Annotated in this window: 52 protein-coding genes and 1 tRNA gene (1 of these 53 running past the window's edge); 27 read left to right on the forward strand and 26 right to left on the reverse strand. The window is 65.9% G+C overall.

Going from position 1 to position 57671, the window contains the following annotated elements; translation table 11 throughout:
• The first annotated feature begins 561 nt into the window (after positions 1–561).
• Positions 562–1566, forward strand: a complete 1005-nt coding sequence (locus tag ACLP9N_RS40085) for a glycoside hydrolase family 6 protein (protein WP_442412589.1) — start codon at positions 562–564, stop codon at positions 1564–1566.
• A gap of 544 nt (positions 1567–2110) precedes the next feature.
• Positions 2111–3004 carry an SDR family NAD(P)-dependent oxidoreductase gene (locus tag ACLP9N_RS40090; protein ID WP_442412590.1) on the forward strand — a complete coding sequence of 298 codons (894 nt, stop codon included), beginning with the start codon at positions 2111–2113 and terminating at the stop codon, positions 3002–3004.
• Positions 3005–3378: 374 nt separating this feature from the next.
• Here ACLP9N_RS40090 and ACLP9N_RS40095 read toward each other — a convergent pair whose 3' ends face one another.
• Together ACLP9N_RS40095 and ACLP9N_RS40100 are read right to left on the reverse strand one after the other, a co-directional pair.
• Positions 3379–3975 (reverse strand): HD domain-containing protein, encoded by a 597-nt coding sequence (locus tag ACLP9N_RS40095; protein WP_442412591.1) that lies wholly within the window; start codon positions 3973–3975, stop codon positions 3379–3381.
• Between the two features lie 270 nt (positions 3976–4245).
• A complete protein-coding gene (locus ACLP9N_RS40100; protein ID WP_442412592.1) occupies positions 4246–6054 on the reverse strand; it encodes a molybdopterin-dependent oxidoreductase in 1809 nt (602 codons plus the stop codon).
• Between the two features lie 321 nt (positions 6055–6375).
• On the opposite strand from ACLP9N_RS40100, the gene ACLP9N_RS40105 reads away from it, so the two are divergent.
• Entirely contained in the window at positions 6376–7923 is a 1548-nt protein-coding gene (locus ACLP9N_RS40105) for a molybdopterin-dependent oxidoreductase (RefSeq protein ID WP_442412593.1), read from the forward strand.
• 4 nt (positions 7924–7927) lie between these two features.
• On the opposite strand, the gene ACLP9N_RS40110 is transcribed toward ACLP9N_RS40105, so the two are convergent.
• Positions 7928–8128 carry a hypothetical protein gene (locus ACLP9N_RS40110; RefSeq protein WP_442412594.1) on the reverse strand — a complete coding sequence of 67 codons (201 nt, stop codon included), beginning with the start codon at positions 8126–8128 and terminating at the stop codon, positions 7928–7930.
• Positions 8129–8428: 300 nt separating this feature from the next.
• On the opposite strand from ACLP9N_RS40110, the gene ACLP9N_RS40115 reads away from it, so the two are divergent.
• From ACLP9N_RS40115 to ACLP9N_RS40130, 4 genes are all read left to right on the forward strand, one after another.
• Entirely contained in the window at positions 8429–8992 is a 564-nt protein-coding gene (locus ACLP9N_RS40115; RefSeq protein ID WP_442412595.1) for a hypothetical protein, read from the forward strand.
• Positions 8985–9230 carry a hypothetical protein gene (locus tag ACLP9N_RS40120; protein WP_442412596.1) on the forward strand — a complete coding sequence of 82 codons (246 nt, stop codon included), beginning with the start codon at positions 8985–8987 and terminating at the stop codon, positions 9228–9230. The genes ACLP9N_RS40115 and ACLP9N_RS40120 overlap by 8 nt, the downstream gene beginning before the upstream one ends.
• A gap of 1218 nt (positions 9231–10448) precedes the next feature.
• The gene (locus tag ACLP9N_RS40125) at positions 10449–10859 is read left to right on the forward strand and encodes a DUF4189 domain-containing protein (protein ID WP_442412597.1); all 411 of its coding nucleotides are present in this window, start codon (positions 10449–10451) and stop codon (positions 10857–10859) included.
• Positions 10860–10916: 57 nt separating this feature from the next.
• Positions 10917–11153, forward strand: coding sequence for a hypothetical protein (locus tag ACLP9N_RS40130; protein ID WP_442412598.1), 237 nt, complete (start codon positions 10917–10919; stop codon positions 11151–11153).
• A 513-nt stretch (positions 11154–11666) separates the two neighbouring features.
• Here ACLP9N_RS40130 and ACLP9N_RS40135 read toward each other — a convergent pair.
• Both ACLP9N_RS40135 and ACLP9N_RS40140 read right to left on the reverse strand, forming a co-directional pair.
• On the reverse strand, positions 11667–13565 hold the full coding sequence (locus ACLP9N_RS40135; RefSeq protein WP_442412599.1) for a putative bifunctional diguanylate cyclase/phosphodiesterase: 1899 nt from the start codon (positions 13563–13565) through the stop codon (positions 11667–11669).
• 492 nt (positions 13566–14057) lie between these two features.
• Positions 14058–14384 carry a hypothetical protein gene (locus tag ACLP9N_RS40140; RefSeq protein WP_442412600.1) on the reverse strand — a complete coding sequence of 109 codons (327 nt, stop codon included), beginning with the start codon at positions 14382–14384 and terminating at the stop codon, positions 14058–14060.
• Between the two features lie 109 nt (positions 14385–14493).
• On the opposite strand from ACLP9N_RS40140, the gene ACLP9N_RS40145 reads away from it, so the two are divergent.
• Together ACLP9N_RS40145 and ACLP9N_RS40150 are read left to right on the forward strand one after the other, a co-directional pair.
• The gene (locus ACLP9N_RS40145; protein WP_442412601.1) at positions 14494–14811 is read left to right on the forward strand and encodes an ion transporter; all 318 of its coding nucleotides are present in this window, start codon (positions 14494–14496) and stop codon (positions 14809–14811) included.
• Positions 14812–15145: 334 nt separating this feature from the next.
• The gene (locus ACLP9N_RS40150; RefSeq protein WP_442412602.1) at positions 15146–15355 is read left to right on the forward strand and encodes a hypothetical protein; all 210 of its coding nucleotides are present in this window, start codon (positions 15146–15148) and stop codon (positions 15353–15355) included.
• A 27-nt stretch (positions 15356–15382) separates the two neighbouring features.
• On the opposite strand, the gene ACLP9N_RS40155 is transcribed toward ACLP9N_RS40150, so the two are convergent.
• The 5 genes from ACLP9N_RS40155 to ACLP9N_RS40175 form a co-directional block, all read right to left on the reverse strand.
• Positions 15383–15455, reverse strand: a tRNA-Ala gene (locus ACLP9N_RS40155).
• Between the two features lie 59 nt (positions 15456–15514).
• The gene (gene sepX, locus ACLP9N_RS40160) at positions 15515–16540 is read right to left on the reverse strand and encodes a divisome protein SepX/GlpR (RefSeq protein WP_442412603.1); all 1026 of its coding nucleotides are present in this window, start codon (positions 16538–16540) and stop codon (positions 15515–15517) included.
• Between the two features lie 182 nt (positions 16541–16722).
• Positions 16723–17376, reverse strand: coding sequence for a GNAT family N-acetyltransferase (locus ACLP9N_RS40165; protein ID WP_442412604.1), 654 nt, complete (start codon positions 17374–17376; stop codon positions 16723–16725).
• 21 nt (positions 17377–17397) lie between these two features.
• Complete coding sequence (gene glp / locus ACLP9N_RS40170) at positions 17398–18693, reverse strand: molybdotransferase-like divisome protein Glp (RefSeq protein WP_442412605.1); 1296 nt, start codon at positions 18691–18693, stop codon at positions 17398–17400.
• 72 nt (positions 18694–18765) lie between these two features.
• Entirely contained in the window at positions 18766–19680 is a 915-nt protein-coding gene (locus tag ACLP9N_RS40175) for a UTP--glucose-1-phosphate uridylyltransferase (RefSeq protein ID WP_442412606.1), read from the reverse strand.
• A gap of 66 nt (positions 19681–19746) precedes the next feature.
• Here ACLP9N_RS40175 and ACLP9N_RS40180 point away from each other — a divergent pair, with 66 nt between their 5' ends.
• The 4 genes from ACLP9N_RS40180 (at position 19747) to mscL (ending at position 22009) form a co-directional block, all read left to right on the forward strand.
• The gene (locus ACLP9N_RS40180; protein WP_442412607.1) at positions 19747–20352 is read left to right on the forward strand and encodes a 5-formyltetrahydrofolate cyclo-ligase; all 606 of its coding nucleotides are present in this window, start codon (positions 19747–19749) and stop codon (positions 20350–20352) included.
• Between the two features lie 76 nt (positions 20353–20428).
• Positions 20429–20761, forward strand: coding sequence for an FmdB family zinc ribbon protein (locus ACLP9N_RS40185; RefSeq protein ID WP_442412637.1), 333 nt, complete (start codon positions 20429–20431; stop codon positions 20759–20761).
• A 78-nt stretch (positions 20762–20839) separates the two neighbouring features.
• Positions 20840–21508, forward strand: a complete 669-nt coding sequence (locus ACLP9N_RS40190) for an SAF domain-containing protein (RefSeq protein WP_442412608.1) — start codon at positions 20840–20842, stop codon at positions 21506–21508.
• Positions 21509–21538: 30 nt separating this feature from the next.
• Positions 21539–22009: a large-conductance mechanosensitive channel protein MscL gene (mscL, locus tag ACLP9N_RS40195; RefSeq protein WP_442412609.1), complete on the forward strand. Its 471-nt coding sequence runs from the start codon at positions 21539–21541 to the stop codon at positions 22007–22009.
• Positions 22010–22019: 10 nt separating this feature from the next.
• Here the strand turns inward: mscL and ACLP9N_RS40200 are convergent, their stop codons facing one another.
• The 5 genes from ACLP9N_RS40200 to rpmF form a co-directional block, all read right to left on the reverse strand.
• Positions 22020–22565: a MogA/MoaB family molybdenum cofactor biosynthesis protein gene (locus tag ACLP9N_RS40200; RefSeq protein ID WP_442412610.1), complete on the reverse strand. Its 546-nt coding sequence runs from the start codon at positions 22563–22565 to the stop codon at positions 22020–22022.
• The gene (locus ACLP9N_RS40205; RefSeq protein WP_442412611.1) at positions 22565–24109 is read right to left on the reverse strand and encodes a S1C family serine protease; all 1545 of its coding nucleotides are present in this window, start codon (positions 24107–24109) and stop codon (positions 22565–22567) included. The genes ACLP9N_RS40200 and ACLP9N_RS40205 overlap by 1 nt, the downstream gene beginning before the upstream one ends.
• Positions 24110–24183: 74 nt before the next feature.
• The gene (locus ACLP9N_RS40210; RefSeq protein ID WP_442412612.1) at positions 24184–25695 is read right to left on the reverse strand and encodes an ATP-binding protein; all 1512 of its coding nucleotides are present in this window, start codon (positions 25693–25695) and stop codon (positions 24184–24186) included.
• Entirely contained in the window at positions 25695–26381 is a 687-nt protein-coding gene (gene mprA, locus ACLP9N_RS40215) for a two-component system response regulator MprA (RefSeq protein WP_442412638.1), read from the reverse strand. The genes ACLP9N_RS40210 and mprA overlap by 1 nt, the downstream gene beginning before the upstream one ends.
• A gap of 64 nt (positions 26382–26445) precedes the next feature.
• On the reverse strand, positions 26446–26619 hold the full coding sequence (rpmF, locus tag ACLP9N_RS40220; RefSeq protein WP_424074533.1) for a 50S ribosomal protein L32: 174 nt from the start codon (positions 26617–26619) through the stop codon (positions 26446–26448).
• A gap of 206 nt (positions 26620–26825) precedes the next feature.
• On the opposite strand from rpmF, the gene ACLP9N_RS40225 reads away from it, so the two are divergent.
• The 7 genes from ACLP9N_RS40225 (at position 26826) to ACLP9N_RS40255 (ending at position 35936) form a co-directional block, all read left to right on the forward strand.
• Positions 26826–28523 carry an acyclic terpene utilization AtuA family protein gene (locus ACLP9N_RS40225; RefSeq protein WP_442412613.1) on the forward strand — a complete coding sequence of 566 codons (1698 nt, stop codon included), beginning with the start codon at positions 26826–26828 and terminating at the stop codon, positions 28521–28523.
• Positions 28520–29668 carry an acyl-CoA dehydrogenase family protein gene (locus ACLP9N_RS40230; RefSeq protein WP_442412614.1) on the forward strand — a complete coding sequence of 383 codons (1149 nt, stop codon included), beginning with the start codon at positions 28520–28522 and terminating at the stop codon, positions 29666–29668. Before ACLP9N_RS40225 ends, ACLP9N_RS40230 begins: the two co-directional genes overlap by 4 nt.
• Positions 29669–29670: 2 nt before the next feature.
• The gene (locus ACLP9N_RS40235) at positions 29671–31260 is read left to right on the forward strand and encodes an acyl-CoA carboxylase subunit beta (RefSeq protein WP_442412639.1); all 1590 of its coding nucleotides are present in this window, start codon (positions 29671–29673) and stop codon (positions 31258–31260) included.
• A gap of 5 nt (positions 31261–31265) precedes the next feature.
• Positions 31266–33257, forward strand: a complete 1992-nt coding sequence (locus ACLP9N_RS40240; RefSeq protein ID WP_442412615.1) for an ATP-binding protein — start codon at positions 31266–31268, stop codon at positions 33255–33257.
• Complete coding sequence (locus ACLP9N_RS40245) at positions 33254–34420, forward strand: acyl-CoA dehydrogenase family protein (protein WP_442412616.1); 1167 nt, start codon at positions 33254–33256, stop codon at positions 34418–34420. Before ACLP9N_RS40240 ends, ACLP9N_RS40245 begins: the two co-directional genes overlap by 4 nt.
• Before the next feature lie 10 nt (positions 34421–34430).
• Positions 34431–35252, forward strand: coding sequence for an enoyl-CoA hydratase family protein (locus tag ACLP9N_RS40250; RefSeq protein WP_442412617.1), 822 nt, complete (start codon positions 34431–34433; stop codon positions 35250–35252).
• An 81-nt stretch (positions 35253–35333) separates the two neighbouring features.
• Entirely contained in the window at positions 35334–35936 is a 603-nt protein-coding gene (locus ACLP9N_RS40255; RefSeq protein WP_442412618.1) for a DUF1707 SHOCT-like domain-containing protein, read from the forward strand.
• A gap of 15 nt (positions 35937–35951) precedes the next feature.
• Here ACLP9N_RS40255 and ACLP9N_RS40260 read toward each other — a convergent pair whose 3' ends face one another.
• From ACLP9N_RS40260 to ACLP9N_RS40290, 7 genes are all read right to left on the reverse strand, one after another.
• The gene (locus ACLP9N_RS40260) at positions 35952–37937 is read right to left on the reverse strand and encodes a vWA domain-containing protein (protein WP_442412619.1); all 1986 of its coding nucleotides are present in this window, start codon (positions 37935–37937) and stop codon (positions 35952–35954) included.
• Positions 37930–39312: a sigma 54-interacting transcriptional regulator gene (locus tag ACLP9N_RS40265; protein ID WP_442412620.1), complete on the reverse strand. Its 1383-nt coding sequence runs from the start codon at positions 39310–39312 to the stop codon at positions 37930–37932. The genes ACLP9N_RS40260 and ACLP9N_RS40265 overlap by 8 nt, the downstream gene beginning before the upstream one ends.
• A gap of 154 nt (positions 39313–39466) precedes the next feature.
• Entirely contained in the window at positions 39467–40024 is a 558-nt protein-coding gene (locus ACLP9N_RS40270; protein ID WP_442412621.1) for an LGFP repeat-containing protein, read from the reverse strand.
• A gap of 164 nt (positions 40025–40188) precedes the next feature.
• Positions 40189–41760 carry a bifunctional phosphoribosylaminoimidazolecarboxamide formyltransferase/IMP cyclohydrolase gene (purH, locus tag ACLP9N_RS40275; RefSeq protein WP_442412622.1) on the reverse strand — a complete coding sequence of 524 codons (1572 nt, stop codon included), beginning with the start codon at positions 41758–41760 and terminating at the stop codon, positions 40189–40191.
• Positions 41757–42404 carry a phosphoribosylglycinamide formyltransferase gene (purN, locus tag ACLP9N_RS40280; RefSeq protein WP_442412623.1) on the reverse strand — a complete coding sequence of 216 codons (648 nt, stop codon included), beginning with the start codon at positions 42402–42404 and terminating at the stop codon, positions 41757–41759. The genes purH and purN overlap by 4 nt, the downstream gene beginning before the upstream one ends.
• Positions 42405–42507: 103 nt before the next feature.
• Positions 42508–43812, reverse strand: a complete 1305-nt coding sequence (locus tag ACLP9N_RS40285) for a cell division protein PerM (protein ID WP_442412624.1) — start codon at positions 43810–43812, stop codon at positions 42508–42510.
• Between the two features lie 48 nt (positions 43813–43860).
• Complete coding sequence (locus tag ACLP9N_RS40290) at positions 43861–44817, reverse strand: DUF5336 domain-containing protein (protein ID WP_442412625.1); 957 nt, start codon at positions 44815–44817, stop codon at positions 43861–43863.
• Positions 44818–45025: 208 nt separating this feature from the next.
• On the opposite strand from ACLP9N_RS40290, the gene ACLP9N_RS40295 reads away from it, so the two are divergent.
• Complete coding sequence (locus ACLP9N_RS40295; protein ID WP_442412626.1) at positions 45026–45874, forward strand: LLM class F420-dependent oxidoreductase; 849 nt, start codon at positions 45026–45028, stop codon at positions 45872–45874.
• A 60-nt stretch (positions 45875–45934) separates the two neighbouring features.
• Here ACLP9N_RS40295 and ACLP9N_RS40300 read toward each other — a convergent pair whose 3' ends face one another.
• Entirely contained in the window at positions 45935–47455 is a 1521-nt protein-coding gene (locus tag ACLP9N_RS40300; protein ID WP_442412627.1) for an acetyl-CoA acetyltransferase, read from the reverse strand.
• A 241-nt stretch (positions 47456–47696) separates the two neighbouring features.
• Here ACLP9N_RS40300 and ACLP9N_RS40305 point away from each other — a divergent pair, with 241 nt between their 5' ends.
• Positions 47697–49007 carry a PE family protein gene (locus tag ACLP9N_RS40305; RefSeq protein WP_442412628.1) on the forward strand — a complete coding sequence of 437 codons (1311 nt, stop codon included), beginning with the start codon at positions 47697–47699 and terminating at the stop codon, positions 49005–49007.
• A 34-nt stretch (positions 49008–49041) separates the two neighbouring features.
• On the opposite strand, the gene sucD is transcribed toward ACLP9N_RS40305, so the two are convergent.
• Entirely contained in the window at positions 49042–49944 is a 903-nt protein-coding gene (sucD, locus tag ACLP9N_RS40310) for a succinate--CoA ligase subunit alpha (protein ID WP_442412629.1), read from the reverse strand.
• Between the two features lie 14 nt (positions 49945–49958).
• Entirely contained in the window at positions 49959–51122 is a 1164-nt protein-coding gene (gene sucC, locus ACLP9N_RS40315; RefSeq protein ID WP_442412630.1) for an ADP-forming succinate--CoA ligase subunit beta, read from the reverse strand.
• Between the two features lie 275 nt (positions 51123–51397).
• On the opposite strand from sucC, the gene ACLP9N_RS40320 reads away from it, so the two are divergent.
• A complete protein-coding gene (locus tag ACLP9N_RS40320) occupies positions 51398–52495 on the forward strand; it encodes a M23 family metallopeptidase (RefSeq protein WP_442412631.1) in 1098 nt (365 codons plus the stop codon).
• Positions 52496–52504: 9 nt separating this feature from the next.
• Positions 52505–53059: a hypothetical protein gene (locus ACLP9N_RS40325; RefSeq protein ID WP_442412632.1), complete on the forward strand. Its 555-nt coding sequence runs from the start codon at positions 52505–52507 to the stop codon at positions 53057–53059.
• A 79-nt stretch (positions 53060–53138) separates the two neighbouring features.
• Here the strand turns inward: ACLP9N_RS40325 and pcrA are convergent, their stop codons facing one another.
• Positions 53139–55514 carry a DNA helicase PcrA gene (gene pcrA / locus ACLP9N_RS40330; protein WP_442412633.1) on the reverse strand — a complete coding sequence of 792 codons (2376 nt, stop codon included), beginning with the start codon at positions 55512–55514 and terminating at the stop codon, positions 53139–53141.
• 341 nt (positions 55515–55855) lie between these two features.
• Between pcrA and ACLP9N_RS40335 the strand changes: the two genes are divergently transcribed.
• The 3 genes from ACLP9N_RS40335 to pgi all read left to right on the forward strand — a co-directional run.
• Positions 55856–56173 (forward strand): chorismate mutase, encoded by a 318-nt coding sequence (locus ACLP9N_RS40335; protein WP_442412634.1) that lies wholly within the window; start codon positions 55856–55858, stop codon positions 56171–56173.
• 62 nt (positions 56174–56235) lie between these two features.
• Complete coding sequence (locus ACLP9N_RS40340) at positions 56236–57195, forward strand: esterase family protein (protein WP_442412635.1); 960 nt, start codon at positions 56236–56238, stop codon at positions 57193–57195.
• A gap of 52 nt (positions 57196–57247) precedes the next feature.
• The coding region annotated (gene pgi, locus ACLP9N_RS40345; protein ID WP_442412636.1) for a glucose-6-phosphate isomerase crosses the window boundary (this coding region is incomplete at its 3' end): on the forward strand, positions 57248–57671 show 424 of its 1550 nt. The annotated region continues 1126 nt past the right edge of the window.

Raw genomic sequence — 57671 nt, forward strand, 5'->3', positions numbered from 1 at the left:
ATGATGCCCGCCCAGCAGAGGCAAGGTTGCCATGTCGACCGGAATCATCGGCGAGCAGTTCCTCTTGGTAATGCACCGATCTTGGTGGCCAGGGCCGGGATCGAACCGGCGACCTTCCGCTTTTCAGGCTGAGGCGAAGTCAGACGCGAGACGTTTGTGCTGGTCAAGCTGGACGAATTGGACCCATCTCAGGGCTTCAGAGCACGCGATATGAACGGGGTGGCGGATCCGAGGCGGATGAAAACGAACCCGTGATCCGTAGGCACTGTCAACGGCGGCTGAATCTGGACCCCTTTGCGACGGCTCCCCGCTGGTGGCCAGGTAGAAGTCCCCGCCCCATGCGGTAGTTCGCTGGTTGGTTAGGGGTTTCTCGGCTCTTCGTAATTCAGAGTGCATTGACCATGGTGTGGAGTGCGCCGCGGTGGAGCAGTGAGCGATTCGGTAATGGGTGAGCTTGCGGAATCCGAGCCCCACGACGCCGCTACGGTGCCAAGCGCCGATCGCGCCATCACCTGCCGTCGGCGATTGGCGCTCAATGTTCTGGAGCGCTAATTTCCTGGGGTGATGTTCTCAGCTGCTGGTGCAGTCGCGCGGTGGATCGCCCCCTTCCTAACGGTTGCGGCCGTTGCCGGCATAGGTTTTCTTGCCGACCCGGTGCAGGTCGGTCCCGCCCCGGCGGTGCGCTTGGCCGATGACGCCAACCCGTTGGCCGGCATGCCCTTCTACGTCAATCCCACCTCGGCGGCCGTGCGCGCCGCGCAGCATGCCGATCCGCCGAGTCCCGAGTTGACCGCCATCGCCAACACGCCGCAGGCGTACTGGATCGTCCCGGGCACTTCCGCAGCTACGGTCGCGAAGTACACCGGCGACGCGCAGGCTGCTGGCGCCATCCCGGTTCTGACACTTTATGGAATCCCGCACCGCGACTGTGGCAGCTTCGCTGCGGGTGGCTTGGCGACGGCCGACGACTACCGCGCGTGGATCGATGGCATCGCATCCGACGTGGGCGCTTCGCGGGTGGCAATCATCGTTGAACCCGATGCACTCGCCATGGCCGACTGCCTATCGCCTGACCAGCGCCAAGAACGCTATGACTTGATTCGCTACGCCGTCGACACGCTGACGCGCAATCCAGCCACGGCCGTATACGTCGACGCTGGCCACTTACGCTGGCATAGCCCGGAGGACATGGCCGCCAGGCTCAACAAGGTCGATGTCGCCCGTGCGCGGGGTTTCAGCGTCAACACTGCGAACTTCTTCACCACCGGGGACGAAATCGGTTACGGCGAGGGGATTTCGGCGCTCGCCAATGGTTCGCACTACGTGATCGACACATCGCGCAACGGCGTCGGACCAGCGCCCGACTCCGGGCTCAACTGGTGCAACCCCAGCGGCCGAGCGCTGGGCACTCCGCCTACCGCGGCTACCGGGGGCGCGCACGCCGACGCCTACTTGTGGATCAAACGTCCCGGTGAATCCGACGGAACATGCGACAAAGGTGATCCGCCGGCGGGCACCTTCGTGAATCAGTACGCCATCGATCTGGCCCGCAACGCGGGCCAGTAGGAGGGCTTCGCGCTTGTGTTGCAACAGGTTTGATTCATCGGTTCGATGATGGTGGGGTTGGCGGGCATGACGTTCATCGGCGCCCCAGTCGGGTCAGTCGGGCGCGATCGTTGGCCCAGCGCATCACCGGGGTGGCGGCGCATTTCGGCGAGCGTAGCCCTGCTTTCGGCGCGGTCGGCGACGGGAACGAGCGCCCAGAAAGTTTACGAAAATTTGGTGTGACCACTGCCAGCATGTACAGACGGTGCCACGAAGCCAATTGAGATTCGTATGCGAACGATGCAACACCAATCTGAAACGCCGCACCGGTTGAATCATCACGCGGTGCCATGTCGGTGATAACGACTGGGCGAGTGCTTCGTCGATTGCCTTGATCATGACGGCCCGAACTTTCGGGAACCAACGCGCGATGCCTAGGAAGCCAGCCGCAAAGTGCAGCCCGGTCTGGCGGGAGCGATGCCCGGTCTCGCTATCGTCGAGACGCCACAGATTTGCGTTAAATAATCAGAACGACCTTGTTCCATCAATGCAACGGGAGAGGAAAGTGGCGCAAAGGAGGAAAGCGTTCATAACGGGAGCGAGCCGAGGGATCGGCAAGGCGATTGCGATCCGACTGGCGCAAGGCGGCTTTGATGTCGCCATTATGGCGCGCACGATCGAGGAAGGCGAGCAGCGCGAACATTCGAGCACCGTCAAAAAATCCGACACGACGCCCTTGCCCGGAAGCCTGACCAGCACGGCCGATGCGATACGCGCGGCCGGTGCGGAGGTGATGGTGCTGCCGGCCGACCTGCTCGATCGGGGATCGTTGGGCGCCGCCGCGACAACGATGCTCGAACGCTGGGGCAATGTCGATGTGGTGGTGCACAACGCACGTTTCATCGGGCCGGGGCATATGGATCTCATCACCGAAACACCGGTCGAAGTCCTGGAAAAGCATGTGCAGGGCAACGCCTTCGCGCCGCTCGTGCTCAACCGCGTCTTCCTTCCGGCCATGCTGAAGCGGGGCGGCGGGACGATCATCTACATCACGTCCGGAGCGGCCTACGATGCGCCGCCGGCGAAGGTCGGAAAAGGCGGGTGGGGGCTCAGCTACGCCATGTCGAAGGCGGCGGGACACACCATTGCCGGCCTGCTCGCGGTCGAATACGCCGACCAGGGAATCCGCGCGTTCAATGTCCAGCCGGGCGCGATCAGAACAGAGCGCATCGCCCAGGACATGGCCGGCTTTGGGTTTTCGGCCGATGACGGCACCTGGCAGCCGCCCGAGGTCATCGGCGAGGTGGTGTATTGGCTGGCGACATCGCCCGAGGCGGACGCCTATAACGGCGAGTGTATCCAGGGCCAGGACCTCTGCCATCAGCGCAACCTGTTGGCCGGATGGAATCCGAAGGCAGCGCTCGACGGCCCGATCATCCACCCGTCCAAGATCCGCTAGACGAAAAGCCGGGCGCGGCGGTTTCGCGCTCGGCTTTTCCCTCGCCATCGCTTCCGCGATTGCGTTCGCCGTCATTAATGCGTGACCTTGGCCCGTCGTCGCTTTCGAAGGCAGCAGCTCTGCCTCAGCTTTCGTTGTTCAGTCGGTAATAGCAGCCTGACGTTTGGCGACGGCACTGATCGAAGAACCATTGCGACGCTGGTGGAGCTAACGGGATTCGAACCCAGCCTTGACAAGGCAAAACGTCGGCATACCAGCAGTTTCGCTCCGTCTCGTTCCGATTCGGTCCCGCTCGCTACCTGCGCGTTTGCTTTCGGGTCTTGACGGCGTCAAGAGCTGTCGGAGGAGGCGATCTGATGACCCCAAGCGAGGCCTCAGCGATCGACGCCTCCATGACCGGAGCGCACCAATGCGTTACTGGGACGCAGGAAGCCGGGCGGCTGGAGCTTTCGGACTGCCCGCAGCGCCGCTGAAGGGATCACGCGTTTGAAGAAGAAGCTGGCGTCGAAAGCGGCGCGTACTTCCTTGACGTAGGAATTCGGGATACCGAATCGGATCAGGCCCTGGCTCACGTCGACGAGGTCGGCCCGCCGAAAGGCCTCCACCAGCGGTGCATGGGGTCGGGTCAGGCGGTATCTGGAAAGCCGATGATGTTCGGCGACAATGAGCGCCAGCTCGTCGGACCAGTTCTCCCGGCCGGTCTCTTGCAGCCATGCGTCCTGCGCCTCGATCGACGGCACCAGGTAGTCGAGGGTGTCGAACGCGGCCAGGTCATGAAACGCTGCGGCGATCGCGACCTTGTCGTCGCGGTCGGGTCCGTGTGGGGTGAGCGCGCGGGCGAAGTTGACGACGCGGTACACGTGCGCTTTGTAGGCGTCGTAGCCGGCTTCGTCGCCGTGGGCACGCTGGCGGTGAGACTCGAGGATCTCGTCGGCCAGGGGCAAGCTGCGGAGGATCTCCGGCGCGATCACGCGATGAGCGTACGTCCGGCGGCCCGCTTCATTTCCCGAGGCGGGCGGCGGGGTGGAGATCGCGGGCATCGTCGTTGGCCGGCCGGAGCTGATATCCGCGTCGCGGACAGCAGTGTCTTCACTCTGTCCACGACCACACAACGTCCCGCATCGCCGAAAACGCAAACAGCGACTTCGACATCATCGACGCCGATATGAATTCGCGGCCCACCCTGCTGGTCATCGACGAATTGGGGTATCTACCCTTACCCCATCATTCTCAACTGAATATCAGATCGGCATCCGATAACCGTAGAACTCGTGGTCTTCGTTATATCCGCCTTGTCCAAACCCGAGGTGGGCGAAACTGTCCACGAACTCGATCGCCTCGATCCACTTGACCTGCTTGAAACCGATCTCGCGCTCATTTCGCAGCCGCAGCGGCGCACCATGGGCTTCGTTTAGCGGCTGGCCGTTCATTTCGTAGGCGAGCAGACACGTCGGTTCACGCATGTGCTCGATCTTGTGGCAGTCGTAGTACCGGCCTTCGGGTGTCCCGCCGGCTCCTTCGGCGAAGGAGTAGAACACCACCCAGCGAGCCGACGGCCGCGGATGTACAATATCTAGAATGTCCGACATGACCACGCCTCCCCATCTGGCGACACCGGACCATCCTTGGATGCAGTAGTGCTGGGTGATCTTTTCGTGTTTGGGCAGTGCGCGAAGTTGGTCGTAGGACAGTGTGACCGGATTCTCGACGAGTCCTTCGATTCGCAGTGAATAATCTTTCCAGTTATCGGCTTGCAAACGACGATAATCATCGGAGGTCGGCAGCGTGCCGTTCGGCCAGAGATACGGCGAAATGTCTTTTTCAGAATAGGTCGCGTTGGGATGGAGTCGTTCCATCATGTCATTCAACCATCCCACCATCCAGCGACCGACTACCTGGACCACACCGGGATAGCGGAGCGTGACGGGAGAGGCACTCAACCACATGCCGATGATGACGATCATCGCCACGATGTAAATCAGTAGTGGCCAATACGATTTGGTATCGGTGCCCAAGACGATGTGGTTCAGGTTCCCCACGAGTCCGGTGGTGAACACCATCACCGTGTGGACAAAGATGAAAAACACCATCCACACGAGAAGTGCGAAATGAGCGGTACGCGCGACCTGGCGGTTAAAAACGCCCCGGCCGAAACCGAACCGCGCAGCAATCGCCGGCGCCTGCAACAGTCCGGTGAGGAACGCCAATGGCGCAGCCACGAAGACAGTGGTGAAGTAGGCGATGATCTGCATCCCGTTGTAATTCGTGAAACCTTCGTTCGACGGGAAATCAAGAGATGCGTACTGAACCGCTGTGGAGAGCGCATTGGGGAGAACATCCCATGATCGTGGGACGATCCGCCGCCACTGCCCCGTGGAAAAAAGCAATACATAAAAGACGAGGCCATTCACCAGCCACAAGAGATCGAAGCTGAAGTGCCACCACCGCGCCAGCCCGATCGTGTGCCGTATTCCAGGAATTCCCAACCATTTTGGCAGGGCAACCGCATCATCCTTCGCCGTCCACACTCGCGCTGCGTCCTCTTGGTCCAAACGGTCCGCCGGAACCGGATCGCGCATTCTGAACCATTCAGTTCCGGGGCGGCAGCCTGAATTGAGATACAGCCGGGGGTGATCGGCGAGAATCTGTATTCCTGCCCGAATGATGAACATCATGAAAATGATGTTGAACAGGTGCTGCCAACGCAGCCATGCCGGAAATCCGGAGGTGACCGGCGGTGCATACGTTGTCGATGTTCCCGGATAGGTCTCAATGAAGCTTTGCATCCAGCCGTACTGACGTAACTGCTGCCCCAACGCGATCGCGACGACGAGCCCGGCGACACCGATAGGTACCAGCCACAGCGTATTGAGCCAGTGCCGATTGACCCGAATCGCTGGCACCCGTGCTTGGTCCTGTGTTATCCCCCCGGCCCAGTCCGTGAGATCGACGCGGCGCTTGAGCACTGGCGGGCGCCCACGCTGGTCGAGCAACGACTCAGATCGGCGATGGGCAGCCGCGCCGCTGTCGGACTGCGGATTGCCAGTCATACTGTGCCCTCTCTGGTTCTCGCGCTGAGACGATTTCGATCACCGGTGGCGCCCCGTACCCGAACAAGTTACGACTCAGTTCGGGTTTGTGCAGCTGAACAGCCCTGGCACGGATGAACTCGTCGCTGAACCGGCTCATCTGACCGACCCCGCCAGCACCACACAGCCGCACCACGGAAACCCAACCGCCGCAGCGTCGGTGCGGCCTTCGCCAAGAGTTGGCGCAGGGACGGCGTTGTTTTCCGATCCGTTGAGGCGCCGGTTCGCCTGCACGGCAAGGTTTTTGCAGTCTTTGAGAGGAACGCGAGTACAGTAACTCCGATGGCTGCCGCCCCGTCGAATGAACGGATGATCGCCGGGGTCGCCGCCGCATCCATCTCGCTCGGGGTAGCCCAGCTGGTTAGCATCCCGTTCGGTGCGCGGGCCGATGCGCGTGCTGCGATCGGCTCAGTGGTCGTCGACCTGACACCGGGGCCCATCAAAGAGTGGGCGATTCAGGCCCTGGGCTCTCTGGACAAACTCTTCCTGGCCGTCGTCGTGCTCGTGGTGATCGCGACGGTCGCGGCAATCGCCGGTAGCCTAGAGACTCGGCGCCGCCCAGTCGGCAGCGCTGTGATCGTCGCGGCGGGCGTCCTCGGATGCAGCGCAGTGCTGTCGCGGCAGGCTGCGACAGCACTCGACACGATCCCCACCGTCGCGGGCGCCGCCTGCGGCGTGGCGACCCTACGCTTGCTCACCCGTCGCTTCTGGCCCGGCCCCAGAGACCAGGAAGCCAGAGCCGATCACGACGAGCCGGATGTCGGCAGGCGCAGGTTGGTCATGGTCGGATTGCTTGGATTCGGAGTAGTGAGCGGCGTGGTGGGTGCGGTCATCACGCGGTTGGTGCATTCGGTCGCCGGTGACCGCAACAGCGTCACACTTCCCCGACCACGCATACCGGCGCCGCCAATACCTGCCGATGTGCAACCGAACGGCGTTGCGCTACCAAGCTTTATCACCTCCAGCGCCGACTTCTACCGGGTGGACACAGCACTAACAGTCCCCCAACTCAGCCACCGCGACTGGCGGCTGCGCATCCACGGCATGGTCGACCGCGAAGCCAGCTACAGCTTCGAGGAGCTCGCCGGCTTTGACGTCGTCGAAATGGTGATGACATTGACATGTGTGTCGAATCCCGTTGGGGGCAACCTGATTTCGACGGGTGTGTGGACAGGTTACCGGATGGCCGATCTGCTGGCGGCCGCCCGTGTACACGCGGACGCCGACATGATGCTGTCGACATCGATCGACGGGTTCACCGCCGGCACGCCAGTTGAGGCGATCACCGATGCCCGCAACGCGCTCCTAGCGGTCGGCCTCAACGGTCAGCCACTGCCAATCGAGCACGGCTACCCTGCCCGGTTGGTAGTACCCGGGCTCTACGGGTACGTGTCGGCCACCAAGTGGGTCGTTGACATGGAGCTGACCCGCTTCGACAAAGCAAAGGCGTACTGGACGCGGCAGGGCTGGGCACCGCGTGCACCCATCAAGACCGAGTCGCGCATCGACGTGCCCAAAGGCGGTCAGAAACTGCCGATGCGACCCGTGGTGTTCGGCGGTGTCGCGTGGGCACAGAATCGTGGGGTGCGCGCCGTGGAGGTCCGCATCGACGACGGCGCGTGGCAGCCCGCCGAACTGGGCGCGAGCTATTCCAACGCGACGTGGCGATTGTGGAGCTTCCCCTGGCAGCCGAAAAGCCCCGGGAAACACACCATCACCGTGCGCGCCACCGACAACACCGGAGCTACCCAAACCGCAGATCAGGTTGGTAGCGTCCCCGACGGCGCCACCGGCTGGCACACAGTGGACTTCACCGTGGCGGAGACATGAAGCACTATTTCGACGAGAGTTTCCGCCAGCTGAATACCGCAATCACGCTGCCGATCACCACCGTGATCGGACCAATGATGGACCAGGTGGTGGTGTTGCTCATCGGGCTACCACCAAGCACTCCGAATCCCTGCAGCGCCCAGATCAGACCGAACGCTGCGACGAGCACCCCGAGCGCGAGCGTGACGACGAAAGCCCTTCTCATACAGGGATCCTAGGCGCCGGAGGCGGGATGTCGCGCCCGACCCGGCAGACCGCGCAGGCATCACCCGGACCTGCGGAAACTCGGTGGAGCTAAGGGGATTCGAACCCCTAGTCATTTCCTGCGGAAACATGCTCTGATCTGCGGTAACTGTTCGATGGTGTTGTTACGGGACGTCTCTGTGTCCTGAGGCTATGCGTCGGCGTGTTACGCGACGTAACAGTGCTGAGGCGGATCGGACGAGTGACGCCATCACCACTGCTGTGGAACCTCAGGCCCGACCACACCCTTTAATGTGACGAGGTGACACCGGAGGAACTCCCCGGCCGCCTCACGGAGATGTTCCGTGGCCAAACGCAAGCCGCCAGCGACGGACAGCGCGCGTCGGTCCGTCGCTGGCAAGGCACGGATAGGTTCTACCGGCAGGTCCAACGTGCCGCGGCGCAAGGGGTCGATGTGCCCGAAGAAGCCCAAGCCGTTATGGAGGACCTGATCGGCCTGGCCCAGCCTTTACGCGACGATGTCGTGGTCTGGCGCGGCGTCAGGTCGGTTGACGAGACGTTCGGCGTTCCTGCAGAGCATTTGGAAGATCTCGTAGGGGCCGCGCGCGTGGCCGCCCAGTTTTTTGCAACGTCAGCCGATCGCGGCATTGTCGAGGGCGAGTTCACCGAGCCGGCAACAAGTCCGGCGCTGCTGCGAGTTCACGCCGGGCGAGGCTCGCACGCGCTCTGGGTGCCGCCGCTGGGCGATGAAGAAAACGCTGGTCAGATGGAGCTGCTGTTCCTTCCGACAGTTCAGGTGCGTATCCTTGGTGTCGACCGCAGCGGAGATATGCCGATCGTGTTTGTGGAGGTGAGCGATGGGTAAGTTCACCGACGATGTGCCGCTGCTAGACGACGGTGCAGTACAACCGCCGAGTGCTCAACTGCTAATCCGCAAGCTCAAAGTCGAGAACTCCGCGGCAGATATCCAGAGCCAGGCGATCGAGCGCTGGCTGATTACCAACGATCCCGGCCCAAGCCTAGAGCGCAGTTTGCGCCGGCACGGCTTTGGCGGGCTGCTCAAGAAACGGCGTGGCTCCGCGTCTGGCCGTGCGACCGCATAAATACGAATTAGCAAACCTTGGGTCCTGATAGTTCCAGTTATTGCTTGTTTCTCATTGTGCGACAACCGGATTGACTATCTCGAAGCTCCGATCAGAACCGGGCGATTCCGGTCGGTTCCCGGTCACTGGCGGTGAATAAACGGTGACCGCCAGCCAGCCTGTAACCATTCCACCAAAACACCGCCGCCGCCGCGCGACCCTGTCCCCAGACTGCCAGGAGCGGGCAGACACAGTAACCAGGCACGATCGGGCGCAAATGGTCGTGTAGGCGGCGTTGCTGAGACAGCAACTGCCGTCACAGTTGTCGTCAAAACTGTCTCGGATCGAGGGTTGCGGCGCGTCTCCGCCGCGCCGGCCAACCCTGGTCGACATAGATCCGATTCGCCTTCACACCGAGCGTGGTCCGCAGCGCACCGTGCTGGGCGGTGAGATCCTGGGCATCAGTCGGGGAGCCTGCATAACCCGATGAGCATTCCGGCCACCGAAATCCTGTACCGGTTAGGCGGCGATCACTGCGACCGAGTCGCTCAGTACGGTCGGCGATCGTTGCCCGCGGCGGCCCGCGAACACGCCGGCTGGCATGCCGGCCAATGGCGGCATCAACCCACGCGCGGTGCCGCATTGCACCCAAACCGTCGTGCTCAACCGGTGCGCCGAACGCCGGCAGCCGTCATCGTCAACGACCGGGTCGCGATCACCCAGCGACCATGCAAGTGCGACCGCGCCAGTCGGTGTAGCTACAGCGCTCGTTTGACGCGACATTTGAGAAGCCAAGAACTTTAGTTCTGAGACCCCCGTCGAGTTTGGCTAACGATTCGTTAGACATACGGAACGACTTCCGTGATGGCAGTTCCTCAACTCACACGAGATATGCCCATCAAACTGAAACGTTCTCGCCGCGTTAGCGGTAAGCGATCCCTAAAGTGCGCGTAAGCCGGGGCATCGGTGTGAGCCCGAGCAAGATGTGGTTGAACCGCTCCACGACGCTCGATCGTAAATACCCAAAGTTTGTCGAATCTGGGTCGAGATCATGCCTAGAGTATGTAATATTGTCTACTTATGAGCTACCGGTTTGCTCATCGTGTCCCCGCCTGGATACCGGCGCGGGACTGCCTCAACCGCCAGCAGCAGTTCCGGGCGATCTGTCGCGTTCGGATTGGCAGATGTTGTCCGTGACCACTGCCGGCGCCGCACACAACGACAGAAAGGCAAAGTCAAATGGCAACATTCACTGGGAAAACCGCTGCCCGCAGGACCTTGCCGCTGGCCGCATACGGCCCGCTCGTCCTAGCAAGCGCGGCGGCTCTAGCTACGCCGGTACACGCCGCACCCACATGGATGGCGGGAGCGGTGAACTCCAACTCGATGAGCGCCAAGACCGAGGCGTTCTTTTACACCAACGCCTATACCGAGTCTGATGCCGAGCAGCATGCGATGGCGAACTGCCAAGCGAAGTTCCCGACCGGCTGCCAACTCGCCGGAAGCACCACGACCTGCATGGCTGTCGCCGTCGGCCAAGGCAGCGTTTACGCCGTCGCCTACGGTCCGACTGCGCAAACGGCGCAAGTGCTGGCGGCGACGAAGATCCACAACCGCATCAACCCACCGGGGCATTGCAGTTGGGAATGAAAGTATTACGCGAAGCCCAATCTGCTGCGGCTGCGGGCGCTGATGAAGAGGAACATCATGGAACCTGGGCACGCATCCACCTACTCGACTGATGAGCTACTGCGGATGGCCATCGCCCACCGCATCCGGCTCACCCAACGCCAAAACATCCTCAAGCGGGACCTGCGCCAGCGCGCCGCCGAATTGACGGCCATTGAGGAAACCTTGGAGCACGTGATAGCGACGGAGAATCGACTCTTGAGAGAGCGGCAATTTGAGGCAGCGAACCTCGGTAGGCATCCGACGGGCGGCTAAAATGGTTCCGCCAGGAGAGAACGTGGCTGCCAGATCGCTTCTTTCAGCGAATGCATCACCTTTGCTCCCAGGCCAAGGATCCACACGCGTAGGTTGAACTCGAAGATCTCATTGCCGTCTGGACCATCGCCCATTTTGTGCCGCGATGCTTCGGATGAGTTGGAGTGTTACGAGCACTGAGCAGGGCGTCGCGTTGTTCGCGCAGGAACGTTGCCCAAAGGCATGCTTCCGGATGACATTCCTGCCTCCCGAGTTTCATCGTCTAGTCCCGCTCCGGCCGAGCCATGTCGGCAGCTCGGAAATCGCGACTGCAGCTAACGGCGGCAAAGTGCTTGAGCGCCACCGCGGCAGACCACGGATCGGATGCATTGAAACAGGCACGGATTAGGTTGTCCACGCACCAGCAGCCTGGCTGAGCTTGAACCTGATGGCAGGGAGCAGCGAGTGGCGGCACGGGAGGCGCGTCGGGCGCGCGGCCAGGCTCATGAACCCTACGAGGTATCGTTGGCCGCCTTAGATTGCGTGCACGCTCAGCGCCTCGTCGTTAGCGAAGCCGGCCATCCGCAACCTGCGCCTAAACAGCAGTGACTCCATCGCTTCGCCTGCCACGGGGCGCGAGAACAGGAAACCCTGCGCCCGGTGACATCCATGCTCTATCAAAGTCATTGCGGCAGCTGGCGTCTCAACGCCCTCAGCGACCAGTTCCAGGCCGAAGGCCTCAGCGAGTACGAGGATGGAGCGAACGATGGCCAGGTCGCTGGCGTTGGTGTCCAAGTCGCGCACGAACCCGGCGTCGATCTTGAGCGTATCGACCGGAAGCGATTTCAGGTGCGACAGGACGGCGTAGCCGGTGCCGAAGTCGTCGATGGCGATCTGGACCCCCACCTCCTTCAACTTCGCAAGGGTTCTGCGAGTGGCTTTGATGTCGCCGACCAAAGCACGCTCGGTGATCTCCAGGCACACCGAATTGGCGTTGACGCCGAACTCGTCGAGGGTGTCCGCGACAGTGCGGACGAAACCGGGAATGACCAATTGACGAGGCGAGACATTGATGCGCAGTATGACGTCTCGTCCCACGCCGTGCGATCGCCACCGGCTGAATTCGGCACAGGCACTTCGCATCACCCATCGGCCCAACTCTCCGGCGAGGTTGGTCGATTCGGCTACACCGATGAACGAATCCGGTAGCAGCAGCCCGCGTGTCGGGTGCCGCCAACGGACCAGCGCCTCAGCCCCCAGGATCACGCCGGTCAGCAAGTCGACTTCGGGCAGATAATGCAGCAGCAGCGCGTCGCTGTCGATGCCCGCTTGCAGATGGAGCTCGATATCGTTGCGAAAGACGACGTTGCGGGAGATGTCGTCGGTGCACACTGCAACCTGGTTGCCGCCGCCGCGCTTGGCCGTCAGGGCGGCCTCATCGGCGCGACGGAGTAGATCCGCGGTGTCGTCGCGTCCCGGCCTGCCCGCCGCCATCCCGATGCTGACGGAGGGAGTGATGACATCGTCGCCGATCTTCAGCGGACCGCGCAACGTCGTCTGAAGCCGGTGCGCGAGTGATTCCGCGGTCTCAGTTAACATCGCTCGGTCCGGAATGACGAGGAACTCGTCCCCGCCGACCCGACCGATCGTGCCCAGCCCTCGCATGCTGCCCTGAAGCCGTTCGGCGAATACCTGGAGGTAAAAATCGCCGGCGGCGTGGCCGAAGTAATCATTGATCGACTTCAGTCGGTCGAGGTCAAGATACAAGACCGCGACGGGTCCGGTGCATCCCGCCGCGAGTCTGGCGGAAAGGTGCGCGATAAGCGATCGACGATTGTGCAGGCCGGTCAAATCGTCATACTCAGCCAGGTAGCGAAGCCTTTCTTCGGCGGCGATGCGGGCCTGGAGCTGTGCAAACAAAGAGGCGACCGCCCCGATCGTGCCTACCTCACCTTTCTTCCACTTCCTGCCACGAAAGTTAACGAAGCCAAGCACGCCGGTGGTCTCCGCGTTTGAAACGAGCGGTGCGGCGGCCACCGAGGGCGTCGCAACGCGGTGCCTTCCCGCGATCTCGCGTCGGAACGCCTTATAAGCATAGTTTGTCGAGGCCGGCGGCCGAATCACAACAGGTTCCGCGGGCTGAATCACAAGCGGTTCCTTGCCATGCGCGCAAGGGGCGAAGACGTCGTCGCCGCTAGTGAAGGGGACAATCGGCAGGGGATCCGGGGTTGGACGGTTGGGTCGCGGTGGCCATTCGACGATCAACTTCGAGGTCCCGATGGTTTGGTCGTTGTGGCGTAGGAAGCCGGTGTCCGCGTCGAACCGGTGGACGAGCCTCGCCAGTACCTGTTCGCTCACAGTGGTAGCGGTGAATGTATTAGCCTCCATCATCTGGGCGGCAACGGAGGCGACGAACTTTAGGTCGGGCGGCACGGATCCTCGATTGCCGCGGTGCGGACGATCTCAACCGCTTCAAGCACGTCATCAGAGAATTCGGCCCATGCCAGCCCGGTCGTGTGCGGTGTCTCGGTCATCGTTGGACTCCTCAAACATCCAGGTGGTTGCCGTTGTTCGCAGACGCGGAGACCAACCTTTTTACGCGGGTAGCTAACGCGAGTCTCAACGCTGTGACCGTCGCTACGCAGGCACGAGTGACTATAGCCCCTTCATCGCGCGGTCGCTTGGCGCCTTCGGCGTGTCGACGGCGGCTGAAAATTGACCCCCTGCCGGTGGTGGTTGGCAGCCACCGGACCAGGGCGTCAAAATTCAGATGCCGCGCCGGGGTCAGAATTCACGTGCCGCTGACACGGCGAGCGCTTGGCGTGAAACTCAAGTTTGGTGGCAACATTTGAGAAACTGAGAACCTTAATTCTGAGACTGTATGGACTTTGGCAAACGAGCGACAGGGTATTGAACGGCCGCCCGTCATGGCATCGCTTCGGCCCACGCGATATGTCCCTCGAAACCAAGGGATCTCGCCTTGTGGCGGTAGCGATCGCTGAAGTGCGCGTAAGCCGGGGCATCGCCGTGAGCCCGCGCCAGGAGAGCCCGGAGCCGCAGCAGCCAGATGTCACGCATCGCCAGACCCTCTTCGGCTGGCGCGGCCGCTAGCCGCTCGATCGCGGCCTCGGCTTCGGCCACGTCACCGTCGGCCCCGCGATCGAGCAGTGTCTCCACCAGAACACCCATCGTGGGAATGCCCCACCCTCGCAGCTGTCCCTGGCGGATCATATGGTCGATGGCGGCGCGCATGAGCGGGACGGCGTCATCGCGATCTCCACGCCGAGCCTCTCCCGCGCCAAGTACACGTTGACGATCGCTAAATTGGCCCAGGCGCGGCAGTCACAGCGGGTTCGATCAGGTGGTGGCCGGCGCCATTATCGCCAACGTGGCCGTGCTGGTCGCCGGCTACCTGGTCGGCGGCCATGAGCTAGCCTTCGAGCTGGTGCACGACGCCATCTTGGCGTTCTTCATGTTCGAGCTGGGAGCGCGGCTGCGGGCTGGTGGCTGGCGGTTTCTGCGCCGGCCGTTCAACCTGTTCGACATGTTAGTGATCCTGGCATCAGCGCTGCCGGTGCTGGGCATGGACGCTTCGCTGCTGCGGGTGGCCAGCCTGGCGAGGGCGGCGCATCTGATGCGGCATCTGCCCCTGCTGCGGTTGTTCCGGTTCGCCCGTTGATGCGGTTGGGGCGTCGTCGTCTCGCTGTGATCATTCAAGCCCTTGAGGCCCGCAGCCTCAGGCCCATCCGGACAATGCATGCGTAAGGCCCGGCAGCTTGCTGGCCTCGACTAAACACCTCGGGACGGCTGGCGGAAGAACCCGAAACGTTTGCCGATGAACGCCCAGACGCCCAGGTGATTCACCTCACCCCCGATTGAAAACCCTTCAGGCCATCAGAGGACCAAAGTTAGCCAGCAGGGGTCCAAGGTCACTTGAGTCCTGCGGTCGGCCCACTTCATGCTGAGAGGTCAGCATCTTCTTCCCTGCGGACCCTTTACCGAGGATGGGATCGATGCATGGCACAGAAGGCGAGCGGGCCATGGGAATCGAGACAATTCGCAGGAGTGGCGTCGAGCAGCCCGTTGGCTACGTGGCGGAGGGATGGGTCGAGGCCGGCAACCTCGTAACGGCCGACGAGGAGTTCGTAGCCGAAGCTGAGACTCTCAAAGACCCCGCGGAGATCGGGGCTCTATGTCAACAGACCCGTTTGTCATACGGCTAGATTTTACCGTATTACCAGGTCAAAGGGTGGAGCTAAGGGGATTCGAACCCCTGACCTACTCGATGCGAACGAGTCGCGCTACCAACTGCGCCATAGCCCCTGATCGCTAGCAGGCTACCAGTTCTACGAACCCGACGGCCCCAGCACCGCCGGCCGGTGCTACTGGCCGACGGCTCGCGGCAGGTCCCGGGGCCACCCATAGGCCCGCACCGGGATGTCGTAGTCCAGATGCTCGAAGATCGGGTCCTCGTCGTCGATCTCCAGGACCACCGCGCCCGGGCGCCGCAGCCGCGAGGGGACCACGTCGAATTCGCGGTCCGCGGCGTTCTCCACGCCGAGCCGTGCCCGCGCCATCCGGTGCATCCGGCGACGACGCACCTTCTCCTCGATCCGGGTTTGCCGGCGCAGGTATGCCAGGTAGAGCACCGTGATACCGGTGGCAGTGCCACATACGCACCAGGCGGTCGGTGTCACCTCGAACGCTGCCGTGGCCGAGCCGACCAAGACGACCGCCATCACCATCAGGACGCGCTTGCGGAACCTGTACTTGCGGGCGCTGACCGCAGCGGCGGTCTTCGTGTCGAACCGACGCCGCCGTGAGGCGGCCGGTGCGACGGGCGGCGCAGCCCCGTCCTCCGGAGCGTCGTCGTCCTCTTCGGGCTCCAGGCCGGACGAGTCCTCGATGTACTCGTATTCGTCGTCGTGCTCGCGCTCAGCCTCGTGGGGCACGGTTTCGGTCTCGTCGGCCTCGAGCAGAGGCTCGGTCTCCGCCGCGCTGACTCCCGCCGGCAGCGCCCCCGAATCTTCGATGACATCGACGTCGAGGTAGTCGGGCTCGGTCTGCTCGGCCACCGCGACCTTCATGACGACCGGGTGCGTGGGCCGGGAATTGTCGGCGTCATGTTCCTGGTCCTGGTCTTGCTCCTCATCGGAGCATTCGTCCTGGTCAACGTCGTCGAGGTCGCTCTCCTCCGGCTTCCAGTCGGGGTCGCTGCGATGTCCCGCGGCGGGACCTTTACGCCTAAGCAGACGAGAACCCGCACCGCCGTTCAGCACCCGGGTCGCCAACGCGACGTCGCTCGTGCGCCGCACCGCGTCGCGTTTGCTGATCAGCATCGGAACCAGCACAAACAGCCACAGCACCACCAGCGAGATCCACAACAACGATTGGGGAATGCTTGGCATGACGACTCGCTCTCTTCGGTTCCGATCCCCGCGCGGCCTATCCGTGGCCAACGCGGCCGGGTCCATGCGACCAGCACAATTACACACCTGTAATTTGCCCATTACAAGCACCAACGGTCACTCGTGTCACGTCAGCCACAGTCAAGCCACGCTGGGGTTTTACCGCGCGCGGGGGCGCCCCATCACGGCCAGCTGGCGTGCCCGGCCCGCACCAGGGTCGACGTCACCGATCCGTACACCTCTTCGACGGTGATGGCCACCAACAAATGGTCTCGCCACGCCCTGTCGACTTCGAGGTAGCGGCGCAACAGACCCTCCTCGCGAAATCCGACCTTTGCCAGCACGGCGCGGCTGGCGGCATTCTCCGGGCGCACGGTGGCTTCCACGCGATGCAGCATGACCGGACCAAAGCAGTGGTCAAGACCCAGCGCCAACGCTCCGGTGGCCACCCCGCGACCGGTCGCCGACTTCGATACCCAGTAACCGATCCATGCCGACCGCAACGCCCCGTGGGTGACGTTGCCGATGGTCAGCTGTCCGCAGAACCGCCCGTCGAGCTCGATCACGTACGGCAGCATCCGTCCCTTACGGGCCTCCGAACGCAGACCGGAACACAGTGCCGGCCATGCGGCGACGGTGTGCCGGACCGTCCAATCGCCCTCCGCGCTGGGCTCCCATGGCTCGAGGTGCGCGCGGTCGGCCAACCGGATCCGGCTCCACTGCGCCCCGTCACGCATCCGCACCGCCCGCAGCCGGATCAACCCCGCCGGGACCCGCAGCGGTCCCACGTCCAGGGGCCAACCTGGATGCCGCGGGTTGGAGCGCAGGAGGTTCACGAACGGGCGCACTCGTCTGAGTCAGCCGCGCTGAGCCAGGAAGGCGACATCGACGATCTCACCGGTGCGGATCTGCTCCGCGCCGCTGGGAATGACCACCAGACAGTTGGCTTCCGCGAGTGTCGCCAGCAGATGCGATGACGCCCCCGGAGCCCCGCCCAGCGCCTGCACCAGGTATTCACCGCTTTCCTGATCGCGCATCAGCTGACCGCGAAGATAACCCTTGCGCCCGGCCACCGATGTGATCGGAGACAGCGTGCGGGCCTGCACGATCCGGCGCATGGGCTGGCGCTTGCCCAGCGACAGGCGGATCAGTGGTCGGACCATCACCTCGAAGACCACCAGGGCGCTGACGGGATTGGCCGGCAGCAGGAACGTCGGAACACCCTCGCGCCCCAGCTGCCCGAAGCCCTGGACGGAGCCGGGGTGCATGGCGACGCGGACGACCTCCATCTCGCCGAGCTCGGACAGCACCGCGCGCACCGCCTCGGCCGCGGCACCCCCGACACCGCCGGCGATCACCAGGACCTCGGCTCGATTGATCTGCCCCTCGACGATCTCCCCGAGCTCCTTGGGGTCGTTGCTGACGATGCCGATGCGGTTCACCTCCGCGCCGGCATCGCGGCCGGCCGCCGCCAGGGCGTAGGAGTTGACGTCGTACACCTGTCCGTTGCCCGGGGTGCGCGAGATGTCGACCAGCTCGCCACCCACGGCCATGACCGACAGCCGAGGTCGCGGGTGCACCAGGACACGTTCGCGGCCGACCGCCGCCAGCAGCCCCACCTGGGCCGCGCCGATGATCGTTCCGGACCGCACGGCGACGTCGCCGGGCTGGACGTCGTCGCCCGCGCGCCGCACGTAGGCACCCGAGGGGGCGCCGCGCAGGATCCGCACCCGCTGCGTCCCGCCGTCGGTCCAGCGCAACGGCAGCACCGCGTCGGCCAGGGTCGGCAGCGGGGCCCCGGTCTGCACCCGGGCCGCCTGGCGGGGCTGCAGCCTGCTGGGTGTGCGCGAACCGGCTTCGATGGTTCCCGTCACCGGCAAGACCAGCCCGCCGCGCTCGTCTTCGTCGCTGCCTTCGTCGGAAAACCCACCGACGACGCCCACCCCGCCCTCTCCGAAGCCCACCCCGACCACGTCGACGCTGCGCACCGCGTAGCCGTCGATTGCGGCCTGATCGAAGCCGGGCAGCGGCCTTTCGGTCACCACTTCCTCGGCACACATCAATCCCTGCGCCTCGGCGATGGCAACACGCATGGGCCGCGGGGCGACCGCGGCGGCCGATATCCGGGCCTGCTGCTCCTCCACAGAACGCACGAGCGCGCCTTTCTGCCCTCAAGCCGTGACGGGCGCCAACGCCGGGAGCGAACCGGGCCTTTTACCGTCCGGTTACAGCTCGGTCAGGCCTAATCGCGCCACCAACCACCGCCGCAATTCCGGGCCGTAGTCGTCACGATCCAATGCAAAGTCAACCGCAGCCTTGAGGTAGCCGCCGGGATTTCCCAGGTCGTGTCGAGAGCCGCGATGCACCACGACGTGAACCGGGTGGCCCTCGCTGATCAACAGCGCGATCGCGTCGGTGAGCTGGACTTCGCCGCCGGCGCCGCAGTCGATGCGGCGCAGCGCGTCGAAGATGGCGCGGTCGAGCACGTAGCGGCCCGCCGCGGCATACATCGACGGTGCGTCCTCGGTCCTGGGCTTCTCCACCATGCCGTTGACCTTCAGCACGTCGGGATTGTCACCGCCGGGGACCGCCTCGACGTCGAAGACTCCGTAGGCGCTGATCTCCTCGGGCGTCACCTCGATGGCGCACAGCACCGTGCCGCCGTGCTCGGCCCGCACCGTCGACATCGTCTCCAGGACGCCCGTCGGCAGCACCAGGTCGTCGGGCAGCAGCACCATCACGGCGTCCTCGTCGGCCGTCAGCACGGGCTCGACGCAGCTAATCGCGTGTCCCAGTCCGAGTGGTTCGGCCTGCACCACGGACTCCACCTTGATCAGGGCCGGTGCGCGCCGCACCTTGGCCAGCATGGCTTTCTTGCCGCGCGCCTCGAGCGTGCCCTCCAGCACCAGGTCTTGGACGAAGTGCGCGACGACGCCGTCCTTACCTTCGGAGGTGACGATCACCAGGCGCTCGGCCCCGGCCGCGGCCGCCTCCTCGGCGACCAGCTCGATGCCGGGCGTGTCGACGACAGGCAGCAGCTCCTTGGGCACCGTTTTGGTCGCGGGCAGAAAACGCGTGCCCAAACCGGCCGCTGGGACGATCGCCGTGAATGGGATCGGGACTTCTGCTGGGCGTGACATCGTTCACACCATAACCCTCGGTAGGCCCACCGCCTGGGTGTGACCCGGGGCTGTCATCGTTAAACAATGGCGACCTCGACCAAGGCGGCGTTGCGGGAACAGCTGCTGTTGGCCCGCCTTGATGTTGCCGAGGAGGTTCGGGCCGCCGAGGCCCGGATGCTGGGCGAGCACGTGGAGCTCGTGGTGAGCGAGGGCACCACGGTCTGCGCGTACGTGCCAGTGGGCACCGAGCCGGGGTCCATCGAGATGCTGGATGTGTTGCTGCGCCGGGCGAAACGGGTGCTGCTGCCGGTTGCTCGCACCTCCCACGACGGCACCCCAATGCCGCTGCGGTGGGGCGACTACCGGCCGGGTGGACTCACCCGCGGACCCTGGGGGCTGCTCGAACCGCCCGAACCCTGGCTGCCCGAGTCCGCCCTCGCCGAGGCCGGCCTGGTGATTGTGCCGACACTGGCGATCGATCACCGCGGCGCGCGGCTGGGCCGGGGCCGGGGCTACTACGACCGGTCGCTGCCAGGCCGGGACCCGCACGCGCGGCTGATCGCAGTGGTGCGCGACGACGAGCTGGTCGAGAAGTTGCCGGCGGAACCGCACGACGTACCGATGACTCACGCACTGACGCCGGGGCGCGGCCTGATCGCGCTGCCAATCCGGGATAACCGGAGGGAATGATCGTCATCACGTGGCGGTTCTAGCACTTGAGACGGTAGAGTGCCAATCCAGGTTTCATATCATGCGGAGGTCTTTTGTGCCGACTTACAGCTACGAGTGCACCGAGTGCGCCGACCGCTTCGACGTTGTGCAAGCCTTCACCGACGACGCGCTGACCACGTGTGAGAAGTGCTCCGGTCGGCTGCGCAAGCTGTTCGGCTCCGTCGGCGTGGTGTTCAAGGGCAGCGGCTTTTACCGGACCGACAGCCGCGAATCGGGCAAGAAATCGACGAGCTCGACCAACGGGTCGTCGAGTAGCGAGTCGGGGACGAGTTCGGGGTCCAACGAAAGCAAGCCGTCAGGCTCATCCGAAAAGTCCGACAAGTCGGGCAGCAGCTCGACGCCGGCCACAGCGGCCGCCTCGAGCTAGCGGGTTATCCACTGGGTTATCCACAGCGCACCACCCGACCGGCGCTCCCGCCGGTGCACGCCGCCTACCGTGTGCAGCGTGGCGGAACCATCGCTGAACCCAACCCTGTTCAGCCGGATATCGGCCTGGTTGCGCCCTGACTGGACGCGGACCGTTCTGTTTCGGCGCGTGGCCGCCGGCGCGCTCGTGGTGCTGGCGGGCGTGGCCACATTGCGGTCGAATCCCGACGATGATCGTGCCGAGGTGGTGGTGGCCGCGCGCGACCTGAGGCCCGGCACCGCGTTGACATCCGATGATGTCCGGCTCGAAAAGCGTTCGGCGACAACGGTTCCCGACGGGTCACGAGCCGACCTGAGCGCAGTGGTCGGATCCACTTTGGCCAGCCCGACGCGGCGCGGTGAAGTACTCACCGACGTCCGGCTGCTGGGGAGCCGGCTGGCCGAGTCAACGGCTGGGCCCGGCGCCCGCATCGTCCCGCTGCACCTGGCGGACAGCGCGCTGATCGACCTGGTTCGGGTGGGCGACGTCGTGGACGTGCTGGCTGCGCCGGCCAACGATGCGCCGGGTTCTGCCTCAGCGGTCAGCAAGGTGGTGGCCACCGACGCCGTCGTTGTCCTCGTGTCGGCCAAGGAGAAAACGCAGTCCGCCGAGGGTGACCGCGTAGTGTTGGTTGCGCTTCCGGCTCGCGTGGCGAATACGGTGGCAGGTTCGGCGCTGGGTCAGGCGGTAACCCTCACCCTGCACTAGCAAACTGCGTCCAGTTCAGAAAGGACTCCCATGTTCAAAGGGTTCAAGGAGTTTCTGTCGCGGGGCAATATCGTCGACCTGGCCGTCGCGGTGGTCATCGGTACGGCGTTCACTGCATTGGTCACCAAGTTCACCGACAGCATCATCACGCCTCTGATCAACCGGGTCGGCGTCAACGCAAATTCCGACGTCGGCGTCTTGAAGATCAGCATCGGGGGCGGTCAGACCATCGACCTCAACATTCTGCTATCGGCCGCGATCAACTTCTTGCTGGTCGCGTTCGTGGTGTATTTCTTCGTGGTGCTGCCCTACAACACGCTGCGCAAGAGAGGTGAGGTCGAGCAGGCGGACGACGCCCAGATCGTCCTGCTCACCGAAATCCGCGATCTTCTCGCCCAGAGCAACGGCGGCTCGTCGGGCCGGCACGGCGGCTTAGGCCAAGCGCCAACACCGGACTACGGACCCCGCGCGGACGCCGAAACGCAGATTCACGGCGGCTGAGTCAGATCGCTCAGATCTCTAGGCTCGACAACTGCCCGATGATCTGAGCGGCCAGCGGATTAAGCGTCGCCATCCCGTCGCGCACCGCATAGCGGGAACCGGCGAGGTTGACCACCAGCGTGCTTCCGGACACGCCCGCCAGACCGCGGGACAGTGCGGCGTCGGTGATTCCCGCGGACAGTCCCGAAGCGCGGATGGCTTCGGCGATCCCGAGGATCTCGCGGTCCAGGATGTCGCGGGTGGCTTCCGGGGTGACGTCGCGAGGTGTCACTCCGGTCCCGCCCACCGAAACCACCAGGTCCACGCCGCCTATTACCGCGGTGTTCAGCGCGTTTCGGATCTCAATTTCGTCAGCCTCGACCGCCACCACACCGTCCACGACGAACCCGGCCTCGGTCAATAGCTCGGTGACCAGCGGCCCGCTGTGGTCCTCGTCGCCGTGCGCGGTGCGATCGTCGACAACGACGACAAGTGCCCGGCCGACTACCAACTCCGCACCTTTCTCCATGGGTGCCACCGTATATCCGTGGTCCGACCACGGCGCGTCGACTCTCATCACTGCTCCGCTTTTCCGAGCGTGACCGGCACCGTGCGGCCGCCGCCATTGGGATCCTGGTAGGTCAACGTCACCTTCTCGCCCGGCGCTTTGGACCGGACGGCAGCGACCAATGCGTCGGCGCTATTGATGGGGCGGTCGTCGACCTTGGTCACGACCACGCCCTTGGGCACGCCGGCACTCGCGGCCGCGCCGCCCTGCACCACGTCCATGACCTTGGCGCCGGGGGTGCCTTTGTCGGTGGTCACCTGCACGCCGAGCGAGGCGTGCGTCGCCTTTCCGGTGGCAATCAACTCGTCGGCAATGCGCTTGGCTTGATCGACCGGAATCGCAAAGCCGAGTCCGATCGAGCCGCTCTGCGAATCACCTGAATCCGCGCCGAGGGTGGCAATGGCGGAGTTGACGCCCACCAGCTGACCCTGCATGTTGACCAGCGCACCGCCGGAGTTGCCCGGGTTGATCGCGGCATCGGTCTGAATCGCGTCCAGCACCGTGTTTTGGTTGCCCGATTCACCCGTCGTCGACACGGGCCGGTTCAGCGCACTGACGATCCCGGTGGTCACCGTGCCGGCCAAACCCAGCGGCGACCCAACCGCCATCACCGGCTGGCCCACCTTCAGATCCGACGAAGAGCCCAGCGAAATCGGGCTGAGCCCGGAAATGCCCTGCACGCGCACCACGGCGATGTCACTGGTGGGATCGGTGCCCACCACCGTGAACGACGCGGTGCGGCCGTCGGAGAACGTCACGGTCGTTTTGGGCGCTGCACCACCCGGACCGCCGGGACCACCAGGGCCACCGGGACCGCCAGGGCCACCAGGACTGCCAGGGCCACCAGGGCTACCGGGACTACCGGGGCCACCGGCGCCCTTGGGGTTGGCAGCAGCCGCGACGACGTGGTTATTGGTCATGATCAGCCCGTCGGCCGACAAGACGATGCCGGAGCCCTCCTCGGACTGGCGGCCCAGATCGGTCTCCAGCATGACGACGCTGGGCACCACCTTGGCGGCGACCTGCTCGACGCTGCCTGGCGGCATGTTCGCCGCCGGAACGCTGGGAGCCGCCCCCGTCACCAGCCCGCCGCCGTTGCCGCCCGCGGCGTGCGTGCCCAGCTCCACGACCGTCGCCGCAGCGCCACCGATACCTGCCGAGATGACCGCGATCGCCACTGCACCGGCGGCCAACACGCCTGTGCGAGAACGCTTTTGACGTACCGGCACCGGAGGGACCCCATGCGGACCGGGCATCTGCGGAAGCATCCCCGGCATCGGCCCGGGCCTGGTGCCACCGGGTATCGGACCCGGCCCGGTGCCCCCGGTGATCGGTCCGGTCGCGGTGCCACCGGGCACCCGCCCCGGGCCGGTGGCAGTGAACGGCTCGTAGGGCTGACGGTATTGCGGCTGGGGCTGCTGATAGCGCCAGTCGAATTGCTGGTTGTAGGTGGGCTGTTGCCCCTGGGCATAGGCGGGGGGTGCCGGCTGATTGGGCCCGGCACCGTATCCCGGCTGCTGCGGCGGTGGCGAATACCTCGGGTGATTCGTCATGCGCTAAGTCGCTCTTTCTCTATTTCGGCTCGTGTGGGCTCGGTCGGCGTGTTTTTTCAACAGTAGCCGCAGACCTAGGTTGCCCGCGCGGACTGAGAGTCCACTGAGATAACGTTCGCTGAATCCCGAGAGTTCGCCTCGTCCTCGGCCGTATGTACGGCGGGTTCGGCCTCACGGGTCTTGGGCATCGGCCGGCCCGGTAGCAGCACATAGATCGACGTCCCAGGTGGCTGACCTCCCGGCACGGTGTCTTCGACGCGAAGCGATCCGCCGTGGTTGAGCACCACCTGTTTGACGATCGCCAACCCCAGACCCGAGCCGGGCATTGCCCGCGCGGTCGTCGATCGGTAGAACCGTTCGAACACCAGACGGCGCTCGTGCAGTGGAATCCCCGGGCCTTGGTCGGAAACTACGAGCTCGGCGTGCGACGGGTCGAGTTGGCGCATTTTGACGCCGACGTGGCCGCCGGGCGGGCTCCACTTGGCCGCATTGTCCATGAGGTTCAGCGCCGCGCGCGACAGCCCGGCGGCGTCCCCGTAGACCTGCCAGCCGATCACCTCGACGTCGAAGTAAATATCGTTGCGCCGACGCCTGACCCGTTCCAGGCTGCGATCGATGACCTCGGACATGTCGACCGGCTCGTGCACCACCTGGCCGCCGGCGTCTCGGGTCAGGTCCACCAAATCGCCTACCAGCGTGGACATTTCCTCGATCTGGGCGATCACATCGGCACGCAGATCGACCATCTCCTGCTCCGGCAGCCGCGGCGCTCCGGGTTCCATTGCGGCCATGAGCAATTCGACGTTGGTACGTAGCGACGTCAGCGGCGTGCGCAATTCATGTCCGGCGTCGGTGACCAGCCGCGCCTGCCGTTCCCGGGACTCGGCCAGCGCCCGCAGCATCAAGTTGAAAGCCTCAGTGAGCCTGGACAATTCGTCACTGCCGAACACCGGGATGGGCCGCAGGTCGTCGGTGCGCGCCACCCGCTCGGCGGCTTCGGTGAGACGACCCACCGGACGCAGCCCCGCCCGGGTGACCATTCCGCCGGCCACCGCGGCGACCGCGACACCAATGCCGCCGACCATCAGCAGCACCCAGCGCAGCCTCGTCATGACCGCTTCGGTGGGCTTGAGGCTCTTGGAGATCAGCAGCGAGCTGCCGTTGGGCAGGTGGATGGCAAGTATCCGTTGATCCGCCGCGGTGCGCCGCGACATGAACAACTCACCGCGGATGACCGCCTTCTCCGCCGGCCCGACGGGCAACGTCTCGCCCGGCTGTTGGGCCTTGTAGATCGAGTGCCCCGGATTCACCAGCATCGCGTTGACGTCCGAATAGGCGGTGCCCTCGATGGCCTTGCCGGGATCGGCTGCCAGCGAACCGCTGGCGATCAGCAACTGCGCCCGGCTCTGCAGCTGGTTGTCGATGTCGCTGTACAGCGCGTTCGAGATGACCGCGTAGACGGCCAGCGCCATCAGCACGACGACCATCGCCACCATCGACATCGCCAGCAGCATGACCCGCCACCGCAGCGACAACGAACTGGCAGCTCGCAGCGGTGCGCGCCGGCGTCGGCGGAACAACACCATTACGGAGGCGTCTCCCTGAGCACGTAACCCACCCCACGCACCGTGTGGATCAGCCGCGGCTCGCCGTCGGCCTCGGTTTTGCGGCGCAGATACCCGACATAGACTTCCAGCGCATTACCCGAGGTGGGGAAGTCGAATCCCCACACCTCCTCGAGGATGCGGCTGCGGGTCAGTACCCGCCGCGGGTTGGCAATCAGCATCTCCAGCAACGAGAATTCGGTACGGGTCAGGCTGATCCGTCGTTGCCCCCGGGTGACTTCGCGGGTCACCGGGTCCAGTGCGAGGTCAGAGAAGGTCATGGCCACCGACTCGGCGTCGTCCTCGGGCTTGGTGCGGCGCAGCAGTGCACGCATGCGCGCCAGCAGTTCTTCGAGGGCGAACGGCTTCGCTAGGTAGTCGTCGGCGCCGGCGTCCAGGCCGGCGACCCGCTCGGAGACCGAGTCGCGGGCGGTAAGCACCAGGATCGGCAGGTCATCGCCGGTGCTGCGGAGATGACGACACACCTCCAGGCCGTCCAGGCGCGGCATCATCACGTCCAACACGAGCGCGTCGGGCCGGTCCTTGGCAATCAGGTCGAGCGCTTCGACCCCGTCATGGGCCAGCTCGACCGAGTAGCCATTGAAAGAAAGCGACCTGCGCAGCGACTCGCGCACTGCGCGATCGTCGTCAACGACAAGTATTCGCACGGCCACCAGTCTCGCCCTAGCGCCTGAGAGCGGCCTGAGAGGCGCGCCGCGTATTTGCCCGAGATTAACGCCGGTCCAGATCGATGAGGCCAAGGCGGGCGGCCTTGAGTAGCCTACGGGGCACTTTGTGCTTGTGGCCTGCCACCGTCACACCGACGAGCTCGGTCTTAACGGCCTTCCACTGCGCGCGCCGGCTTCGGGTATTCGCGCGCGACATCCTGCGCTTGGGTGTCGCCATGGTCGGGCCTTACTCCTCGATTAGGATTTCACGGGTCTGTCGCGCGGCATGGCCCGGCGGGCCGAACGGCGACAATCTCGGACAAGGATAGTCGGTGAGCTGCTGGTCGCCAAAACGGGCGCCCGCACCGACCTTGACGCGGCACCGGCCACACCCGCTAACCTACCGGTTGGTTGGTAACGCGCAGCCCTGAAGGGAGGACGCGGATGGTTTCCGGTGTCGTTCGCATCGCGAACTGCTCGGGTTTCTACGGCGACCGGCTATCGGCGATGCGCGAGATGCTCACCGGCGGCGAGGTGGACTACGTCACCGGTGACTACCTGGCCGAGCTGACCATGCTGATCCTCGGCCGCGACAAGATGAAGCACCCGGACCGCGGCTACGCCAAGACTTTCCTGGCCCAGCTCGAGGAGTCACTGGGACTGGCCCGTGACCGCGGAGTGCGCATCGTCGCCAACGCGGGCGGCCTGAACCCGGCGGGACTGGTGGACGCGGTGCGGGCCCTGGCCGAGCGCCTGGGCATCGACGCGCGGATCGCCCACGTTGAAGGCGACGACCTGCTCCCCCGCGCCGCGGAGCTGGGGCTCGGAACGCCGCTGACGGCGAACGCCTACCTGGGCGCGTGGGGCATCGTCGACTGCCTCAACGACGGCGCCGACGTCGTCGTCACCGGCCGGGTAACCGACGCCTCGGTGATCGTCGGCGCCGCGGCCGCGCACTACGGCTGGGGCCGCACCGACTACAACCAGCTCGCCGGGGCCGTGGTCGCTGGCCACGTCATCGAATGCGGCGTCCAGGCCACCGGCGGCAACTACGCGTTCTTCACCGAAGTACCCGACCTGTCGTACGCGGGTTTCCCGTTGGCCGAGGTGCATGAAGACGGCTCGTCGGTGATCACCAAGCACCCCGGCACCGGCGGCCTGGTCAGCGTCGACACCGTCACCGCCCAGCTGCTTTACGAGATCACCGGCGCCCGCTACGCCAACCCGGACGTCACCGCCCGGATGGACACCATCGATCTGTCTGATGACGGCCCCGATCGGGTGCGCATCAGCGGGGTGATCGGCGAACCGCCGCCGCCCACGATGAAGGTGTCGCTGAACAGCATCGGCGGGTTCCGCAACGCCATGACGTTCGTGCTGACCGGCCTGGACATCGAAGCCAAGGCCGAGCTGGTGCGAAGGCAGCTGGAATCTAGCTTGACCGTCAAGCCCGCCGAGTTGGAGTGGACCCTGGCCCGCACCGACCACACCGACGCCGACACCGAGGAAGCCGCCAGCGCGTTGCTGCGCTGCGTCGTCCGCGATCCCGACGCCGCTAATGTCGGACGCCAGTTTTCTTCGGCCGCAGTCGAGTTGGCGCTCGCCAGCTACCCAGGCTTTAGCGTCACCGCCCCGCCTGGGGAGGGCCAGGTATACGGCGTGTTCACCGCCGGCTACGTCGACGCGACCCAGGTGCCGCACATCGCTGTGCACGACGACGGCACTCGCGCCGAGATCGCCTGCGCCACCCACACTTTAGAGCTTGCACCCGCCGATCCCCCGCCGCTGCCGGACCCGCTGCCCGCCGGACCGACCCGGCGGGTGCCGCTGGGCCTGATCGCCGGCGCCCGCAGCGGCGACAAGGGCGGCTCGGCCAACGTCGGGGTCTGGGTCCGCACCAACGACCAATGGCGCTGGCTCGCCAACACGTTGACCGTCGAGTTGCTCAAGGAGCTGCTGCCCGAGACGGCCGACCACGACGTCACCCGCCACGTGCTGCCTAATCTGCGGGCGGTGAATTTCGTCATCGAAGGCATCCTCGGCCAGGGTGTCGCCTATCAAGCGCGATTCGATCCGCAGGCCAAGGGTCTGGGCGAATGGCTGCGCAGCCGCCACGTGGACATTCCAGAAAGGCTCTTATGAATCTGTGGAACACGCCCGAGCGCGAGCAGCTGCGAAAGACGGTGCGCTCGTTCACCGAACGCGAGATCCTGCCCCACGCCGACGAGTGGGAGCGCACCGGCGACCTGCCCCGCGACCTGCACCGGCGCGCCGGGGCGGCCGGGCTGCTGGGCGCGAACTTTCCGGAAGCGGTCGGCGGGGGCGGTGGGGACGGCGTCGACTCGGTGATCATCTGCGAGGAGGTGCACCAATCCGGTGCACCCGGCGGGGTTTTCGCGTCGCTGTTCACCTGCGGCATCGCGGTACCGCACATGATCGCGTCGGGGGATGCACGCCAGATCGACACGTTCGTGCGGCCCACCTTGTCCGGGGAGAAGATCGGTGCGCTGGCCATCACCGAGCCCGGCGGCGGTTCGGACGTCGGGCACCTGCGAACCAGCGCGGTACGCGATGGCGACCACTACATCGTCAACGGCGCCAAGACCTACATCACCTCCGGCGTCCGCGCGGACTACGTCGTGACCGCGGTGCGCACCGGTGGCCCTGGCGCAGCCGGGGTTTCGCTGTTGGTGGTCGAGAAGGGCACACCCGGCTTCGAGGTCAGCCGCAAGCTGGACAAGATGGGGTGGCGATCCTCCGACACCGCCGAGCTGTCCTACGTCGACGCCCGCGTGCCCGTAACCAATCTCGTCGGCGCCAAGAACAGCGGGTTCGCCCAGATCGCCCAGGCATTCGTCGCCGAGCGCATCGGCCTTGCTGCGCAGGCGTATTCGAGTGCGCAGCGCTGCCTGGACATCACCGCGCAGTGGTGCCGCGACCGGGAGACGTTCGGCCGCCCACTGATCAGCCGTCAGCCGGTGCAGAACACGCTCGCTGAGATGGCCCGGCGCATCGACGTCGCCCGGGTCTACGCGCACAACGTGGTGGAGCGTCAACTCGCCGGTGAAACCAACCTGATCGCGCAGGTGTGCTTCGCCAAGAACACCGCCGTCGAGGCCGGCGAATGGGTGGCCAACCAAGCCGTCCAGCTGTTCGGCGGCATGGGCTACATGGCCGAATCCGAAATCGAACGCCAATACCGGGATATGCGGATCCTGGGCATCGGCGGCGGAACCACCGAGATCCTCACCGCGCTGGCCGCCAAACTGCTGGGATACCAATCATGACGGTGCTGCAGTCCACGCTCGACCCGAACGGTGCCGCCTACGCCGAGGCGGCCGCCGCGGCGACGACCCGGCTCGACGAGATCGACGCCGAACTCGCCAAAGCGCTCGGGGGCGGCGGGCCTAAGTATGTCGAACGTCACCACGCCCGCGGCAAACTGACTGCCCGGGAACGCATTGAGCTGCTCGTCGATCCGGACTCCCCGTTTCTGGAGCTGAGCCCGCTGGCGGCGTACGGCAGCGCTTTCCAGATCGGTGCCAGCACAGTCGTCGGCATCGGCGCGGTGAGCGGCGTCGAATGCCTGATCGTCGCCAATGACCCGACGGTCAAGGGCGGCACCAGCAACCCGTGGACCCTGCGAAAGATACTGCGGGCTAACCAGATTGCCCTACAGAACCGGTTGCCGGTGATCTCGCTGGTGGAATCCGGCGGCGCCGACCTGCCCACCCAAAAGGAGATTTTCGTCCCTGGCGGGCAGATGTTCCGCGACCTGACCCGCCTGTCTGCGGCCGGAATCCCCACCATCGCGCTGGTATTCGGCAACTCCACCGCCGGTGGAGCCTACATACCCGGGATGTCCGACCACGTGGTGATGATCAAGGAACGCTCGAAGGTGTTCCTGGCCGGGCCCCCGCTGGTGAAGATGGCCACCGGAGAGGAGTCCGACGACGAGTCGCTGGGCGGCGCCGAAATGCACGCCCGCATATCGGGTTTGGCCGACTACTTCGCGCACGACGAACTCGACGCGATCCGCATCGGCCGCCGCATCGTGGCCCGGCTGAACTGGGTCAAACAGGGACCCGCGCCGAAGCCGGTGACCGAGCCGCTGTTCGACACCGAGGAGCTGATCGGCATCGTGCCCTCGGACCTGCGCACCCCGTTCGATCCGCGTGAGGTGATCGCGCGCATCGTCGACGGCTCCGAATTCGACGAGTTCAAGCCGCTCTACGGGTCCGCCCTGGTAACCGGCTGGGCACAACTGCACGGATACCCGCTGGGCATCCTCGCCAACTCACGCGGCGTGTTGTTCAGCGAGGAGTCGCAGAAGGCGACCCAGTTCATCCAACTGGCCAACCGCTCCGACACGCCACTGTTGTTCCTGCACAACACCACCGGATACATGGTGGGCAAGGACTACGAAGAGGGTGGGATGATCAAGCACGGCTCGATGATGATCAACGCCGTGAGCAACTCGACGGTGCCGCACATCTCGGTGCTGATCGGCGCGTCCTACGGCGCAGGCCACTACGGGATGTGCGGTCGCGCCTACGATCCGCGATTCCTGTTCGCCTGGCCCAGCGCCAAGTCCGCGGTGATGGGCGGCGCCCAGCTGGCGGGCGTGCTGTCGATCGTGGCCCGGGCGGCCGCAGAGGCCCGCGGGCAGCAGGTCGACGAGGAGGCCGACGCCGCCATGCGGGCCGCCGTCGAGGGCCAGATCGAAGCCGAGTCGCTGCCGATGGTGTTGTCCGGAATGCTCTACGACGACGGGGTGATCGACCCGCGCGATACCCGCACCGTGCTTGGAATGTGTTTGTCCGCCATCGCCAATGGCCCGATCAAAGGGACGTCGAACTTCGGCGTCTTCAGGATGTGAATCCGATGATCACTCGAGTGCTGGTTGCCAACCGCGGAGAGATCGCCCGACGTGTGTTCGCCACCTGCCGACGACTGGGCCTGGGAACCGTCGCTGTCTACACCGACCCGGACGCGGCCGCGCCGCACGTCGCCGAGGCCGACGCCCGGGTACGGCTGCCGAAGACCAACGACTACCTGAACGCCGAGGCCATCATCGCGGCCGCGCGCGCCGCCGGAGCCGACGCGGTGCACCCCGGCTACGGATTCCTCTCGGAGAACGGCGAATTCGCGTGCGCGGTGCAGGCGGCCGGCCTGATTTGGGTCGGCCCGCCGGTGGACGCGGTGCGCGCGATGGGCTCCAAGATCGAATCCAAAAAGCTGATGGCGGCCGCCGGAGTACCGGTGCTCGACGAACTCGACCCCGACACGGTCACCGAATCCCAGCTTCCGGTGCTGGTCAAGGCGTCCGCGGGCGGCGGGGGCCGCGGCATGCGCGTGGTTCGCGAACTGTCGGCGCTGCCCGCCGAGGTCGCCGCGGCCCAGCGGGAAGCACAGTCCGCGTTCGGCGACCCGACCGTGTTCTGCGAGCGCTACCTGCCGGCCGGTCACCACATTGAGGTGCAGGTCATGGCCGACACCCACGGCACCGTGTGGGCCGTCGGGGAACGGGAATGCTCGATTCAGCGCCGCCACCAAAAGGTCATCGAAGAGGCACCGTCACCGCTGGTGGAGCGCACACCGGGCATGCGCGCCAAGCTGTTTGACGCCGCGCGGCTGGCCGCTGGCGCGATCGGCTACACCGGCGCGGGAACCGTAGAGTTCCTCGCCGACGATAACGGCGAGTTCTACTTCCTGGAGATGAACACCCGGCTGCAGGTCGAACACCCGGTCACCGAGGAGACCACCGGGCTCGATCTCGTCGAGCTGCAGCTCGCGGTCGCACATGGCGTGCATCTGGATCCCGAACCCCCTGCCGCCCAAGGACATTCGATCGAGGCCCGGCTCTATGCCGAGGACCCGGCGCACGGCTGGCAGCCGCAGGCCGGCCTGGTGCACACGATCGACGTGCCATCGGTTCAGGCCGAGTTCAGCTCCCTGGGACAGCGGACCGGGATCCGGCTGGACTCCGGCATCGTCGACGGATCGGCGGTGTCGATCCACTACGACCCGATGCTCGCCAAAGTCATCTCTTACGCTCCCACGCGTCGGCAGTCGGCGCTGGTGCTCGCCGACGCGCTGGCCCGGACCCACCTGCACGGACTAAATACCAACCGCGCGTTGCTGGTCAACGTGCTGCGCCATCCCGCGTTCCTCGACGGCGCCACCGACACAGCGTTTTTCGACACGCACGGACTCGAGGAGCTGTCCGCGCCGCTGGCCGACGACGCGACGGTCCGGCTGTCGGCTATCGCCGCCGCTCTCGCCGACGCCGCGCACAATCGTGCGGCGGCCACCGTGTTCGGCTCGATCCCCAGCGGCTGGAGGAACCTGGCGTCGGGTTATCAGGCCAAGACCTACCTTTACGACGGGGGCACCGAGCATCGCGTCGAATACCGATTCACCAGAACCGGATTGGCGCTTCCCGGTGACGAGTCGGTGCGGCTGGTTTCGTCCGCGCCGGACGAGGTCGTGCTCGCCGATGGCAACGGGGTGTCCTGGAGCTTCGCGGTGAAGCGCTACGGCTCCAAAGATCCAGACGTCTACGTCGACTCGGCGCGCGGGCCGGTTCACCTGGTCGCGCTGCCCCGCTTCCCCGACCCGGCTTCGGCTGCCGAAAAGGGATCGCTGGTTGCTCCCATGCCCGGCAACGTCATCCGTCTCGGCGCCGAGGCCGGCGACACCGTCACCGCCGGCCAGCCGCTGATCTGGCTGGAGGCGATGAAGATGGAGCACACCATCGCCGCGCCGGCCGACGGCGTGCTCGCAGAACTCAACGTCACTACCGGTCAACAAGTCGAAGTCGGCGCCGTCCTGGCAAGAGTGGAAGCGCTAGAAGCAGAAGGGGATTCAGCATGACCGATACCAGCTTCATTGAGAGCGAAGACCGCCGGGCGCTGCGCAAGGCGGTGTCCGAGTGGGCGTCCAACTATGGCAGCGAGTACTACCTGCAGAAGGCGCGCGCACACGAGCACACCACCGAGTTGTGGTCGGAGGCAGGCAAACTCGGCTTCCTCGGAGTGAACCTGCCCGAGGAGTACGGCGGTGGCGGCGCCGGCATGTACGAGCTGTCGCTGGTGATGGAGGAGATGGCGGCCGCCGGCAGCGCACTGCTGCTCATGGTGGTATCGCCGGCCATCAACGGCACCATCATCAGCAAGTTCGGCACCGACGAGCAGAAGAAGCGCTGGATTCCGGCCATCGCCGACGGCACGCTGACGATGGCGTTCGCCATCACCGAGCCCGACGCCGGATCCAACTCCCACAAGATCACCACGACCGCCCGACGCGACGGCAGCGACTGGATCCTCAAGGGCCAGAAGGTCTTCATCTCCGGGATCGACCAAGCTCAGGCGGTGCTGGTGGTGGCCCGCACCGAGGAAGCCAAAACCGGCAAGCTGCGTCCGGCGTTGTTCGTGGTGCCCACCGACGCACCCGGCTTCACCTACACCCCGATCGAAATGGAGCTGATCAGCCCCGAGCGCCAATTCCAGGTGTTCATCGACGACGTACGACTGCCCGCCGACGCGCTCGTTGGAGCCGAAGACGCCGCCATCGCGCAGCTTTTCGCGGGCCTGAACCCCGAACGCATCATGGGTGCGGCCAGCTCGGTGGGCATGGGCCGGTTCGCCCTGCAACGGGCTGTCGACTACGTGAAGACCCGCAAGGTCTGGTCCACCCCGATCGGCGCGCACCAGGGCCTGTCGCATCCGTTGGCGCAGTGCCACATCGAGGTGGAACTCGCCAAGCTGATGATGCAGAAGGCCGCCACGCTCTACGACAGCGGCGACGACGGGGGCGCGGCCGAGGCGGCCAACATGGCCAAATACGCTGCGGCCGAAGCGGCTAACCGCTCCGTCGACCAGGCCGTGCAGTCGATGGGCGGCAATGGGCTGACCAAGGAGTACGGTGTGGCCGCGATGATGACCTCGGCCCGGCTGGGACGGATCGCCCCGATCAGCCGCGAGATGGTGCTGAACTTCGTCGCGCAGACATCGCTGGGCCTGCCTCGAAGCTACTGAAGCCTTACTGATGGATAATCTCCTCGTCGAGTACGCCGGCCCGGACGCCTGCGCAGGCCCGCTCGCCCGGCTGACACTGAACTCGCCACACAACCGCAACGCGTTGTCCACGGCCCTCGTCACCCAGCTGCACCAGGGGTTGCGTGACGCCGCCGCGGACCCGGCGGTGCGGGTGGTGGTGCTCGGGCACACGGGCGGAACATTCTGTGCCGGAGCCGATCTCGCTGAAAATCCAGTGAATCCCGCGGCCGGCGGAGGCGACCCGTACGACATGGCGGTGGCGCGGGCCAGGGAGATGACCACGCTGTTGCGCGACATCCTCGAGTGCCCGCTGCCGGTGATCGTCGCGATCGACGGTCACGTGCGGGCCGGGGGTTTCGGCTTGGTCGGTGCGTGCGACATCGCGGTCGCCGGGCCGCGCAGCACCTTCGCCTTGACCGAAGCCCGGATCGGGGTCGCGCCGGCAATCATCTCGTTGACTCTGCTGCCGAAGATGTCGGCGCGGTCCGCCGCCCGCTACTACCTGACCGGCGAGACTTTCGACGCTCACACGGCCGCGGAGATCGGACTGGTCACCATGGCGGCCGACGACGTGGACGCCGCGGTGGCCGCACTCGTGGCCGACATTGGCCGCGGGTCACCGCAGGGCCTCGCGGCGTCGAAGGCGCTCACGACGGCCGCGGTGCTCGAGGGATTCGACCGCGATGCCGAACGGCTCACCGCGGAATCGGCCCGGCTGTTCGTTTCCGACGAGGCTCGTGAAGGCATGCTGGCGTTCCTGCAGAAACGACCGCCCACTTGGGCTCCCACCGCTGACGGTGTGGGCCGCTGAGCCGCTGCGAAGGTTGCAGTTTTAGCCAATCCCCCTGACACCCCCTTGCAGTCAAATGTTTAGGTCGTACGCTCGTGTGTGATGAACAACTCAGCGCAACATGACGCGAGGGAGGCGCGCGACGAATGGTCGCGCGCTTCGGACACCGATCGCATCCAAATTGCGCAGTTGCTCGCCTATGCGGCTGAGCAAGGCCGCTTGGAGATGAAGGACTACGAAGACCGCCTCACCAGGGCTTATGCGGCAACGACGTACCAGGAACTGGATCAGCTGCGGGAAGATCTGCTGGGCTCGCCGGTGAACCCGCGCCGGGGCGGCAAGGTCAATCCGGCGCCCTCCACGCTGCTGCTCGCCCTATTGAGCGGGTTCGAGCGGCGCGGCCGATGGAATGTGCCCAAGAAGCTCACCACCTTCACCCTGTGGGGCAGCGGGGTGCTGGATCTGCGCTACGCCGACTTCACCTCAACTGAGGTCGAGATCCACGCGTACTCGATCATGGGCTTGCAGACCATCCTGCTGCCACCCGAGGTCAACGTCGAGATCAAGGGCCACGGCGTGATGGGTGGCTTCGACCACGAAGTTCTGGGCCAGGGCACGCCGGGCGCACCGACGGTAAAGATCGGCGGCTTCTCGCTGTGGGGCGGCGTAGGCATCAAGCGCAAAGCCCGCAGGGCCCACAGGTAGGTACTGCTCGGCAGACTAACGACGCCGCCGCGACCGTAGGTAGTCGCCCACCACGGCGGCTCCCAGCCCGTCGAGATCGGGCACGACGACGCGTCCCTCGACCCGCCGCGCGACCTGGTCGATGAACCGCGCCAGGCCGGGGTCACTACCCAACCGGAAGATCGTCACCTGTGCGCCCAGCCTCGCCATGTCGTCGAACCCGCGCACGGTGTGGGCGATGGTCCGGGGATGCGGCGGGTAGTCGAAGAAAACGGACGAGCCGTCACCGTCGACGTCCTCCAGGTGAGCGGTCGGCTCACCGTCCGTCACCACCAACACGACGGGTTGCGCGTTGGGATGCCGGCGCAGGTGGCGGCCCGCCAGCGCCAGCGCGTGATGCAGGTTGGTGCCCTGCTCGTAGACGCCTTCCAAACCGGTCAGCTCGGCGGCGGTCACCGTGCGCGCGTAGCGGCCAAACGCGATGATCTGCAAGGCATCCGACCGGAACCGCGTGCACACCAAATGGTTGAGCGCCAGCGCCGTTTGCTTCATCGGCAGCCAGCGATTCTCCATCACCATCGAAAACGAGGTGTCCACCAACAAAGCGACCGCAGCCTGGGTGCGCGTCTCGGTCTCGGAGACCTCGACGTCGTCAACGATGATCCGCAGCTGGCCGTTGATCGTCGCCGTCCCCGCCTGCCGCAGCACCGCATTGGTCAGCGTGCGCGAGATGTTCCATGGCTCGGTGTCCCCGAACTGCCAGGGCCGGGTCGCGCCGGTGAGCTCGCCGGCCGCGCCGGCACGCCGGTGATCACGCTCGCCCCGCCGACCGGAAAGCTGTTGCACCACATCGCGTAACGCCGTTTCACCCAGCCTGCGCATGGCCTTCGGGGAAAGGCGCCACTGGCCGTCGGAACCGCGCTCCAGAAAGCCCTGATTGACCAGCGCCCGTTCCAATTCAGCGAGGGTGCGGGCATCGACGGCGGCCTCGTCGCCGAGCTGGCGCGCCAGCGCGTCCAGATCGACGTCCTCCATGGTGGCGCCCGGATAACTCTGCGACAGCTGGTCGGCGAGCTGCTCGAGCTCGGCGATATCGGCCAGCGCCTGGGTGCCTTCACCCATGCCGAACGGGTTGTCGCCGGAGAACTGCTCCGAGCCGGTCCAGTCCTCTCCCGGCCGCGCGGCCTGCAGGTGCGCGTCGAGGCGGTTCAGCGCCTGCATCAGCGAGGGGGATCCAAAGGCCTGCTGCGCCAAGGCATCCAGTTCATCTCGCTGCTCCTGGCTCAGACTGTTGCGGAAGCGTTGCGCGGCGGCGGCCCGCTTGGCCAACGAGTCCAGCAGCTCGTCGACATTGCGCGGGTTCTCCGGGAAGAACTCGCCGTGCTTGTCCATGAAGTCTTCGAAGTCCTGCTGGGTGTCTTCGCCGCGAGAGTGCTTGTCCAACAGGTTGTTGAGGTCGTCCAGCATTTCGTTGACGCGCTGGCGGTCCGCGTCGGTGGCACCCTCCAGCGCCTCCTTCATGCCGGCGAAGCGTTGGTCGAGCATCTCGCGGCCGAGCAGATCCTTGATCTGATCGTACTTTTGGCGGGCTTCCGAGCTGCGCCAGTTGTAGTCGGACAGCTCTTGGACTGCCTTGGCCGGCGACGCCGGGAGCGCGTCCAACTGCAGTTCACCGAAGCGGGCATCGTCGTCCAGGGCGCGGGCCAGTTCCTTGCGTTCGGCCAGCACGGCCTCGTCAAGCAGCTTCTTGATTTCCTGCAAGGTGCCGTCTAAATTGTTGCGGCGCAACAAATCCCGTCGGCGCCGGTTCGCCTCGGCCGCCAATCGGTCGGCGCCGGTCATGCTTTTGGTGCCGCGGCGCAGCAGTTCGGACAGTGCGCGGCGCGGCGAGGTGCCGGCCATGACGTCCTGCCCGATCTGCTCGAGCGCCTCGCGCAGATCCACCGGCGGAGCCAGCGGGTCGGGCCCGCCGGTGTACGCCGAGTAGCGTGACGAGTGTCCTCTCGAATTAGGTTTAGCCATAGACGGTTTGGCCCTCTCCGGACACCTTGTCGATGCGCTTAGCGAGGTACAATGCCTCCAACGCCAGCTCCAGCGCCGCGGCGCGTTCTCCCTCGGATTCGGCGCCCAGCTTTTTCGCGATCTTGTCCACGATCGGCAGCCCGGGAACCGCAGCCAGTACATCCTTGGCCGACACCCGCTCCCCCGTTGTCACCGCGGAACCGCGCTCCACGGCCGACACCAACGAGCCGACGTCGATGCCCCCGAGTACCCTCGACGCGGTATCGGCGGTCGCGCGACGCAGCAGGTGCTCGAGCACCGCCTGCTCGCGGCCTTCCTCGCCGGACTCGAACTCCAGCTTGCCGCGCAACACGTCGATCACCGTGCCCAAATCGACCACTCGCGCAACGGGATCCGTCTCGCCCAGCACCGCGCCACGGTGCCGGGCCGCGGCCGCGACGGTCTCGGCGGCCGCGATCGCGAACCGCGCGGACACGCCGGACCGCTGATCGACCGATTGAGACTCCCGCAGATAACGGGCAAAGCGCGCGATCACCTGCATCAGGTAGTCGGGCACCTGTGCGCTCAGGTGCGCCTCCTGGGCGATGACGCCGATCTCGGCCTCAAGCTCCAGCGGGTAGTGGGTGCGGATCTCCGCGCCGAACCGGTCCTTGAGCGGGGTGATGATGCGGCCGCGGTTGGTGTAGTCCTCGGGGTTGGCGCTGGCGACCACCAACACGTCCAGCGGCAGGCGCAGCGTGTAACCGCGGACCTGGATGTCGCGCTCCTCCATGACGTTGAGCATCGACACCTGGATGCGCTCGGCGAGGTCGGGCAGTTCGTTGACCGCGACGATACCGCGGTGCGCGCGGGGGATGAGTCCGTAGGCGATGGTCTCGGGGTCCCCGAGGCTGCGGCCCTCGGCGACCTTGATCGGGTCGATGTCACCGACCAGGTCCGCGACACTGGTGTCGGGGGTGGCCAGCTTCTCCGTGTAGCGCTCGCTGCGGTGCCGCCACTCCACCGGCAGGTCGTCGCCAAGCTCGTCAGCCCGCCGGATCGACTCCGGTGTGATCGGCCGATACGGATGTTCGCCCAATTCGGCGCCGCCGATCACCGGCGTCCACTCGTCAAGCAACCCGATCAGCGCCCGCAGCAGCCGGGTCTTGCCCTGGCCACGTTCGCCGAGCAGGACGAAGTCGTGCCCCGCGATCAGCGCCCGCTCCACCTGCGGCAAGACGGTGTCGTCGAAGCCCAGGATGCCTGGCCAGACCTCGTCTCCGTCGGCCAGCGCGGTCAGCAGATTCTCGCGGATTTCCTGCTTGACTCCCCGCTCACGATGGCCGGCGGCGCGCAGCTGGCCGACCGTGCGGGGCAGATTGCTCGGTGATGTCACCTCTCTAAGCTACGACGGCGCCGTCGATACGGCACTGTGTGTCCTCCCTCTGCTGAGTCAACTGACGCGAAGGCCGGGCAATCGGATCGATTGCCCGGCCGTCGGTAGAGGTCCTTTGAGCCCACCGGAACGGTGGACACTAAGCTAAGACCGGTTAGCTCATGGTGACAGTGGCCTCCGGATCACCTGTCTTCCACGTAATTGTGCCGTGCTCAAACACCGACTTAAAGGAGCCGTCGGGGAGGATTTGCTCGTCAGAGGTCGGATAACCTAGCTTGCCCTGCGAAGCCTGCACCGCATTCCACGCGTCGCGGATCTTGCCCCATACGAAGTAAACCGGGCTCCCAGTCCTATAAATGAGCACGCCGCCGTCGAACTGCTGGTAGGAACCGCTGCCGTCCTTAGTCTTTAGCTCGTTGTCGTACGGTTTGCCCAGGTCCTTCAGTTGAGCGTCGGTAAGAGACTGGTACTTCGCGAGAATTGGCCCCTGCACCGTGTACGGCGTGCCGTTGGCACCCGGGATCTGGGTTGAAGTCGGGCCCGCGGCCGCACTACTGGTTGCGGATGAGGACATCATGGACGAAGACATCGCGGACGTAGTGGATGAACTTGTCGCTTCGTAGGATTTGTTCGCGTGGCATCCGGAACCGATCAGAGCAAATCCCGCAATCGCAGCGGTAAATGCCACTGTTCGTTTAGTAATTGCGCGCATCACATTCCTCTCGAATTAGGTACGACGAACGTCGGCATACCTAAACCGGAGCCTATTCTGGTTCGGGACCGCCGAGCAAGGAGGAAATCTGCAGCTCCCGCGGAGCTAGCTGCGGCGATTCGCAGTTACCACCCGCCCACCAGCGCCTAGCCCCCTGCCCGGCCTTAATGAGCGAAATGGCGTGCCCCGGTGAGATACAAGGTGACGCCCGCTTTGGCCGCCGCTGCGGTCACCTCCTCGTCGCGCACCGAGCCGCCCGGATGCACGATCGCGGCGACCCCGGCGGCGGCCAGCGTCTCGAGTCCGTCGGGGAATGGGAAGAAGGCATCGGAGGCCGCCACTGCGCCACGAACCCGGTCGCCGCCGCGCTCGACGGCCAACCGGGCGGCGTCGACCCGGTTGACCTGTCCCATGCCGACGCCGATGGTGGCGCCGTCGGCGGCGATCACGATCGCATTGGACTTGACCGCGCGGCAGGCGCGCCAGGCAAAGACCAAGTCGGTCAAGGTAGCCGGGCCCGCCGGTGATCCGGCGGCCAGGGTCCAGTTCGCCGGGTTGTCACCGTGCGCGTCGAGTTGGTCGCGCTGCTGCATCAACAGCCCCCCACTGACCGGTCGCAGCTCGCTGCCGCCGGTGAGTGGCTCGGAAGCCAGCAGCACCCGGATGTTCTTCTTGCGCGCCAGCGCTTCGAGGGCGCCCGGCTCGTAGGCGGGCGCGATGATCACCTCGGTGAAGATGGTGCTCACGTACTCCGCCATCTCCACGCTGACCTCGGTGTTGGCGGCGATCACCCCGCCGAAGGCGCTCAGCGGATCGCACTCGTGGGCTTTGCGGTGCGCGTCGGCGACCGAGACCGACGAGATCGCGATGCCACACGGGTTGGCGTGCTTGATGATTGCCACACACGGCTCTTCGTGGTCGAAGGCCGCCCGCCAGGCCGCATCGGCATCGGTGAAGTTGTTGTAGGACATCTCTTTTCCGTGCAGCTGCTCGGCCTGCGCCAGTCCCGGCCACGCGGCGGGGTCGCTGTAGAGCGCCGCCTGCTGGTGCGGGTTCTCGCCGTAGCGCAGCATGGCCAAGCGCCGCCAGCTGCGGCCGAACCACTGCGGGAACGTGGCCGGGGGATGTTCGGGCGCCAGCGTCGACTCCATCCAGCTCGCCACGGCGATGTCGTACTCCGCGGTGTGCTGAAATGCCAACGCCGCCAGCCTTTTGCGCTCGGCGAGGGTGAATCCGCCGTTGTCCACCGCGGCGAGCACCCCGTCGTACCCGAGCGGGTCGGTGACCACCGCGACGCTGGGGTGGTTCTTCGCGGCGGCCCGGACCATCGAAGGCCCGCCGATGTCGATCTGCTCGACGCATTCGTCGACGCTCGCGCCGGATTCGACGGTCTGGCTGAACGGATACAGGTTCACGACGACGAGCTCGAACGCCGCGATTCCGAGTTGTTCGAGGGCCGCGGCGTGCTCCGGTTTGCGAAGATCGGCCAGCAGGCCGGCATGCACACGCGGGTGCAGGGTCTTGACTCGGCCATCGAGCACCTCGGGGAAGCCGGTCAGCTCCTCGACGGGTGTCACCGGTATCCCTTGGTCGGCAATGGTTTTCGCCGTTGATCCGGTGGAGACGATCTCGACACCGGCGGCACTCAGGCCCCGGGCGAGGTCGATCAGCCCGGTCTTGTCGTAGACGCTGATCAATGCCCGGCGGATCGCCCTTCTTGCGTCGTCGGTGCTCATACTGTGCTTGCCTTTCGTCCGATCGTCGCTGTTCTTCCGACCACCGTCACGCCGCCGGTCGCGATCGCGGCCACCACGTCCACCAGCAGCCGCCGTTCCACGACCTTGATGCGTTCATGCAAAGTCTGTTCGTCGTCGCCATCGAGTACCGGAACGGATTGCTGCGCCAAGACCGGCCCGGTGTCCATACCGGCGTCCACCAGGTGCACCGTACAGCCGGTGACCTTCACACCATAGGCCAACGCGTCGGCCACTCCATGCGCGCCGGCGAACGCCGGCAGCAGCGCCGGATGCGTGTTGAGGGTGCGTCCACAGAATCGTGAAAGAAACTGCGGCCCAAGAATTTTCATGAACCCGGCAGAGACGATGAGGTCGGGGCAGTGCGCCGCGGTGGCGTCGGTGATGGCGGCGTCCCAGGCATCGCGGCTCGGGTGATCGGCGAGGCGCACGGTGAAGGTCGGCAGCGATGCCGCGTCGGCGACCTCGGTTGCCCGGCAGTCGCGATCCACCCCGACGGCGACGATCCGCGCCGGGTAGTCGTCGGTGGCGGCGTCGATCAGCGAGCTCAGCAGCGAACCGGTGCCCGATGCCAGCACCACCACCCGCGCCGGCGCACTCGGGGGCACGTGAAGTGGTTCGGACACATCGCGAGCCTAGTCGGGCAGCACCACGGCCACCGAGCGTGACACCAGCGTCACGTTCGCGGCCGAGCGTGACGCCAGCGTCACGTTCGACGGAGGTGGCGACCTACTCCCCGGGATCGTGCTCGGCGGGCGCCGGGGTTTCGGCCTCTGGGGTCTCCGGGGCCTCGGCGGCCTCGCTGGGTTCGCCGGGCTCGTCCGGCTCTTCGACTGGTTCGGGTTCGGGTTCGGTTTCGTCGGGCGGCGGGGCGGACGCGGGCGCGGGTTTGCGCCGCCGGGGACGGCGCCTGACCCCACCGGCCATCACCACCGTGACCCAGCCGACGACCGCGAACCAGAAGAACACCCCGATCATCAGGGCGCCCTGGTCCACGCCCACAAGGCCGAAATTGCCCAGCCGGCCGCTGCCCGCATACGCCAGCAATGACATCGCCAGCGCCCCCGCGACCGCCGCGACCAGCAGCTTGGCCAGCGCCGGCACGATCGGCAACGGATGCCGGGCGCATTGTTGCCCGACCGCCACGCCCGACGACGCTCCGATGATGAGCAGGGCGACCCACACCGGCCCCAGCGGCGGCGTGGGGACCGCGGCCAGCACGGGCAGTGCCGGGATATCGCCGCCGAAAACGGTGAAGGAACTGAACGTCGCGAACCCGACATGAGCACTGGACCCGACGGCCACCGCCGCGGTGCCCACGATGACGTTGGGTGCGTACAGCGCCGACAGCACGGTCAGGCTGAACTGGCCGAATATCGAATCGGTGATCCCGTAGAGCTCTTGCATCGTCGCCCAGTGCACGACCAGCGACCCCACCGTCACCAGCCCGGAAAGCCCGAATAACGCCAACACGCCGGCTGTCGCCGCGCGCACCGAATCACCCAGCCAATTGGGCAACGGCGAAGCCGCCAACGCCCGTCGGCCCAGGCGGGACCACACCCCGATCGCCGCACCGATGACATGCACCACCAGCACGCTGACGAATGCGCGCAGGGCGCTGGGTGTCTGCAGCTCGGTGAGCACCGTCGACGCGTCGTGGATGACCGCCAGCGCGATGGCCGTCATCAGCAACGGCCCACCCAGCGCCGACGCGACAACCCAGCGGACGACGAGCCACGACGAGTACGGCGAGGTCGCCCGCGCCGTGCTGCGCGCGGTGCCCCACACCATCAACATCGCCGGCAGCAGCGGCAGGACGCCGAGTTCGCGGCCGCCGATGGAAATCGGCACCTGATGCACGCCCAGCCACATGCTGGCGATGGCGCCCAGCGCGCCGGTCATGTCGCTGTTGGCGATCAGCAGTTGAAGCAGCGTGACCGCGGCGACGATGACCAGTGCGAGCACCGCCGGGCCGAACGCGACCCGGACGAGGTCACGCGCCTGGCGAGCGCCCGCTGCCCGATTGTCCTGCACCCGAGTCACTCTTGGCGCACATGCCCGACCACGCGCGAGAGCGCACGGCTATAACGACGCCGGCCCGGTTCCTGATGACGGCGACTGCTGCTCCTGGCCGGCGGACTGCTCGCCCCCAGTCGTATGCGAGTGGGACTGGGAGCCGGTCGCGGCGCCTGCCGGTGGTGGCGGGCTGAAGCTGGGGAATCCGGTGGGCGGGGTGGATGGGCCGTCCTGGGACGCTGGCTGGTGTCCGGACTGCGCCGCGGGCTGCGGTCCCGACTGCGGCGAGGACTGGGCACCGTAGCCGCCGCTCGAGGTGGTCGGCATCGCGGCCTGGGTCGGGATCGCGCTCTGGGTCGGAGCATGACTGGAACCGTAACCGCCGTACTGCGACCCATACTGCGGCGACTGCTGCGTGGCCGGCTGGGGTGGCGGTTGCTGCTGTCCGGCCGGCTGACCGTAGTACGGCTGTTGCCCGTATTGGCCGTACTGCCCGTACTGCGCGTATTGCGCGTAAGGGTCGTACTTGGGCCGTGGCGCCGTGGCGGTGATGACGCCCGCCTCCAGCAGGGCCGCGGCGACGGCGGCGAAGGCCTGCAACACGCTGGCACCCAGCAGGGGCCACAACGCCCAGCCGATCGAGAAACCGGTGGGCGTGTTGATCATCTCCGCGATCACCAACAGTGCGCCCAAGACGGCGATCGCGGCGACTATCCCGGTGTTGATCTTCGCTTTGGGCAGCAGGCTGAGCCCGGCGAGCAGCGCGGCCAGTACCGCAACCGCGACCGCTGTGCCGGCGTCACCGGCGCGTCCACCGGCGGCCGGGCCGAGGTCGGCGCTGAGGACGAACGTCGGGAAGAAATTGAAAACGTAGACGAGCAGGCCGAGCACCACGATCGCGATGGACAGAAAGAACGGAAGCTTGCTTTCACCGGCATCTTTGGCGAACGAGGGTGTCGCGCCCGGGTATGACCCGGCGGGCTGCGCGGGTGGATATCCGGGGCTACCGGGCGAGTAGGTCATGAGTCCTCCTGTTGCTTCGCTGTGCACCCAAGGTGCACTAAGGCGCACCGTTGTTTGGACGCCGGGGCAGCGCTTGCGTTGCGACGCGATTCGATCAACCACGCTAGCGCACGTTCGCGTGTACACGCGGGGGCGACGCCGACCTTGCTGCCGACCCTAGCGACCTGCCGCTTGCTCATCACAGGTAGAACACGTTCTAATTCTGTGCATGGATTACGGGCTTGTGCTTTTCACCAGCGACCGTGGCATCACTCCGGCGGCAGCCGCCAAACTCGCCGACGACCACGGCTTCAAGACGTTTTATGTGCCAGAACACACACATATCCCGGTCAAGCGGGAGGCGGCCCACCCCACGACGGGTGACGCGTCGCTACCCGACGACCGTTACATGCGCACCCTCGACCCGTGGGTTAGCCTGGGTGCGGCCTGCGCGGTGACGTCGCGGGTGCGGCTGTCCACGGCGGTGGCGCTGCCGGTGGAACACGACCCGATCACGTTGGCGAAAAGCATTGCCACCCTGGACCATTTGTCCGGCGGCCGGGTCAGCCTCGGCGTCGGGTTCGGCTGGAACACCGACGAACTCGCCGACCACAACGTGCCGCCGGGGCGCCGACGGACCATGTTGCGCGAATACATCGAAGCCATGCGCGCGCTGTGGACACAGGAAGAAGCCGCCTATGACGGCGAATTCGTCAAGTTCGGGCTCAGCTGGGCCTGGCCGAAGCCGGTGCAGCCCCACATTCCGGTGTTGGTGGGGGCGGCCGGAAACGAGAAGAACTTCAAGTGGATCGCCCGCAGCGCCGACGGCTGGATCACCACTCCGCGCGACTTCGACATCGACGAGTCGGTGAAGTTGCTGCAGGACACCTGGGCTGCCGCCGGCCGCGACGGGGCTCCGCAGATTGTGGCCCTGGACTTCAAACCCGTTGCCGAGAAGCTGGCGCGCTGGGCCGATCTCGGCGTGACCGAGGTGCTGTTCGGCTTGCCCGACCGCCCAGAGGACGAGATCGCCGCCTACGTGGAGCGGCTGGCCGGCAAGGTGGCGTCGTTCGCCTAGGCGTGAGACACAAAAGCCCGCGACACGCCGACGTTTCGGGCGCTTTTGCGTCTGCTCGCGCTATAGAACGCAGCGGTTGCCGTAATCGAAGGAGCGCACCCGAACCCGACGTCCGAGGGGGTCGCCGTCGGTCAGTAGTGCGATCAGCTCCTCGTCTTCAGTGGTCGACAGGAACCGGCTGTCGTCATCGAGCCGGCCGATGATGATCCCGGTCAGCCGTCCGTCGTCGCGCCGGACCGTGTAGGTCTCGACGGTGCCGATGCCGTTGGCGATTTCGGTCACCGATTGGGTGGGCCAGCCGGCGACCTGCGCCTGTAACTGCGGGCTGCGGTCTGCCTTCCATTCCGCCGGTGTGGTCGAGTAAACGCCGACCGAGTACTTGCTCAAGATGCCGCCATTAGCACCAACGAGACCGAATTGTCCTGGCAGATTTCGCATTTGGGTAACAGTCTCAGCAACGGCGTGCGTCGAATAGTTGTTGCCGGCGCCGCCGAAAAACGGCAGCCCACCGGTCAGGGTCAGGCCGCGCGGATCGTCGGGCGCGATTCCCATGCCGTCGCAAATGTTGAACACCGGCACCGGGAAGCAGCTGTAGAGGTCGAAGGTGGCGACGTCGTCGACATCGATGCCGGCCATGGCCAGCGCCTCGCGCACCGCCATGACGGCCGATGGGGCGTGCCCAAGGTCAGGGCGCTGCAGCAGCGGCTGCTCCTCCAGGTCGGCGTGCCCGTGCAGGTACACCCAGTTCTCCTCGGGCACACCGATGCGACACGCCGCCTCAACCGACATCAGCAGCGCGGCCGCGCCCTGGTTGACCTGGTCGCGGGCGACCATCAGCCGCGGATAGGGCTCCGCGATCATCCGATTGGATTCGGTCACGGTGATCAGTTCGTCGACGGTGCGTTCGACCGGCGCGGCGGCGAACGGATTGCCGGCGGCGATCTTGCTGAACGGCGCGAACAGCTCGCCCATCTGCCGCCGATACTCCGCCGGCCCCAGTCCCGTCCCGGCCCGCCGGGCATTCTCCAGCAGCGCGTATTGGATCGGCGCACTGGTGAGACCGTGGACGACCGTGTAGCGCGAAATGAGTTTCTCGATGCCGTGGCCGCGGTCTTCCAGGTCCCCTTCCACGATCTCGCTGAAGTCCGGCTTGGTTTCCGCGCGCGCGAAGTGTCGCAGGGTGGAGGTCGCATCCGAGCCGAAGACCATGGCGACCTCCGAGCGGCCCGCAGCGATCTCGGCGGCCAGCTCGCTGATCAGGTGCTGGGGTCCTTGACCGCCGACGATTTCCAGGATCGCCCGAGCGGGCTCGGCTCCGATCCGCTTGGCCACGGATCGCGGGTAGTTGTTGGCCCGTCCGAGCAGAGCAGTCGCGACCGGGCCGGAGATCTCGAACTGCCGGACTCCGGCGATGGCGTCGATGGCAGCGGACACCGCAGCACCGCCGCAGTCGTCGACGGCGGCCCGGGCAGCGGCGGCAGCCAACTCGACGGGCGACATCGCCCGGTAGCCGGGGTCGTCGATGCGCTCGGCCGCCTGCCCGACACCGACGATGACGGGCGTCCGCGGATCAAGATTCATAGCTCAACTATCTACCGTAGGGCTATCTCGGATCCGAACCCGGGGCACCGCGTAGCTTCCGACCCGCCTCGCGCGGGCGTCAATAAGGCGCAAGCATGTTTCGCCCGGCGGCGCATGCATTTTTGCGAATTTGGTATGACTTTCATAGGACGGCTTACAGTTTGTATTTGCCTTCTTCACCACTCTGACCAGGCGATTCCATATCGCAACCTCTTGTTCCCTCCCCTCCTGGAGGTGTCAGATGTCCTTCGTTATTGCGGTACCGGAGTTTGTCTCGGCGGCGGCTTCGGATTTGGCGAACATTGGCTCGACGATCAGCGCGGCCAATGCGGCGGCGGTGGCCCCGACGACGGGGGTGCTGGCCGCCGGCGCCGACGAGGTGTCGGCGGCCATCGCCGCGCGTTTCGGGGCGCACGCGCACACGTATCAGGCGCTCAGTGCGCGGGCGGCGTCGTTTCACAACGAGTTTGTGCAACTCATGAATGCCGGCGCGGGGCAATACGCAATGACCGAGGCCGCCAATGCCTCACCTTTGCAGACCGTCGGGCAGGATCTGCTCAACGCGGTGAATGCGCCCACCCAGGCGCTTTTGGGGCGCCCGCTGATCGGCAACGGCGCCAACGCGCCCGCGGGCAGTGGGTTGCCCGGCGCGCCCGGTGGGATCTTGATCGGCAACGGCGGCGCCGGCGGGTCGGGCGCCTTCGGCACCGGCCAGGCCGGCGGGGCCGGCGGGGCCGCCGGGCTGTTCGGCAACGGCGGGCCCGGAGGAGCTGCGGGGGGCTCACCGGCCGGCAACGGCGGGGCAGGCGGCCCCGGCGGGTTGCTCTTCGGCACCGCCGGGACCGGCGGCACCGGCGGGGTCAGCCTCGGCGGCACGGTCGGCGGGGCCGGCGGGGCTGGCGGGGCCGGCGGGCTGTTCCGCTCCGGCGGGACCGGCGGCAACGGAGGGCTGGCAACGAACGGCACCGGCGGGGCCGGCGGGTCCGGCGGGCCCGGCGGGCTGTTCGGCTCCGGCGGCACCGGCGGGGCCGGCGGGTTCGGCGGCTTCGCCGGCGGGGCCGGCGGGGCCGGCGGCACACTAGGCGGGCTGTTCGGCTCCGGCGGGGCCGGCGGCGCCGGCGGGGACACGGACCTCGGTACCGGCGGGGACGGCGGCGCCGGCGGCAACGCCGCCATACTCTCCGGCTCCGGCGGGGCCGGCGGCAGCGGCGGGTTCGGCGGCACCGGCGGGGAAGGCGGGGCCGGCGGCAACGCGGGCACACTCTCCGGCTCCGGCGGGGCGGGCGGGATCGGCGGGGCTGGCGACACGGCCGGCGGGGGTGCCGGCGGGAGCGGCGGCAAGGCCGGGTCGATCGGAAACGGCGGTGGCGGCGGCGCCGGCGGGCAGGGGGTGTCCGGTACCGGCGGTAACGGCGGTAAGGGCGGCAACGCCGTGCTGATCGGCGACGGGGGTAACGGGGGTGACGGGGGGACCGGCGCAAGTCACAGCGGCACCGGCGGCTCCGGCGGCACCGGTGGGCTGCTGCTCGGCCAGAACGGGACGACGGGTTGATGTAGCCGCGGGCCCGCGGGCCCCATCCCGGAGCTTACAGGCTGTTCAGGATCTCCCGGGCCAGCGCCGCGGTCTCCGACGGGGTCTTGCCCACCTTGACGCCGGCCGCCTCCAGCGCTTCCTTCTTGGCGGCCGCGGTGCCCGACGAGCCGGACACGATGGCGCCGGCGTGGCCCATCGTCTTGCCTTCCGGCGCAGTGAATCCCGCGACATAGCCGACGACGGGCTTGGACACGTTGGCCTTGATGTAGTCGGCCGCACGCTCCTCGGCGTCGCCGCCGATCTCGCCGATAATCACGATGAGCTTGGTGTCGGGATCCTTCTCGAAGGCCTCGATGGCGTCGATGTGGGTGGTGCCGATCACCGGGTCACCGCCGATGCCGATCGACGTGGTGAACCCGAAATCGCGCAGTTCGTACATCATCTGGTACGTCAAGGTGCCCGACTTGGACACCAGCCCGACGGGACCGGGTCCGGTGATGTTGGCCGGGGTGATGCCGACCAGCGCTTGGCCCGGGGTGATGATGCCGGGGCAGTTCGGGCCGATGATGCGCGTCTTGCCGCCCTTCTGCACGTTGTAGGCCCAGGCATATGCGGTGTCCTGCACCGGAATTCCCTCGGTGATGACCACCAGCAGCGGGATTTCGGCGTCGATCGCCTCGATGATGGCGTCTTTGGCGAACTTCGGCGGCACGAAGATGATCGACACGTCGGCGCCGGTCTCCTTCATGGCCTCCGCGACGCTGCCGAACACCGGCAGCTTGATCACGCTGCCGCCCTTGTCCTCGTGGGTGACGGTGGTGCCCGCCTTGCGTGCGTTCACCCCGCCGACGATCTGCGTGCCCGCCTTGAGCATTCGGGCGGTGTGCACGGTGGCCTCGCTGCCGGTGATGCCCTGGACGATGACCTTGTTGTCCTTGTTCAGAAAGATCGACATATCCAGAAGTCCTCTCAGGCGCTCGCCAGCTCGGCGGCCTTGTCGGCGGCCTCGTCCATCGTGGGCACCAACGTCACCAAGGGGTGGTTGGCCTCGGCCAGGATGCGCCGGCCTTCCTCGACGTTGTTGCCGTCGAGCCGCACCACGAGCGGCTTGTTGGCCTCGTCGCCCAGGATTTCCAGCGCCTTGACGATCCCGGTGGCCACCGCGTCACACGAAGTGATGCCACCGAACACGTTGACGAACACGCTCTTAACTTGCGCGTCGCCCAGAACCACGTCCAACCCGGCGGCCATCACCTCGGCGGAGGCCCCGCCGCCGATGTCGAGGAAGTTGGCCGGCTTGACTCCCCCGTGCTTTTCCCCTGCGTAGGCGACGACGTCCAGCGTCGACATCACCAGGCCTGCGCCGTTGCCGATGATGCCGACCTGTCCGTCGAGCTTGACGTAGTTGAGGTCGTGCTCTTTGGCCTTGAGCTCCAGCGGGTCGGTGGCGTCGCGGTCCTCGAATTCGACGTGACCGGGGTGGCGGAAGTCGGCGTTGGCGTCCAGGGTGACCTTGCCGTCCAAGGCCAGGATCCGATCATCGGGGGTGCGCACCAACGGGTTCACCTCCACCAGGGTGGCGTCCTCGGCTACGAAGAGCTCCCACAGCTTGGAGATGGTGACCGCGGCGGCGTCGAGCACCTCGGCCGGCAGGTGACCTTGCTCGGCGATGGAGCGCGCGGTCGCCAGATCGACTCCCATGACGGCGTCCACCGGCACCTTGGCCAGCCGGTCTGGCTTGGTGGCGGCCACCTCTTCGATCTCCATGCCGCCCTCCACCGAGCACATCGCCAGGTAGGTGCGGTTGGCGCGATCGAGCAGAAAGGAGATGTAGTACTCCTCGGCGATGTCGCTGGCCTCGGCGACGAGCAGCTTCTTGACGACGTGGCCCTTGATGTCGAGGCCGAGGATGTTCTTGGCGTGCTCGTAAGCGTCTTCCGCGGTGGCGGCATATTTGACGCCGCCGGCCTTGCCGCGACCGCCGATTTTGACCTGTGCCTTGACCATCACCGGATGACCGATCTCTTCCGCGATGGCCTTGGCACCCTCGGCGGTGTCGGTGACCCGACCGGGTGTGCTCGGGACGTTGTGCTTGGCGAACAATTCCTTCGCCTGGTACTCGAAAAGATCCATGGGCTCCACGTCTTCGTATCGGCCATTAGGGAGGCTTACTTATGCACGAAGCCGGTTCGGCAACTCGCACGGTGGAACTGTATCCACCCGTCAAATCGCTGCTGACGCCGCATCCACCCATGTGACAGGGGTCACCGAACGTTCATAAATCGGTTGCGTGATCCAACTCACATTCTCGCCACGGACCTCGGGCCCGGGTTGCCAGCGCTATTGGTCAACGGATACCGTCTCAGGGTCCAGATAACGTTATGGTCACGATCCGAGGACATCTCAGCTTGTCCCAGCACCGTCTCACCCGGTCTCGCGCCGCTGCAGGAGCAGCTCGTCAGGGCCGTGAACGCTGGTTAGACGATCACCGCAACGAAGTCACCGAAATCCTCCCGCTCGACGGTTTCGGCGACCTCGATGACCTCTACGAGATCGACGAGCTGGAATCCAGCCTGGATTTCGAGGACTGCACCTTCGATAACGCGGAGCAGGTGCTGCTGGCCCCCGAACTCGACGATCTGCACGAGATCGACAACCTGGCACCCGTATGGCTGGCCGCGCCGCCCACAGAGGTTCTGGTCCGGGTGGCCTTGCCGGACACTCCCGAGCCAGACACCCACGTGCAGCCTGAGGTACGGCATGTCTTGGACCTCAGCGACGTCAGCGGTGCACCGCGGCGTTCAGGCCAACACCGCAGGGAACCGACCAGCGCGGCCAGGGGCCGCCTGCTGATCTCGGCAATGGCCGCCGGCGCGGCAGCCGCGGCGGCGCACACCGCGACCAGTCACGCCGACACCCCGAAAACGGAGGCGGTGCTGACGGCGAGCTCATCGATGCTCACCGGTGCGGGCAACAACGAACCCCGGGGCGTGCAGGTCGTCGCGGTCGAGCCGGCGGCGAACGTCGCGGTACACAACGAGGAGCTGGCCAAGGGCGCGGCCTTCGCCCAGGAGCGTGCTCAGCGTGAGGCGCGGCTGCAGCAGCCGCTGTACGTCATGCCGACGAAGGGCATCTTCACCTCGAATTTCGGCTACCGCTGGGGCGTGCTGCACGCCGGCATCGACCTCGCCAACTCGATCGGGACCCCGATCCTTGCGGTGTCCGACGGTGTCGTCATCGACGCCGGTCCGACCGCCGGCTACGGAATGTGGGTCAAGCTGCGCCATGCCGACGGCACGGTCACGCTGTACGGCCACATCAACTCCGCGCTGGTCAGCGTCGGCCAGAGCGTGATGGCGGGCGACCAGATAGCCACCATGGGCAACCGGGGCAATTCCACCGGCCCGCACCTGCATTTTGAGGTGTTGCTGGGAGGCACAGAACGCATTGACCCGGTGCCGTGGCTGGCCAAGCGCGGACTCTACGTGGGCAACTACACCGGTTAACCTGGTGAGGTGACCGCGCCGAGCGACCCCCAAGCGCAACCGACGGAACCACCCGGGCCCTCGTCATCCGACGAATCCCGGACGCGGATCATCCGGCGCGCACCCACCGGGCCAATTCCGACGATTGCCGAGACGCCGACCACTCACATTCCCCGCGAAGCCGTCACGGCTGCAGCCGCGCACGGGGCCACCGACGAGCCGAGCTCTCGCACCGCGGTCGCCGCCTGCGCGGTCAGCATCGTCAGCGGCTGGGCCACTTCGGTGGTCGCCACCGCTCTGATCACCGGCTGGTGGCAGTTGAACCGGCTGTTCTGCATCGCGGTCGCGTTCCTCGCCTTGGTTTTTGGCATCTCCACCGTCTGGGGCGTCGTAGCGTTGTTGCAGCGGCGGCCGATCGGGCGCTGGCTCATCGTGGTTGGCGCGATCGTCGCGCTGGTTACTTACGGTGGGTTGTTCATTGCGGGCGCGCAGGTCGCGTGGATCGTATACATCATTCCCACGCTGCCTTTGGCCAGCATCGTGCTGGCGTTGCACCCACGCACCAAACGCTGGCTAGCCGAGTAGTCACCGTTCGCCGAACGTGTTCTGAGGGCGGGAATTTCGCCGTTTCTTCGCCCTGACTTCACGCTCGGCGCGAAAGGCGCTAAAGCTTGCTGAGCGGGGCGTGGTTGTGCATCAGCTTCACCCGTCCGGAGCTGCCGAAGTCGATCAGCGACATCGCTGATTCGCCGACGCCGGAGACTTCCTCAACCCGGCCCAGCCCGTACTTGTCGTGGGTCACCCGGTCGCCGGGCTCGAGCACCAGCAGTGGCCGCTTGCCGACGCCCGAGCGGGTAGGCGCCGCGCGCGGCGTACCGAACCGGCCGGCGCCGCTCACCGGCGCACTGAACGACGGAGTGGGGGCACTGCGCCGCCAGTCGATCAGCTCCTGCGGGATTTCCCGCAGGAACCGCGACTCCGGGTTGAGCATCGGCTGACCCCACGAAGACCGGACGATCGCCCGACTCACGTAGAGCCGTTGGCGGGCCCGGGTGATGCCGACATAGGCCAGCCGCCGCTCCTCGGAGAGTTCGCCTGCGTCGTCCAGCGACCGCATGTGCGGGAACATTCCGTCCTCCCAGCCGGTGACGAACACCACCGGGAACTCCAAACCCTTTGCGGTGTGCAACGTCATCAGCGTCACCACACCGGCGCCGTGCTCGGGGATCTCGTCGGTGTCAGAAACAAGCGACACCCTTTCCAGAAACGCCGCCAGCACACCGGTGTCCGGCACGTCCTCGTCGTCGAAGTCGGAGGCCTCCAGCGCGGCGGCCGCTTCACTAGTTTCCAAGGCCTGGTCGGTACTGAATTCGTGTGCGACGCTGACGAGTTCGTTGAGGTTGTCCAGCCGGGCCAGCTCCTGCGGATCGGTGGACGATTCCAGCTCTCGACGGTATCCGCTGCGTTCCAGCACCGATTCGACCAGATCGCCGAGATCCCCTTGAGATGGGTCGAGGTGACCGCGCAGTTCGTCAAGCAACCCGACGAACGCCGCGATCGCCTTCTCCGAACGGCTATTCAGCATCGGCACTTTGCCTTCGGCCGCCGCTTGCAGCGCGTCGGCGAAGCTGGAGCCGGTGTTCTCGGCGTAGACCGACACGCACGCCTCGGCACGATCGCCGATGCCGCGACGCGGTGTGTTGAGGATGCGCCGCATGCTGACCGCGTCGCCGGGGTTGTCCAGCACCCGCAGGTAGGCGATCATGTCGCGAATCTCCTTGCGCTCGTAAAAGCGCACTCCCCCAACGACTTTGTACGGAATTCCGGCGCGGATGAACACCTCTTCCAACGACCGCGACGAGTTGTTTGTCCGATAGAAGACGGCCACATCGTTATAGGTGATCTCGCCGCGCTCGGCGAGCGCATCGATCTCTTCTGCGACGAACCGGGCCTCGTCGTGCTCATTGTCGGCAACATAGCCGACGATCAGCTCCCCGGCGCCGGCGTCGGTCCACAGCCGCTTCTCACGGCGCCCCGAGTTACGGGAGATCACCGAGTTGGCCGCTGACAGAATGTTCTGTGTCGAGCGGTAGTTCTGTTCCAGCAGAATCGTTTTCGCGTCGGGGTAGTCGCGTTCGAAGTCCTCGATGTTGCGGATCGTCGCGCCGCGGAACGCGTAGATCGATTGATCGGCGTCGCCGACGACGCAGAGCTCGGCCGGCGGCACCCCGTCAGCTGAAGGGTCGGGTGAAGCCTCCGATTCCGGGGCGCCGCGACCGGCCAATTCCCGCACCAGCACGTATTGCGCATGGTTGGTGTCCTGGTATTCGTCGACCAGGACGTGGCGGAATCGCCGCCGGTAATACTGGGCGATCTGCGGGAAAGCCTGCAGGATCCCCACGGTTTCGCCGATCAGGTCGTCGAAGTCCAGCGCGTTGGCCGTCCGCAGCCGCCGCTGGTACTCGCCGTACACGGAGGCAACGGTGCGGGTCAGCTCGTCGGAGGAATCCGACAGGTCGGCCACCGCCTGGTCGGGGTCGATCAGTTCGTTCTTCAGGTTGGAGATGGCGTTTGCCAGCAGCCGCGGCGAGAACCGCTTGATGTCCAGCCCCATGTCGCGGCCGATCATCTGCAGCAGACGCCGCGAGTCGTCCGCGTCATAGATGGAAAAGTTCGAGTTGAGGCCGTTGATCAGCGACGCCTGGTTGCGCAGAATGCGCACGCACGTCGAGTGAAACGTCGACACCCACATCGCGCGGGCCCGGTTGCCCACCAGCCGCACCACCCGCTCGCGCATCTCGGCCGCGGCCTTGTTGGTGAAGGTGATGGCCAGAATCTGACCGACCCCGACGCCCCGGGCCGCGATCAGGTAGGCGATGCGCCGCGTCAGCACCGCCGTCTTGCCCGAGCCCGCGCCCGCGACGATCAGCAGCGGCGAGCCTTCATGCACCACCGCCTGGCGCTGTTGTGGGTTGAGCCCGTCGAGCAGTTGATCCGCTTCGGGGTTGGCTTCAGTGTTAGTGGTCGCGTGCACAGTCATGTCTGTCCAAACTTACCGCCGCCCGGCGACGCCTCCGGCGTCACGCCACGCGTTCAAGTCGCCAACCACGTCGCCAACCAAGTCCCAGCTTTCACTTGAGTCGCCGGAGGATCCCGTGTTGGGGTTCTGTCCAGCTCTGAGCGACTATCCGGGATCAGAAGCGCCGGACCTGTTTTTGCACAGGAAAGGCCATTGGTGGCACACTCGGGTTCGTGCTCAACAGGCAGCGCCGATTTTTCTACGGGTACCGACCAGCGGTGCCCGTGGTCTAGCTGCATTCGCAGAGCCCCGTGGTCCGCTTCCGGACTCGGGGCTCGTCTCTTTGTGAGGCCCGATACCGGATGAGACCAGAACCCCCACATCACGAGAACGCGGAGTCAGCAGAAATGAACACTGAAACGGTCGACACCGAACAGACGGTCGACATCGAAGAGCTACGTCAAGAGATCGACAGGTTGGACGCCGAGATCCTCGCCGCGGTGAAGCGGCGCGCCGAGGTGTCCCAGGCCATCGGCAAGGTCCGAATGGCTTCCGGCGGCACCCGGCTGGTGCACAGCCGCGAAATGAAGGTTATCGAACGCTACAGCGAGCTGGGTCCCGACGGTAAGGATCTGGCGATGCTGCTATTGCGTTTGGGCAGAGGACGACTCGGCCACTAAACGGTTACTACCGTCGTTACCTTCCGCCGATTTCCGCTTTGCTGCGGTAAATTGCGGCGGAAATGAGGACGGCAGAAGCAACTGGGCTTTCGCCATTACGCCGGCTGGTGTTCATATCAGCCGCAATGTTGCTCGCCTTCCTCGCCGCGACGTCGACGTCGTCCGCCTGGTCCCGGCAAGGCCTGCCGATCGAGTACTTGGTGGTGCCGTCGGTGTCGATGCAGCGCCAGATCAAGGTGGAGTTTCAAGGCGGCGGCCCGCATGCCGTGTACCTGCTCGACGGGATGCTCGCCCAGGACGACTACAACGGCTGGGACAAATACACCTCGGCGTTTGAGTGGTTCGATCAGTCGGGCCTGTCGGTCGTCATGCCGACGGGAGGAATGGCCAGCTTCTATGCCGACTGGTACCATGCAGCGACCGGCCATGGCCGCGTGCAGACCTACAAGTGGGAAACCTTTCTGACCCAGGAGTTGCCCACCTGGCTGGCGGCCAACAAAGGCATCAGCCCGTCGGGCAACGCCGCGGTAGGTGTATCGATGTCCGGGTCGGCGTCGCTGATCCTGGCAGCCAAACACCCGCAGAACTTCATCTATGCGGCCTCCATGTCGGGCTTCCTCAACCTGTCCGCCGGACAATGGCCGTCGCTAGTCGGTTTCGCGATGATGGGCACCGGCGGCTATCGCGCCGAAGACATGTGGGGCCCGCCGACCGACCCGGCGTGGGCAAGCAACGATCCGACGGTCAATGTCGCGAAACTCGTCGCCAACAACACTCGCCTCTGGGTGTATTGCGGCAACGGCACGCATTCGGCGGATTTGAGCGGCGACAATCCGGGCGCCGGCATGCTGGAAAACGCGACGCGGTTGAGCAACAAGATTTTCCAGAGCAGATACCAGAGCTACGGCGGGCGCAACGGCGTGTTCAACTTCTCCGATAGCGGCGGCCACACCTGGCAGTACTGGGGCCCGCAATTGCAGGGCATGAAGCCCGACCTACAGCGCGTGCTGGGCGGTGGGTGAACGGCAGTTGACGAGGCCGCCACTCCCCACCCGGCGGCACTAGGGTCGAACCATGACCTCCGTGCGATCAATCCCTGACATCACCGCCACCCCGGCCTGGGATGCCCTGCGCAGGCATCACGACGACATCGGCGAACGACACCTACGCCAGTTCTTCGACGACGATCGCGATCGCGGCCGTGAACTTACGGTCAGCGTCGGCGACCTCTACATCGACTACAGCAAGCACCGCGTCACCCGCGATACGCTGCGGCTGCTGATCGACCTGGCCCGGGCGGCCAACCTGGAAGAGCGCCGCGATCAGATGTTCTCCGGAGTTCACATCAACACCTCGGAGGACCGCGCGGTGCTACACACCGCGCTGCGGCTGCCGCGCGATGCCGAGCTGACCGTTGACGACCAGAACGTCGTCGAGGACGTCCACGCGGTGCTGGACGCGATGGGTGACTTCACCGATCGGCTGCGCAGCGGCGAAT

It is taken from the genome of Mycobacterium sp., assembly GCF_052144515.1.
Lineage (GTDB): Bacteria > Actinomycetota > Actinomycetes > Mycobacteriales > Mycobacteriaceae > Mycobacterium.

Bases quoted from the DNA above. Each gene is read 5' to 3' on its own strand.
- ACLP9N_RS40250 (WP_442412617.1), top strand. From the start codon at position 34,431: ATGGATAATCTCCTCGTCGAGTACGCCGGCCCGGACGCCTGCGCAGGC.
- ACLP9N_RS40125 (WP_442412597.1), top strand. From the start codon at position 10,449: ATGGCAACATTCACTGGGAAAACCGCTGCCCGCAGGACCTTGCCGCTG.
- ACLP9N_RS40245 (WP_442412616.1), top strand. From the start codon at position 33,254: ATGACCGATACCAGCTTCATTGAGAGCGAAGACCGCCGGGCGCTGCGC.
- mscL (WP_442412609.1), top strand. From the start codon at position 21,539: ATGTTCAAAGGGTTCAAGGAGTTTCTGTCGCGGGGCAATATCGTCGAC.
- ACLP9N_RS40305 (WP_442412628.1), top strand. From the start codon at position 47,697: ATGTCCTTCGTTATTGCGGTACCGGAGTTTGTCTCGGCGGCGGCTTCG.
- ACLP9N_RS40255 (WP_442412618.1), top strand. From the start codon at position 35,334: ATGAACAACTCAGCGCAACATGACGCGAGGGAGGCGCGCGACGAATGG.
- sucC (WP_442412630.1), bottom strand. From the start codon at position 51,122: ATGGATCTTTTCGAGTACCAGGCGAAGGAATTGTTCGCCAAGCACAAC.
- ACLP9N_RS40150 (WP_442412602.1), top strand. From the start codon at position 15,146: ATGCATGGCACAGAAGGCGAGCGGGCCATGGGAATCGAGACAATTCGC.
- ACLP9N_RS40140 (WP_442412600.1), bottom strand. From the start codon at position 14,384: ATGCGCGCCGCCATCGACCATATGATCCGCCAGGGACAGCTGCGAGGG.
- ACLP9N_RS40105 (WP_442412593.1), top strand. From the start codon at position 6,376: ATGGCTGCCGCCCCGTCGAATGAACGGATGATCGCCGGGGTCGCCGCC.
- ACLP9N_RS40100 (WP_442412592.1), bottom strand. From the start codon at position 6,054: ATGACTGGCAATCCGCAGTCCGACAGCGGCGCGGCTGCCCATCGCCGA.
- purH (WP_442412622.1), bottom strand. From the start codon at position 41,760: ATGAGCACCGACGACGCAAGAAGGGCGATCCGCCGGGCATTGATCAGC.
- pcrA (WP_442412633.1), bottom strand. From the start codon at position 55,514: ATGACTGTGCACGCGACCACTAACACTGAAGCCAACCCCGAAGCGGAT.
- ACLP9N_RS40300 (WP_442412627.1), bottom strand. From the start codon at position 47,455: ATGAATCTTGATCCGCGGACGCCCGTCATCGTCGGTGTCGGGCAGGCG.
- sucD (WP_442412629.1), bottom strand. From the start codon at position 49,944: ATGTCGATCTTTCTGAACAAGGACAACAAGGTCATCGTCCAGGGCATC.
- ACLP9N_RS40230 (WP_442412614.1), top strand. From the start codon at position 28,520: ATGAATCTGTGGAACACGCCCGAGCGCGAGCAGCTGCGAAAGACGGTG.
- ACLP9N_RS40205 (WP_442412611.1), bottom strand. From the start codon at position 24,109: ATGACGAATCACCCGAGGTATTCGCCACCGCCGCAGCAGCCGGGATAC.
- ACLP9N_RS40290 (WP_442412625.1), bottom strand. From the start codon at position 44,817: ATGACCTACTCGCCCGGTAGCCCCGGATATCCACCCGCGCAGCCCGCC.
- ACLP9N_RS40240 (WP_442412615.1), top strand. From the start codon at position 31,266: ATGATCACTCGAGTGCTGGTTGCCAACCGCGGAGAGATCGCCCGACGT.
- ACLP9N_RS40200 (WP_442412610.1), bottom strand. From the start codon at position 22,565: ATGAGAGTCGACGCGCCGTGGTCGGACCACGGATATACGGTGGCACCC.
- ACLP9N_RS40180 (WP_442412607.1), top strand. From the start codon at position 19,747: ATGGCGACCTCGACCAAGGCGGCGTTGCGGGAACAGCTGCTGTTGGCC.
- ACLP9N_RS40175 (WP_442412606.1), bottom strand. From the start codon at position 19,680: ATGTCACGCCCAGCAGAAGTCCCGATCCCATTCACGGCGATCGTCCCA.
- ACLP9N_RS40110 (WP_442412594.1), bottom strand. From the start codon at position 8,128: ATGAGAAGGGCTTTCGTCGTCACGCTCGCGCTCGGGGTGCTCGTCGCA.
- rpmF (WP_424074533.1), bottom strand. From the start codon at position 26,619: ATGGCGACACCCAAGCGCAGGATGTCGCGCGCGAATACCCGAAGCCGG.
- ACLP9N_RS40335 (WP_442412634.1), top strand. From the start codon at position 55,856: ATGAGACCAGAACCCCCACATCACGAGAACGCGGAGTCAGCAGAAATG.
- ACLP9N_RS40210 (WP_442412612.1), bottom strand. From the start codon at position 25,695: ATGGTGTTGTTCCGCCGACGCCGGCGCGCACCGCTGCGAGCTGCCAGT.
- sepX (WP_442412603.1), bottom strand. From the start codon at position 16,540: ATGCCAAGCATTCCCCAATCGTTGTTGTGGATCTCGCTGGTGGTGCTG.
- ACLP9N_RS40340 (WP_442412635.1), top strand. From the start codon at position 56,236: ATGAGGACGGCAGAAGCAACTGGGCTTTCGCCATTACGCCGGCTGGTG.
- ACLP9N_RS40295 (WP_442412626.1), top strand. From the start codon at position 45,026: ATGGATTACGGGCTTGTGCTTTTCACCAGCGACCGTGGCATCACTCCG.
- ACLP9N_RS40120 (WP_442412596.1), top strand. From the start codon at position 8,985: ATGGGTAAGTTCACCGACGATGTGCCGCTGCTAGACGACGGTGCAGTA.
- ACLP9N_RS40260 (WP_442412619.1), bottom strand. From the start codon at position 37,937: ATGGCTAAACCTAATTCGAGAGGACACTCGTCACGCTACTCGGCGTAC.
- ACLP9N_RS40130 (WP_442412598.1), top strand. From the start codon at position 10,917: ATGGAACCTGGGCACGCATCCACCTACTCGACTGATGAGCTACTGCGG.
- ACLP9N_RS40270 (WP_442412621.1), bottom strand. From the start codon at position 40,024: ATGCGCGCAATTACTAAACGAACAGTGGCATTTACCGCTGCGATTGCG.
- ACLP9N_RS40225 (WP_442412613.1), top strand. From the start codon at position 26,826: ATGGTTTCCGGTGTCGTTCGCATCGCGAACTGCTCGGGTTTCTACGGC.